This is a genomic window from Nocardia wallacei, from assembly GCF_029869545.1.
Taxonomy (GTDB): domain Bacteria; phylum Actinomycetota; class Actinomycetes; order Mycobacteriales; family Mycobacteriaceae; genus Nocardia; species Nocardia wallacei_A.
On sequence record NZ_JARWQD010000148.1, the window covers coordinates 1 to 56023 of the forward strand.

Consider the following 56023-nt stretch of genomic DNA (forward strand, 5'->3'; position numbering starts at 1 on the left):
CCACAAAAACCCTCGTGCTCTAGCCCGCCCCGGGGCCCACCCCCCGGGGCGCGGCCGGTTCCCCCGGCGGCACCACGGCACCCTACGCGAACATGGTCGGCCCGTTCGGCGGGATCACCGCCGCCACCCTGGTGCGGGCGATTCTGGACGACCCGAGGCATCTGACCCAACCGGTCGCCCTGACGGTGAATTTCGCGGGCCCGGTCTCCGACGGCCCGTTCGAGATCGACGCGCGGCCGGTGCGCACCAACCGCAACACCCAGCACTGGTCGCTCACCATGAGCCAGGACGACACCGTCACCACCACGGCGACCGCGGTGTTCGCCAACCGCCGCCCGACCTGGTCGGCCACCGAGATCGCGCCGCCGCAGGTACCGCCCGCGGACGCGGTCGAGCCGTCGCCGGTCCCGGATTTCATCGCGTGGGTGGACAACTACGAGATGCGATTCGTCGAGGGCGCGGTCGCCGAGATCGGCCGGGACGCTCCCGCGACCTCGACCAGCACGCTCTGGGTGCGCGACAAGCCCGCGCGCCCACTGGATTACCCGGCGCTCGCCGCGCTCAGCGATGTGTTCTTCCCGCGCGTGATGCATCGGCTGAGCCGGGTCGTCCCGGCCGGTACCGTCTCGATGACCGTGTACTTCCATGCCACGCCCGAGATGCTCGCGGCCCAGGCCGACCGGCACCTGCTGGCCACCGCCCGCGCCCAGCACTTCGGCAGCGGCTTCTTCGACCAGTCCGCCGAATTGTGGAGCCACGACGGCACCCTCCTGGTCACCACCCACCAGGTCGTCTATTACAAGGACACGCCCGCGTAGGGCGTTCCCGTCACCCGCCGGGCTGATACGCGGCCGCGAACGTCGCCACGGCGGCGGTGGCGACGGCGCGCAGCTCGGCGGGACGCACGGCGCGGGTGCCCATGCGCGAGCGGTTCTCCAGCGGTGCGGTCAGCAGCGCGAGGAACTGTTCGGCGGCCACGACGGGATCGTCGGTGCGCAGCCGTCCGGACAACGCCAGGCGCGCGAGGCGGTCGGCGAGGGCGTCGAGGGTGCGCACGCCGGTGCGCTCGCGGGCGAGCTCGATCAGCTCCGGCTGCGTGGCGGCCTGCCCGTAGCCGAGGCGGCGCAGGGCGCGCGAGCGCTCGTCGTTGCAGACGCGCAGCAGCCGGTACGCGACGTCCTCGAGCGTCGCCCGCAGGTCGGGGCCGGGCTCGCGCAGGCGGTCGAGGACGGCGACACAGTCGGCGCCGACGGCGTCGGCGACCACGATCAGCGATTCCCGCAGCAGGCTGTACTTGTCGCTGAGGTGGTTGTACACGGTCGGCTTGGCGACCCCCGCCTCGGCGGCGATATCCGCGACGCACGCCTGCTCGAAGCCCTGGCGGGCGAACACGGTGAACGCCGCGTCGAGAATCGCCTGCCGCTTGTCGATGCGCCCGCGCGCCACCTGCCCTGTAGCCACCCCGGCAGCCTACCCGCCCGCACCGACGATCTGAACCCGCCGGTTCACAATGCCGCACCCTTTGACAAAACCAAATGAACCATTAATCTGAACTCGCTGGTTCATTATCCGACGATACTCGAGGAGATCCCCATGCCCGCTTACGTTTTCGTCGAGGCCACCAACCTCGACGCCGCCCGCGCGACCGCGTACCGCCCGCTGGCGGAGGAGTCGATCGCCGTCTACGGCGGCCGCTACCTGACTCAGGGAGCCACCCCGGAGGTGATCGAGGGAGACCGGTGGCCCACCGGCCGGGTGGTCACCACCCTGGAATTCCCGGATATGGACCGGGTGCGCGAGTGGTACCACTCGCCCGAATACCAGCACGCCAAGGCCGTGCGCGAGGGCGCGATCGACCTGCGCCTGCTGTTCGTCGAGGGCGGCACCGCGCCCGCTCCGTAGCGGCGCTCCCCGGGCCTACCGGGCGCCGAGCATTTCGGTCAGTCGCAGCCGCCCGGCCTCGAAGTCGGTCGCCTCCGCCCGCTCGCGCACGGCGCGGTACGCCTCGGCCTCCGTCGCACCGTACGTCGCGTGCAGCGAACTCATGATCAGCGGCAGCCCATCGGCCCGGCCCACCTCGGCGAATCGCGCGCCGAGTTCGATACCGCCCTCGGACTGCCCGGCCTGGAACTGGCCCGGGCGCGGTCTCGCCGTCGCCGACCGTGCGGCCGATCCGCGTCGGTATGGTGGCTGAAATGACCAATCCGATGGTGACCGTCCCCGTCGACGTCGACTCGGTGACGACGGCAGGACCCGAGGACGACCCGGCCGCCGCCGGGATGACGCGCGGCGCGGTCGAATCGCTGTGGGCCGCGGTGCTCGACTGGTACCGGCTCGGGACCACGCCCGCGATCCAGGTGTGCCTGCGGCGCCACGGGAAGATCGTGCTGAATCGGGCGATCGGGCACTGCCGCGGCAACGCGCCCGGCGACGATCCGGGCGCGGAGAAGGTCCTCGTGACGCCCGACATGCCGTTCTGCGGCTTCTCCACCGCCAAGGGTGTCTCGGCCACGCTGATGTTCATGCTCGTCGAGCAGGGCGCGTTCGCGCTGAACGACCCGGTCTGCCACTACATTCCGGAGTTCGCGGCGAACGGCAAGCAGGCGATCACCATCGGGGATGTGCTGTCGCACGCGGCCGGGGTCCCGTTCATCACCCCGCCCTACAGGGGTGCCGAGCTGGTGGTCGACGAGGAGCTGGCGGTGCGGGCGCTCGCCGACCTCACACCGAGCTGGCGGCCCGGGCGATTGCGCGTCTATCACGCGCTGACCAGCGGACTCATCCAGCGCCTGCTGGTGCGGCGGGCCACCGGCAGGCCGATGCGCGACCACCTGGCCGAGCAGGTCCTCGACCCGCTGGGATTCCGGTGGACCACCTTCGGCGTGCGGCCCGAGGACGTCGATCTGATCGTGCCCAGCGTGCGGACCGGCCCGCCGCCCGGGCGGGTGTGGAAGTTCCTGGCGCACAAGGCACTCGGCGGCGGCTTGAGCGGTCCGGTCTCCGAGGCGGACAACCGGGCCTTCCTCACCGCGGAACTCCCCTCGGGCAACCTCGTCACCACCGCGTCGGAGCTGTCGCGATTCTACGAAATCCTCACGCGCGGAGGCGAACTCGACGGCGTGCGGATCATCCGGCCCGAGACCCTGCGCGAGGCGATACGACCGGCGAAGTGGCTGCCGAGCGCGGCCGGGCGGGTCAGCCGGGCGGGGTTCGAACTGGGCGGGCGCCGATCGAAGTTCGGCGCCCACACCGAATCCCATTTCGGCCGTAGCGGTTTGACCACCCAGTACGGCTGGGCCGATCCCGACCGCGGGCTGTCCGGCGCGATCCTCACCAGCGGCAAGGCGTCGACGGACGCCGACCGGCCGTGGCGGCTGGTGGCCCGGATCTCCGCCGCGGCCGACCGGCTGGCACCGGCCGAGCGCCCCTTCTGACGGCCCGGCCGGTTCGACGGCACCTCAGGCCACCCGCGGTTCGCCGATCCGCCGATGCGAGAACCTGTAGTCGGCCTGGCGGAGCAGCTCGTCGGCGTCGTCGGTGGGCGGGTAGATCCACAGCTCGTTCACCTTGCGCTTGCGGGCCTTGGCGGCCGCACCGGTCGAGGCCACCGTGCGGTCCCAGCCGGTGGTGAACACGGCGTCCGCGGCGCCGAGGTCGAGGCAGGTGACATACGGGGTCGCCGCGAACGGCGCGGGCGGTAGCCCGAGCAGGTCCGCTGCCGCGTTGTGCCCGGCGAACTTGCCCAGTTGCAGGGCGTGCTGGCAGCTCTGCGTCACCCGGTGTCCCGGTTCGGCGGCCGCGGCGGCGGTGTCGCCCGCGGCGTACACGCCCGGCACGCCGGACACCCGCAGATCCGCACCGACCGCCAAGCGCCCCAGGCGATCCCGGTCGGCGGGGATGGCGCCGGTGAGCGGACCGGCCTGCATTCCGGCCGTCCAGATCACGGTGGCGGCCGGGATGCGGGTGCCGTCGGACAGCTCCGCGCCGTCCGCATCCACCGCGGCCAGGCTCACCCCGACCCGCTGCTCCACCCCGAGGCTCGACAGCACGCGGAGGATCTGCGGCCGCGGCCCCGGGCCGAGTTCCGGACCGATCACGTCGGACCGCTCGACCAGGACGACCCGGACCTGTTCGCCCGCACCGTGTTTCGCGGCGATCGCCCCGAGCCGCTCCACCAGTTCGGTGGCGATCTCGAGGCCGGTGAACCCGGCGCCCACGACGACGGCGGTGAACCGGCCCTCGCGGGACGGCGTTTCCGGCAGTCGATGCAAATGTGCGTCGAGTGCCGCGGCCGCGGGCAGCGTGTCCACGTCGTGCAGCAGCTCGGCACCAGGCAGCGTGGGCCGGATCAGGCGGCTGCCGGTGGCGAGAACCAGTCGGTCCCAGCCGATCTCACCGGCGCTGCCGTCGCGGCCGACGGTGGCGATCCTCCGGCGGGCGGTATCGATCCCGGTCGCGGTCGCCGCCACCCGGCGCACCCCGATCGGGCCGAGGATCCGGTCCAGCGCCACCCGCATGCGATCCGGTTCGGCCTGATACAGGCGCGGCCGGATCACCAGATCGTCTCCGGAAGAGACGAGTGTGACCGGCAGGTCCGCACCGTGCGCCCGGGCGACCCGCACCGCACTCGCGGCGCTCCACACCCCGGCGAATCCCCCGCCCACCACAACAATTCCGTCCATGATCTCCTCCTCCGGGAATCCCGGTCAGCCCTCCGCGGTGGCGAATCCCCGTCGTGTTCGCGCCGCGGAACTCGCGGGGGCGTCGGCCACGAGATCGGCGATGGTCTGGGCGGCCAGTTCGCGGCGCCAGGCCAGCTCGGCGCGGCGCATCGCCGTCGCGATGCCGCACGGCTTGGTGAACTCGCTGCCCGCCGCGCGGCCGCTGGCGCCGCGCTGCCGAATCTCGGTGCAACGGAACGGATCAACACCGCCCTCCACCGCCGTGACGACATCGAGCAGGGTGATCCGCTGCGGCAGGCGGGCCAGGGTGAATCCGCCCCGCACGCCGGGGGTCGAGGTCAGGATCCCGGCGCGCACCAGCGCCTGCAGGCGCTTCTTGAGGTACTCGACCGGCAGGTCGAACCACGCCGCGAGCCGCGCTATCGGCACCGGCGGCTCACCGTCGAGCCAGGCCAGCGTCACACAGCAGTGCAGGCTCCACTCGACGCCCTCACCCATCTTCATATTGGGGATATTAGCTATCCCCATTCCGAGGAGCAAGGCCCGGATCTTTGGGACGGGAGGTAAGACGCCCGGCGAACGGCCTGGGAACGGCCACAACATTTCTCCCGATGCTGGCGTTACCCCGCCGTGATGTTGTTGACTCGGAAGCGGTTTCGGGGTTGTCCGCCGCTCGCGCGCGGCGGACGGGTGTCACGGCGTCGAGAGCGGAGTGCGATGAAGTCGGAGCGCGTATCGCGTGGCCTGCTCACCGCGGCCACGATGCTCGCCACCGCCGTGCTGGTCACCGGCCTGGGCGCCACCGCCGGGGCCGAACCCATCACCGGGGAGCCGCTCACCGCCCCGAACGGCGCGCGCATCGCCGACCTGCACGCGGTCTCCGACCGGGTGCTCGATATCGGCGTCTACTCCGCCGCGATGGACTCCGTCACCCGGATCACGGTGCTGCGCGCCGCCGATCCCGAGCGCCCCGCCCCCACCTTCTACCTGCTCAACGGCGCCAACGGCGGATCCGACGGCAACTGGCTCGAGACCACCGACCTCGTGGAGTTCTTCCGCGACAAGCAGGTCAACGTCGTGATCCCGTTCGGCGGCGCGGGCAGCTACTTCACCGACTGGCGGGCCGACGATCCGGTCCTGGGCCGCCAGCGGTGGGCCACCTTCCTCACCTACGAGCTGCCGCCGATCATCGACGCCGCCTTCCGCGGCAGCGGCGCCAACGCCATCGCGGGGCTGTCCATGGCGGGGACCTCGGTGTTCCAGCTCGCCATCGGCAGACCCGACGTGTACCGGGCGATCGGTTCCTACAGCGGCTGCGTGCGCACCAGCGACCCGCAGGGACAGGCCATGGTGCAGGCCGTCGTCACCGGGCAGCGCGGCAACGCGCTCAACATGTGGGGCCCGCCCGGCGATCCGGCCTGGGCCGCCAACGATCCGTACCTGCACGCCGAGCGGCTGCGCGGCACCGCGGTCTACGTCTCCACCGGCAACGGGCTACCCGGACCCTACGACACCCTCGACGGCGCCCGCGGCGACGTCGTGCAGCTGATGTACCAGCTGTTCTTCGGCGCGCCGCTGGAGGTGGTCACCAATGTGTGCACCCGGCAGCTGCAGGACCGCCTGCGGCAGTTGAACGTTCCCGCCACCTTCGACTTCCGTCCCACCGGCACCCACTCCTGGGGCTACTGGGAAGAGGATCTGCACAAGTCCTGGCCGATGTTCGAGGCCGCACTCACGCGGCCGGAGTCCCCCGAGCCCGCCGATCGCTGAAACCGCGCAAAACCACTGCGCCACACCGTGTTGGTGCGCCTCACAACGACGCCGTCCGGCTTCTGTGCGATCCCAGAACGTTCGGGCATTGCGGGGAACGGCCGCCACCCCGTCTGCGACAGTGACCCCATCGGACCATTCCCCCGGCGGGAGTGAGGTTTTCGACTGTCCGAAATCGGAGGATCTCAATGTCGGACATGGCCACAGCCGGTATCGGCTGCCGATTCGCGCGTGACGCCGACGAGCAGGTCGCCAAGTATCTGGACGTGGTCGCGAGCGCGGCCTTCCCGCAGCCGGGCCACACCGGCCGCGTGACCCGGACCTCGGTCCGCGACGCCGCACGACTGGCTCGGGTCCGGGCCGAATTGTCGGCGATGGACCGCGACGCGCGCGGACCGGCCGTGACCCGCATGCTCGTCGCCGAACTCGCCGAGATCATGCGCGTCGCACCGGAATCCATCGATTCGACGGTGCCGGTCTCGGATCTGGGACTGGACTCGCTGATGGCCGTCGAACTGGGCGCGCGGATCAGCCGGTCCCTCGGCATCGAGCTGGTGTCGCTGCAGACGGGCCGATCGTTCAGCCTGGACCAGGCCGGTCCGAAGGTCGCCGAGCTGATTCTCGCCGACGCCGAACCGGCGCCCGCGGGCGCGACGAGCCACGAGCAGGAGGTATGCCGGTGACCGAGGCCGGAACCCCGACAGCGGTCACTCCCCCGGCCGGCGAACTCGCCGCCTGGCTGGCGTTCGCCGGATGTCTCATCTCGGTGTTCATGCAGATGATCGACGTGACGATCGTGAATACCGCGCTGCCCGACATCACCCGCGACCTGCACGCCTCGCAGGCGGCGCAGATGCTGATGGTGGCGGGCTTCTCGCTGGCGTTCGCCTGCACCCTGCTGATCGCCGCCCGCATCGGCGCCCTCGTCGGCCGCCGCACCATGTTCCTGGCCTCGGTGGCCGCCTTCACCGCCGCGTCGATATGGTGCGGAATATCCGACAGCGCAACCGAATTGGTGATCGCCCGGGTCGCCCAGGGGATCGCCGGGGCCGGGATGGCGGCACAGACCATCGCCATCCTCACCGCCAGCTTTCCGCGCGAGCGGCATCAGCTGGTCTTCGCGCTGTACGGGGCGACGGCGGGGTTCGCGGGCATGCTCGGCCCGATCGTGGGGGGCGTGCTCATCACGCTGAATATCGCTGGGCTGGGCTGGCATTCGATCTTCTGGATGAATGTGCCGCTCGGCCTGCTCGCCGCGGTGCTCGCCTACCGGTACCTGCATCTGGGCCGATCCCCGGAGCGCGAGCGGCTGGACGCGGGCGGGGCGGTGCTGTCCACGGTGAGCCTGTTCCTGCTGTTGTCGGCGCTGGCCGATGTGCAGCAACGGGGTTGGCGGCCAGCGCATGTCGCGATGATCGCCGCCGCGCTGGTGCTGGCGGCGGTGTTCGTGGCGCATCAGCGCCGCCGCGAGCGGGGCGGTCGCACGACGCTGGTGCGCCTGGATCTGTTCGCCGACCGCCGCTTCGCCGTCGGGTCGGTGCTGGTGACGATCTTCTTCGGGCTGTTCACCGCGTTCGTCTTCGCCGCCTCGATTCTGCTGCAGGACGTGCTGCACTGGTCGCCGCTGCGCACCGGAATCGCGATGACGCCGTTCGCGCTCGGCGCGGGTGCCGGGGCGCTGCTGTCGCCGCTGTTCATCCACTTCTGGGGCGTTCGCGCGCTGTCGGCCGGGATCACGGTCTACGGCGGCTGCGTGACCGTCGCGGCCGGGTACCTCTACATCACCGACGGCGACGTCAGTCTCGCGCTGGCGGTGGTGCCGGTCTTCGTCGCCGGATTCGGCATCGGATTGTTCGGGGTGCCGCTGCAGCCGCTGATGCTGGCCGGATTGGACGAGCACCGGATGGCGGAGGCGTCGGGCACGGTGCCCACCATCGAACAGGTCGGCAACGCGGTCGGCCTGGCCGTGCTCAGCACCGTGTTCTTCCGCTCGCACACGCTGGCCGGAAGTATCACCATGCTGGTGGCGATCGCGGTGGTGGCCTTCGGGCTCGGGATCCTCGCCCTGGCCCTGCCCGGACCCCCGCAGCGAGCATCGGCGCGCTGAGAGCCGTTCGGCCGCAGGGGCTTTCACACGATGATCAGCCGATGGTCGAGCCCGCGGTCATGCCGCCGTCTGCGAGGAACTCTCCCCCGGTGCAGTAGCTCGACTCCGTAGAGGCCAGGTACACGACCAAGCCGGAGACCTCCTCGGGGGTGCCCAGCCGCGTGAGGGTGTTCTCGTTCGGGTCGACGGTCACCGTGCCCGGTTGGGCGCCGATCATCGGCGTCGCGATGGCGCCCGGGTGCACGGAGTTCACGCGCACGCCGTGCGGCGCCAGTTCCAGCGCCGCGGACTTCGTGAACCCGCGCAGCCCGAACTTCGACGCCGTGTAGGCGTGCATACCGGAGACGCCCTGCATCCCGGCGGCGGAGGAGATGTTGACCACCGCCGCCGGGCGGGCCGCCACCAGCGCATCGCGCGCCGCGGTCAGGCCGAGAAACGGGCCGGTGAGATTGACCGCCAGCACCCGCTGCCACTGCTGCTCGGTGTAGCCGCCCAGCGGGCCGCCGTCGAGGATTCCGGCATTGTTGACCAGGACGTCGAGCTTGCCGAACCGGTCCACCGCGGCCGCCACCGCCGCGCGCCAGTCCTCGGCGCGGGTGACATCGAGTTCCACGAAGGCCGCGCGCTCACCCAGCTCATCCGCCAGCCGTTTACCCGCGTCGACCGCGATATCGCCCAGCACCACACGCGCACCCTCATCGATGAACGCCCGGGCGTGCGAGGCACCCATCCCCGACGCGCCCCCACTGATCAGGGCAACCCGCCCATCCAACCGTCCGGTCATACTTCTCTCCTCTCATACACCCGCTCCCAGAACTTCCGGCGAAGGTTTCTGGCGAAGCCTGCTCAGTCCGTGCCCTCGTCGGGCGGACCGATCGGTTGCGGGGTGCGGTCCGGGCGGTAGACGCAGCGGGTGCGGGTGTAGATCGTCGGCATGCACTCGTTGCAGTGGATGCAGGCCGATCGGGTGTTCGCGTCGGAACGGATGCGGTGCAACAGGTTCGGCTCGCGCAGCAGGGCCCGGCCCATCGCGACGAAATCGAAACCCTCCGCCATCGCGGTGCGCATGGTCTCCAGATTCGTGATGCCGCCCAACAGGATCAGCGGCATCGACAGCTCGCGGCGGAATTGGCGGGCCCGCTCCAGCAGATACGCCTCGCGGTACGGATACTCCTTCAGGAAGGCCCGCCCGGCCAGGCGGAAGCCCCAGCGTGCCGGTGCGGGAAGCACTTTCGCGAACTCGCGTCGCGGTGCGTCGCCGTGGAACAGCAGCATCGGATTGAGCAGTGAACTACCGGCGGTCAATTCCAGCGCGTCCAGCGCGCCGTCGGCCTCCAGCCAGGCCGCGACCTGCAGCGACTCCGGGACGGTGAGACCGCCCCGCACGCCGTCCTCCATATTCAGCTTCGCCGTCACCGCCAGCCGGTCGCCGACGGCCGCGCGGACGGCCGTGGCGATCTCGCGGGCCAGCCGCGCGCGGCGGGCCGCCGAACCGCCGTACCCGTCGGTGCGCCGGTTCAGCAGCGGGCTCAGGAACGAGCTCACCAGGTAGTTGTGGCCGAAATGTATTTCCACCGCATCGAATCCGGCCGCCTCGGCCAGGCGGGCGGCCTCCGCGTGCGCGGTCACGAGCTGCCGGATCTCGCTCTCGTCGGGAACCCGCATGGGGCGCATGCCCAAGGGGCTGAACATCCGGCTCGGCGCGAGGGCGGGCACCCGATTGGAGGCGGCGTTCGCGACCGGGCCCGCGTGCCCGATCTGGGCGCTCGCGGCCGCGCCCTGCGCGTGCACCGCGTCGGTCAGCTTCCGCAGTCCCGCAACCGCTTCCGGCCGCATCCACAGCTGATGGCGATCCGTGCGGCCACCCGGCGCGACCGCGCAGTAGGCGACCGTCGTCAACGCCACACCGCCCGCGGCGACCTCGCGGTGGAAGGCGACCAGATCGTCGGTGACGAGGGCGTCGGGGGTGCGGCCCTCGAAGGTGGCGGCCTTGATCACCCTGTTGCGCAACATGATCGGGCCGAGAGTGGCCGGTGCGAAGACGTCGTTCATCGGTCGCCTCCGGGCGGTGCGGTCAGCCCGGCCACCACGAATTCGCGGAGCGCGGCGACGGATTCGCGCGACAGCACCCGCTCCGCGCCGCCGAACCGCGTGATGATCAGGTCGAACGCCAGCATCCACCGGCGCCCGCTGTCGGCGGCGTCGAGGCCCGGCAGCAGACCCGTCCACGAGTCGATCCGGAACCAGGGCTGCCGCCAGGCGCCGCTGTGGCGACCCAGGAAGTACCGGGCCAGCAGCCGCAGGTGCAGGCGCCCCACGGGGTCGGCGGACAGCTCGACGAACGGTTCGATCACCGCCTCGACCAGTTCGGGAACCGATGCCCGCGCCGTGGCCAGGGCCGACAGCCGATCGGCCCACAGCGGCCCCAGCCGGTCCTCGAGCAGGGCCGACACCAGCGCGTCCTTGGAGCCGAAGTGATAGTGCACGGCGGCTGGATTCGCCTGTGCCGCAGCACATATGGCACGGATAGACACATCGTCGTACCGCTCGGTCAGCAGCAGCCGCTCGGCGGCGGCCAGCAGCCGCTCCCGAGTACCCACCGCGCCGTGCTCACCCACGGCTGCGCTCCGTGGGGCGCGCGCCGGGTCGCCGATTCGCTCGCTCATGCCAGCCAGTGAACCACACTTTCAAACAATGTTTCAATCATTGATTGAACGAGCCTCCGTCATCACGGGCGCGAAGCCTTACCTCGCAGGTAATCGCCTCCACGCGCCGCCCACGGCAAGCTCGTACCCATGGCAGAAGAACAGGCAGTGCGACAACATGCGGGCGCCGATCACGGTCTGGCCGCGGCCCTGCGGGTGCTGGCGGTGGGGCGCATCGTGCTGGGGGTCGGTTCGCTGGCCGCGCCGCGCGGGCTCGGCCGTCTGTTCGGGATGCGGCTCGCGCCCGAATCCGTCTATCTCACACGCATTTTCGGGGCCCGGGCGCTGGCGCTCGGGCTGGGATATCTGACCGCCTCGGACGGCGACCGCCGCCGCTGGCAGCGCCTGGCCCTGATGGTCGACTTCCTCGACACCGCACACGGGACGGCGCATCTCGCCCGCGGGGATGTGCCGCGCAGCGCGGCGGCACCGCTGGTCGCCATGACCGGAAGCTACCTGGCGATCGGCGCGGCCCGCCTCGCGCGCGATCTGCGCTGACCCGCCGCCGCGACGTCCGCGCTCCGGCCGTTTGCCGGGCCACCGCACACCGTCGCATCCGCACCGCATATCGTTGGCCCCGCAAGGCGGCGGATGCCGGAGGAAACCCCAGTTCACCTGGACAAACGACCGGTTCCGCCGCGCAGCTGTCGATCATGAGGAGGATCCGAATGCGATTCGTCAAGACCGGCGCCGTGGCCCTGGCCTTCGCCGGCGCGGCCGTCCTGGGGTCGGGCGTGGCCCACGCCGACCAGACCATCACCGTCACCGCCGAACTGCTCGGCTGCTCCGTCCAGAACCAGGTCGGCGTCGACGCGCTGGCCAATGTCCAGCCCGGCGAGTCCGTCACCGTCTCCAACGAGGTCGTCGCCGACCTGAAGGCCAAGGGCTGCCTGCCCGAATAGCGTGACTCCGCGGCAGGTCCGGTGCTGCCGGGCCTGCCGCGCTCAGCGCGGGCGACCGCCCGCGTGGGCGTCGCGCGTCGAGCGCATCCACCCGAAGGTCAGCTCCACCGCGCGCCGCCAGTTCTCGTACTCTCGCTCGCGGTGCCCGGGGTCCATGCGCGGCACCCACTGCGCCGCCACCCGCCAATTCCCGCGCAGCCCTTGCAGATCCGGCCAGTAGCCGACGGCGAGGCCCGCCGCGTACGCCGCGCCCAGCGACACCGTCTCGGAGACGAAGGGCCGCATCACCGGCACGTCGAGCACGTCGGCGACGATCTGCATCAGCAGGTTGTCCGAGGTCATGCCGCCGTCGACGCGCAGCGCCCGCGCCTGCAGCCCGGAGTCGGCGTTCATCGCGTCGACCACCTCGCGGGTCTGCCAGGCCGTCGCCTCCAGCACCGCGCGCGCGATGTGGCCCTTGGTGACATACGAGGTCAGCCCGATGAGCAGGCCGCGCGCATCGCTGCGCCAGTGCGGCGCGTACAGCCCGGAGAACGCGGGCACGAGGTAGCACCCGCCGTTGTCTTCCACTGTGCGCGCGAGGGTTTCGATCTCCGGCGCGGACCCGACCAGCCCGATGTTGTCGCGCACCCACTGCACCAGCGAGCCGGTCATCGCGACCGGCCCCTCCAGCGCGTACACCGGCTCGTCCCCGACCTGGTAGCCGATGGTGGTGAGCAGCCCGTGCTCGGACTGCACCAATTCGCCGCCGGTGTTCATCATCAGGAACGCGCCGGTGCCATAGGTGCACTTGGTTTCCCCACGGGCGAAACAGGTCTGGCCGAACAGCGCGGCATGCTGGTCACCCAGCGCGGCCGCGATCGGCAGGCCCGGCACCAGGCTGCGGATGCTGCCGAACGAGGCCGTCGACGACTGGATGCGCGGCAGCACGGCCGCGGGAATTCCGAAGAACCGCAACAGTTCCGGATCCCAGGTGCGGGTGGCCAGATTCATCAGCAGGGTGCGGCTGGCGTTGGTGACGTCGGTGACGTGCAGCCCGCCGTCGACACCGCCGGTGAGATTCCAGACCAGCCAGCTCTCCATGGTCCCGAACAGCACGTCGCCGCGCTCGGCCCGCTCCCGCAGCCCCGGCACGGTATCGAGTAACCACCGTAATCGGGGCGCGGCGAAATACGTGGCCAGCGGCAGGCCGCACAGCTCACGGATCCGCTGCGCGCCCGGCGCGTCCTCGAACTCGCGGACCAGCTCCTCGGTGCGCACGTCCTGCCAGACGATGGCGCGGCCGACGGGCACACCCGTGCGGCGATCCCACACCACCGTGGTCTCGCGCTGGTTCGCAATCCCCACCGCCGCAATCTGTTCCGCGCCGACGCCGGAGTCCCGCAGCACCTGCGGCAGGATGCGCTCCAGATTGCGCCAGATCTCGAGGGCGTCCTGCTCCACCCAGCCCGGCCGCGGATAGTGCTGCCGATGCTCGCGCTGCGCCACCCCGGCCAGCCGCGCGCGGTGATCGAACAGGATGCACCGGGTGGACGTGGTGCCCTGGTCGATGGCCAGAACGTATCGCTGCGTCATCCGTGGCCGCTTCCTGTCGGGTATTCGCTTCGGGGACAGGGAGATTGCAACACGCCGATCGCGCGAAACCGGCGAAACGGCGGAAATCTCGTGTATCCCACGGTCATTGCGCACCGAGCTCCCGCGATACCGCCCGCGCCGCATCGCGCACCTGCCGCACCGGCGTCGCCCGGAACCGCAGCCGCGCGTCACAGATCCGGTCGACGGGCCCCATGATGCCGACGGCGCCGACCACCAGCCCGCCCCGCGCCCGGATCGGCGCCGCGACACCCGCGACGCCCGAACGGAACTCCTCGACCTCCCCCGCCCAGCCGTCCTGCCGCACCCGCGCCAGCTCCCGATCCAGCGCCGCCCGGTCCACCACGGTCCGGTGGGTCCGCGCGCTCAGCTCGCCGCCGCGCGCCCGCGCCGCCAGGTCCGCGTCGTAGGCCAGCAGCACCTTGCCCAGCGCGGTCGCGTGCGCGGGCAGCCGCTCCCCGACCTCGAGCGCCTGCTCGGTGTTGTCGGGGCGGAAGACGTGGTGCACTACCACGACACCGCCGTCGTCCCCGGCGCGCGCCGCGATCCGCACCGCCTCGCCGGTCCGGGCGGCCAGCGCATCGGCCCAGTTGATCGCCCGCGACCGCAGCTCGTTCGGGTCGAGATACCCGGTGCCGACCTGCCCCATCGCCGCACCCAGCCGATACTTGCCGCTACCGGCGTCCTGCACGACGAATCCGACCCCCTGCAGGGTGCGCAGGATGCCGTGCGCGGTCGGCTTGGCCAGCCCCAGCGCGGCGGCGATATCGCCCACGCCGAGGCGGCCGGAGCGGGCGAGCAGTCGCAGCACGGCCGCCGCGCGCTCGATCGACTGAATCGGACCCGGCATGCACGCAACCTAACTCGCCACCACGCCGTCGACGATGTCGAACACGCGCGCCGCCCGCCGACACCTACTCCGCACGCGGTGTGACCTGGGCCATATTCCTCCCGACCGCCGTAGAGTAGCGATCGGCAAGATCATGCTCCACCCTCGCGGTTCGACATTGTCGAATGACCCCTATGTCCGGGTCGAAACCGCGACCGTACCGTCACATTCAGGACGGCCGCACCAGTGGCCGATGTCAGACGGAGGCTCAACGGTGAACTTCGGCGAGATCTTTCTCAGCGAGGCCCTCGGCACGGGGGTACTGATCATTCTGGGTGCCGGTGTGGTCGCCAACGTCCTGCTGGCCGAGACCAAGGGCTTCGACGGCGGCTGGCTGCTGATCAACTTCGGGTGGGGGCTCGGTGTTTTCGGCGGCGTGTACGTCGCCTACAAGACCGGCGGCCACCTCAACCCGGCCGTCACGGTCGGGATCCTGTCCAGCGGCGCGGACGAGTACGCGCCCGGGGTCGCCGTCGACTTCGGCACTACCATCGCCTATCTGGCCGGGCAGATGCTCGGCGCGTTCGTGGGCGCGTGCATCGTGTACGTGGCCTACAAGAAGCACTTCGACGCCGAACCCGACGGCGCGAAGAAGCTCGGCGTGTTCTCCACCGCACCCGAAATCCGTTCCTACGGCTGGAATCTCGCCACCGAGGTGATCGCGACCTTCGTCCTGGTGCTGGTCATCATCGGCATCGGCAAGACCCCGACCGGACTCGGCCCGCTCGCCGCGGCGCTGCTGGTCGTGGGCATCGGCGCCTCGCTGGGCGGCCCGACCGGATACGCGATCAACCCGGCGCGCGACCTGGGCCCGCGGCTGGCACACGCCGTCCTGCCCGTGCAGAGCACGGCACCGGCCCGCGTTCCCGCCGGTGGGGGATCCGGCGAGGCCGCTCCGCAGCCCAAGAACAACGACTGGGCCTACGCCTGGGTGCCGGTGCTCGGCCCGCTGGTCGGCGGCGCGCTCGCGGGCCTGGTGTCCGCCATGGTCTTCTGACGCACGGTCCCTGCGAACCACCCTCTCCCCCATCACTTTTCCCGAAAGGAACCCGCGATGACCCGGTATGTCGGAGCCGTCGACCAGGGCACCACCAGCACCCGCTTCATGGTGTTCGACCACGGCGGCAACGAGGTCACCCGCTGGCAGCTGGAACACGAGCAGATCCTGCCGCGCGCCGGCTGGGTCGAACACAACCCGGCCGAGATCTGGGAGCGCACCAGCACCGTCATCAAAACCGCACTGGCGAAGGCGGATCTGACCGCCGAGGACCTGGCCGCGGTCGGCGTCACCAATCAGCGCGAGACCACCATCGTGTGGAACAAGCGCACCGGACGCCCCTACTACAACGCCATCGTGTGGCAGGACACCCGCACCGACCGCATCGTCACCGAGCTGGAACGCGCCGGGCACGCCGACACCATCCGGCACAAGACCGGCCTGCCGCCCGCCACCTACTTCTCCGGCGGCAAGCTGAAGTGGATTCTCGACAACGTCCCCGGCGTGCGCGAGGCCGCCGAACGCGGCGACGCGCTGTTCGGCACCGCCGACACCTGGGTGCTGTGGAATCTCACCGGCGGTGCCCGCGGCGGCCACCACGTCACCGATGTCACCAACGCCAGCCGCACCATGCTGATGAACCTGGAGACCCTCGACTGGGACGACGAACTGCTGGAGCTGTTCGGCGTGCCGCGCGCGATGCTCCCGCAGATCGAGCCGTCGGTGAATCCGGGCCTGTTCGGCACCACCACCGCCGACGGCCCGTTCCAGGCGGAGATTCCGGTGGCGGGCGTCGTCGGCGACCAGCAGGCCGCCACCGTCGGGCAGCTGTGCTTCCGGCCGGGCGAGGCCAAGAACACCTACGGCACCGGAAACTTCCTGCTGCTCAACACCGGTGAGGAGATCGTGCGCTCGCAGCACGGCCTGCTGACCACCGTCGCCTACCAGTTCGGCACGGAACGGCCGGTGTACGCGCTGGAGGGGTCGATCGCGGTGACCGGGTCGGCGATTCAGTGGCTGCGCGACCAGCTGGGCATCATTTCCGGTGCGGCACAGAGCGAATCGCTGGCCCGGCAGGTCTCCGACAACGGCGGGGTCTATTTCGTGCCCGCGTTCTCCGGGCTGTTCGCGCCGTACTGGCGCTCGGACGCGCGCGGCGTCATCGTCGGCCTGTCCCGCTACAGCAACAACGCCCACCTGGCCCGCGCCGCGCTGGAGGCCATCTGCTATCAGACCCGCGATGTCGTGGAGGCCATGCAGGCCGACTCCGGGGTGGAGCTGGATGTGCTGCGCGTCGACGGCGGCGTCACCGCCAACGAGCTGTGCATGCAGCTGCAGGCCGATTTCCTGGGCGTGCCGGTGTCGCGGCCGGTGGTCGCCGAGACCACCGCGCTCGGCGCCGCCTACGCCGCCGGGCTCGCGGTCGGATTCTGGAAGGACACCGACGAACTGGCACAGAACTGGCAGGAGTCCAAGCGCTGGACCCCCACCTGGACCGACGAGCAGCGCGAGCGTGGCTACGCCCGCTGGAAGAAAGCAGTGTCGCGCACCCTCGACTGGGTCGACGTCGACGAGTGACCCATCACCGCATACGAGAGAGAAATACTGCAGTGACAACACAATTGGATTCGCAGTACCGCGCCGAGGGGCTGAACTCCCTGGGCCGCAAGGACATCGACGTCCTGGTGATCGGCGGCGGCGTGGTCGGCGCCGGCGCCGCCCTGGACGCCGCCGCCCGCGGGCTGACCACCGTCGTGGTCGAGGCCCGCGACTGGGCGGCCGGGACCTCCAGCCGCTCCAGCAAGCTCATCCACGGCGGCCTGCGCTACCTCGAGCAGCTGGACTTCGCGCTGGTGCGGGAGGCGCTCAAGGAGCGCGGACTGCTGCTGAACCGGCTGGCCCCGCACCTGGTGCGCCCCGTGTCGTTCCTGTTCCCGCTGCAGCACCACTGGGAACGCCCCTACATCGGCGCGGGCGTCGCGCTCTACGACACCCTGGGCGGGGCCCGCGCGCTGCCCATGCACAAGCACCTGAGCCGCACGCGCGCACTGGAATTGGCGCCCGCACTGCGCGAGGACGCCATGACCGGCGCCATCCGCTACTTCGACGCCCAGGTCGACGACGCGCGGCACACCATGATGCTCGCCCGCACCGCCGCCCAGCACGGCGCCACGGTGCTCACCCGGACGAGGGTGACCGGCCTGCTCCGTGAGGGGGAGCAGGTCGTGGGCGCGACGGTGACCGATCTCGAGACCGGCCGCACCTACGACGTGCGGGCCCGCAGCGTGATCAGCGCGACCGGCGTGTGGACCGACGAGATGAACGCCATGACCGGCGTGGATTTCCCGTTCCACGTGCGCATGTCGAAGGGCGTGCACATCATGGTGCCGCGGGAACGGTTGAATCTGGACACCGGCCTGATCATGAAGACCGAGAAGAGCGTGCTGTTCGTGATCCCGTGGCGCGAACACTGGATCATCGGCACCACCGACACCGACTGGTCGCTGGACCGCAACCATCCGGTGGCCACCGCCACCGATGTCCGCTACATCCTCGATCATCTGAATTCGCTACTGCGCGAACCGATCACCGAGAACGACATCGTCGGCACCTACGCGGGCCTGCGCCCGCTGCTGTCCGGCGCCTCCAGCGACACCTCGAAGCTGTCGCGCGAACACGCTGTGGCCGAACCGGTTCCGGGGTTGTTCGTGATCGCGGGCGGCAAGTACACCACCTACCGCGTGATGGCCGCGGATGTGGTGGATGCCGCGGTGGCGGGGTTCGGGTCGGCGATGGCGCCGTCGGTCACCCAGAATCTGCCCATCCTCGGCGCGGTCGGCTATCACGAAATGCTCGACGACGCCGAGGGTGTCGCGGCAAGGGCCGGGCTGCCGGTGGAGACGGTGTCGCATCTGCTCGAACGCTACGGCGCGCTGACCACCGAACTGCTCGGAATGATCGACGCCGCACCGGAACTGGGCCTGCCGCTGCCCGGCGCGAGCGAGTACCTCGGCGCGGAGGCGGTATACGCGGTCACCCACGAGGGCGCGCTGCACCTCGACGACATCCTGACCCGCCGCACCCGCATCTCCATCGAGGTGCCCGACCGCGGCCTCACCGCGGCCGCGGCGGTGGCGGACCTGGTCGCCCCGCAGCTGGGCTGGGACGAGGCCACCAAGACGGCCGAACTCGCCCGCTACCGCGACCGCGTGCGGGCCGAACTGGCAGCCAACGAGGCCACCGACGACGAGACGGCCAACACGGCCCGCCTGGTCGCGGTGTCCTGAGCCACGGCCGTCCCCGGCGACATCGCCCGGACGACATCACCCGTTGTCCCGGCGAACGCCGGGACCGGGTCGGGGCCTGAAACACGAACGGCACCACTCGATTCCGGCTTTCGCCGGAACGACCGGACGCAGTTGAACGACGCGGGCCAGCTGCCGTCCCGGCGCTCCCGCGAACCCGCTCAGTTCACGGTGACGGTCAGCGTGAACTCCTGTGCCGGGGCGGATCCCGGGCGCACCGATACCAGCGACAGCCGCGCGGTGCCCGGGTCGGCGGCGGTGAACGCCCACACCGAGGTGCCCGGCCCGGTGCCCAGCAGATCGCCCGGATTCGGACGGAACTGCGGCTCACCCTCCTGATGCAGCACGTTCTCGTCGTTCTCGCCGATCTGCCAGCGGTAGCCGGTGGACGGATCGTCCGGCAGCGCGACCACGAGCTCGCTCCCGGACGACAACGTCACGGCCGTGCCGTTGGCGTCGGTGCCGACCACCATCGGTTCCGCCACGGGCACAACGAGATTCGGCAGCGCGGGAGCCGGGGCCGCCACGGCCACCGCGCTCGGGCCACCGACGGCCACCGCCAAACCGAACACAACCATCATCAAAGGTGTACGCACCACAGTCCTTCCATACGTCAGGGGCGCTCACACCATACAGTCGCCCCCCGAGCAACCGACCGGATAACCGCCAAAACCCGCCCCCAGCAACCCTTCCGAACGCAACCATCTCCCCGCGCCCTTTACATGCTCCCGAGGAGGCGGCTAGTGCTTGAGTGCGAGGCCGCCGTAGGCGCCCGACAGTTCCGGACGTGAGCCGACGTCGGCGGGGTTCTCCGGGCGCCACAGCGGCAGGTGTACCAGGCCCGGCTCGAGCAGTTCCCAGTCGCCGAAGTACGCGGCGATCTCGTCGCGGGACCGCAGCACGATCTCGGTGGAGGTGCGGCCCGACAGCTTCTGCGCCTCCAGCACCTCGGCGGGCTGCCCGTCGGCCGTGGCGTGCGTGATCGCGAGGTAGCTGCCGGGGACCACCGCCTCCTGCAGGCGGGCCACGCACCCGGCCGGGTCGGCCTCGTCGGGCACGAAGTGCAGCACCCCGAGCAGCAGCACCGCGACGGGCCGGTCGAAGTCCAGCACCCGCCTCGCCTCCGGATCGGCCAGGATCGCCTGCGGATCGGCGACGTCGGCCCGGATGACGCTCGCGTAGTCGTTACCGGCCAGGATCGCCTGGCTGTGCGCCACCGCGACCGGGTCGATGTCGACGTAGACGACCCGGGATTCGGGATTGCGCGCCTGCGCCACCTCGTGCACGTTGCCGACCGTCGGAATGCCCGAGCCGAGGTCGAGGAACTGCGTGATTCCGGCGTCGACCAGGCCCCGCACGCAGCGCCGCAGCAGATCGCGGTTGGCGCGCATGACCTCGGCGACGTTGGGCGTGAACGATTCGATCTGGCGGGCCAGCACCCGGTCGATCTCGAAATTGTGCATACCGCCCACGAAATAGTCGTAGACCCGCGAGGCACTGGGCCGGTCCAGGTCGATTCCCTCGGGCGCCCAACTCGGTCTGGTCATCGAAACCTCTCTGGAGATCACAGCACCCGCCGCGGGTACCGGAAGGCAAAGCATCGCAATCGTATTCGAGCAACCACAGAAACGCGTGTGGTTCACACGTCCAGGACGGCAGGACTACGATCGATCTCTATGGCGTGGGAAGGGTCAGGCGACGTCCTGCACGCCGATCTGGCCGAGCGCTGGTCGGCCGCACTCGGCTGCGGGACCCGCGATCACGTCGTCCCCCTGAGCGCCACCGAGGTCCGCGACCTGCTGGCCGGGCTGGCCGCCGAACTCGACGCCGTCGCCCGCACCGGCGGAACCGCGCGCGCCGCCGCGGCCGGGGTGCGGCTGGCCCGCGCGCATTTCGTCGGCGACGAGGTTCTCGGCCGCAGCATCGGCGTGCTCAGCGCCCATTTCGCCGCGACCGGCGTGCCCGGTGACCGCTCCGGCGAGGTGCTGACCGCCTTCGCCACCGGCTATGTGCGGGCGTTCCGCGCCTGGCTGCTGAGCGAACAGGAGAGCGTGCGCGCCGCCGATATCGCGGCCCGGCGCGCGGTCGAGGAGCAGCTGCGCGCCAGCGAGGCGCGGATGCGGGGCGTGTTCTCGCAGGCCGGGATCGGCACCGGACTGTCGGATATGACCGGCCGGATCATCGAGGTCAACGCCGCCTTCGCCACCATGCTCGGCTACACCGTGGAGGAGATGGCCGAACTCAACGTCGACGAGCTCACCCACCCCGACGACGCGCCCGGCATGTGGGCGCTGTACGCCGGGGTGCTGCGCGGCGACCACGACAACGTGCAACTGGAGAAGGCCTACCGGCACCGCGACGGCCACACGGTGTGGACCAACATCAACGTCTCGCTGATCCGCGACGACCAAGGCCTGCCGCAGTACACGCTGGTGCTGGTGGAGGACATCTCCGAGCAGCGGGCGCTGCGCGAGCGGCTGCACCACCGCGCCCACCACGACCCGCTGACCGGGCTGGCCAACCGCACCCGTTTCTTCGACGCGCTCGCCGAGGCGTTCGCCGATCCCACCGCCCTGGTCGGCCTGTGCTACGTCGACCTCGACCACTTCAAGGCCGTCAACGACACCTTCGGCCACGCCGCCGGCGACGAGTTGCTGACCCAGGCCGCCACCCGCCTCGCGGCCTGTATCACCGAGCCGGACCATCTGGTCGCGCGCATGGGCGGCGACGAATTCGTGGTGCTGGTGCCGCGCTCGGCGGGCCACGGCGAACTCGCCCGCCTGGCCCGGACCGTCCTGGACGCGCTGGCCGCACCGTTCGACATCCACGGCCACCCCCTCACCGTCACCGCCAGCGTGGGGGTGACCGCCCAGCACCCGGGCCACACCACCACCGACGAGCTGCTACAGGCCGCCGACACCACCATGTACTGGGCCAAGGCCGACGGGCGCGGTCGCTACGCGGTATTCGACGCCGACCGCCGCCGTCGCGAGCACACCCGGTCCGAGCTGACCGCGGCCATGCCGGTGGCGCTGGGGCGCGGCGAGTTCTTCCTCGACTTCCAGCCGATCGTCGCCCTCACCGACCGGACGCCGGTGGCGGTGGAGGCGCTGGTGCGCTGGCGGCATCCCGAGCTCGGCACCCTCACGCCCGCCCGGTTCGTGGATCTGGCCGAGGACAGCGGCCACATCGGCGCGCTCGGCATGGTGGTGCTCGAGGACGCCTGCCGCACCGCCCGGGACTGGTACGACCGTTTCGGTGAGCGAACACCGGCACTCAGTGTCAACGTCTCCGCCGCGGAGGTCGCCGATCCGGATTGGCTCGACCGGGTACAGGACGTCATCGTCTCGACCGGCATAGAGCCGGGGCGGCTGCAGCTCGAGCTCACCGAGCGGGCGTTCATGCACGCCTCCGGGCGGCCGCTGCAGGCGTTGCGCACCCTGGCCGAGGGCGGGGTCCGCATCGCGATCGACGACTTCGGCACCGGCTATTCGAATCTCGCCTACCTCGGGCGCCTGCCGCTGCACGTGGTCAAGCTCGCGGGGCCGTTCATCCACCGCATCCGCACCCCGGGCGCCTCCGGCCGCAGCGATCTGCTGGTGCTGCGCACCATCATCGACCTGTGCCACGAGCTCGGCCTCACCGTCACCGCCGAATGCGTCGAGACGCCGCACCAGGCCGAGCGGCTGCTGGATCTGGGCTGCGATACCGCACAGGGCTGGTACTTCCACCACCCGATGCCCGGCGAGCAGATCACCAAGCTGCTCGCCGAGCCGGACACCGGTCAGTAGTAGGCCGTGCCGCCGGTGGCAGCGCCGCGCCCACCACGTCCAGGCGCTGGCGCACCCGCAGCTTCGACTCCGGAACCACCACTGCCACAAGGGGAATCATCACGAGAGTGAAGATGAACAGGAACCAGAATATCGCCCGCCAGCTGTAGTGGTCGACGATGTAGCCGCCGATCAGCGGGCCCGCCGCGCCGGAGACCCCGAGCCCGTGGAGGCGATGCCGAGCCCGATCGGCACCTACCGGCGCGGCATCAGATCGCGGATCAGGCCGTAGGAGATGACCGCCGTGGCCTGCAGGCCGCGCCCGAACAGGAACAGCAGCCAGTCGCTGGTGACCGCGCAGATCGCGCAGCCGATCAGGAACAGCACGCCGCAGGTGAGGAACATCCGCTTCTTGCCCCAGATGTCGCTCATCTTGCCGATCAGCGGTGAGGCGGCGGCGCCGGTGACGCCGAAAATGATGATCGCTCAATTGATGTCGGCGCCCTGCTCCGGGAAGGTCGGCGCGATCTGGCGCAGCGCCGCCACCATGGCGAACTGCGGCGGGGCGACCTCGGTGAACAGCACGATGACGGCCAGCACCGAGAAGATCCGCAATCGTGATGCGCCGTCGAGTCTTCCGGTCACGTCGACCGGTTCGAGCGCGGTGGATTCGAGGGAGGTGGACATGAGCCGGATGTGGCCACGCACGCACCGAGATCTCCGACTCACCGCACCCGCGACGGCAACGTGTTGCACACTTAGTCACTATGCTCTGGATCTACTACGGCATGTTCCTCCTGCTGCTGGAGGGCGAGAAGCTCCTGGAGCAGATCCTGCTGCAGTGACAGGGCGCGTCAGTGCGCCACACCCCCGCACCAGATTCGCCGGATCGCCCGGGTGGCAGCGATATCCGCGACCGGGTCGCCGTCCACCAGCAGCAGGTCCGCCCGGCCGCCGGGTGCGATCACGCCGCGATCCGCCAGGCCGAAGTGCCGCGCGGGCAGGGCGGTGGCGGCATTGAGCGCCTCGACGGTCGAAAGTCCGGCCCGCACAAGCAGTTCCAGTTCGTGGTGCAGGCTCGCGCCGTACTCGGGTGCGAACGGGATGCCGGGGGTGGCGTTGGCGTCGGTGCCCGCCAGGATCGGCACCCCGGCCGCACGCAGTTCCGCGATGCTGGTCAGCGCCGGGGCGAATGCCGCAGCGTTACCGGTGGCCGCGGCGATGCCCTCCATCATCGTCAGTGTCGGCACGGCCACGCTCCGCTGTGTCGCCATGCGCCCGACGTCATGCCCGCTCAGGGGCGCGCCCAGTGGAATGTGGGTGACGATATCGGCACCCGCGTCCAGAGCCATGGCGTACGCGCCCGGCGATGCGGCGTGCGCCACCACCAGCATGCGCCGCGCATGCGCGGCCACCACGACGGCCTTCGCCGTCACCGCCTCCGGTCCGCCCTCGCCCGGTGCCTCCAGCACCAGCTTCAGGTAGTCGGATCCGGACGCGGCCCGGGCGGCCACCGCCTCCTCGGCCTCCTCGGGACCGTGGATGACGGCCTCGGCTGGCAGCACCCGCGCATGCATACCGCCCGGGCCGATGACCGGCAACCCGGCGCTGCGCACATCCGTGGTGCCGCGCAGTTCGCGCAGCGCCGCCACCTGCTCGGGCGGCCAGGAGGCCATATCGAGGGCCGTGGTAATCCCGTGTGCCGCAAGGCGTTCCACCTGCTCCGGCCGGTCCAGATGCACATGCGCATCGATCAGCCCGGGCAGCAGCACGGCTCCCCCGGCATCGATGATCTGCCCACCGGAGGGATCCGTGCCGATCACCGCACCGTCGATCACCACCGTCACCGGCTCACCCACCCGATGACCGTCGAACACCCGGACATTGTCGAGCACGGTCTTGGCATCGTCTCCCGCCGCACCGTCCACAGCGCTCACCCTCCAATTCCCTGATCATCTCCCACCCAGTCCTCCACCCCGACTGTAGGCCACGCGCATTCGGCCGGGATCAGTGAACGGCGCCGAAGATTTCCGTCACCATGTTCTCGGACGCGTCGGCGGCGCGGATGTCCAAGTGGACCGATGGGCCGTCGAAATGCATGGTGAATCCGAAGAAGGGGCAGCAGCGCTGTTCGGCTGCCGCCAGGGCCGCGAGCGCACCGGCGCGGTCGGCCGCGATCGTCAAACGCAGGCCGTTCGGGATTGCGAGGCGTTCGGCTCCCTCGATCGCCGTGCGCCACTGCGTCGTTCGCTCCGCCTGCGCCGCGTGGTCGAGCGCGCACGCGATGGGCGCTGTCCGCCACGATTCCCCGGCGGTGATCGGATCTCCCCCGCCGAGGCCGCATTCGTCATCGCACGGCGCGTCGCGATCGGGCAGCGCATCGAGCCGACGCAGCGCCGAACGGGCCGTCTCGGCGAACTCGGTCAATTCGGCCAGCCGTGCCTGCGCCCGGTCCAGGCTCTCGGCAATCCGCGGCCGCAACTTCGATTTCACCTCCGCGCAGGCGCCGCCGTCCCACACGGCGAGCACCTCGGCGATCTCGGCCAGCGGCAGCCCCAGCTCCTTCGCCGCACCGATCACCGCCAGCCGCCGCACCGCGTCCTCGCCGTAGACCCGATACCCTGCCCCCGTCCGCCCGGCGGGCATCAGCCCGGCATTCTCGTAATAGCGCAGCGTCGTAGCCGGAACCCCACTGCGCTCGGCCAGCTCGGAAATCCGCATCCCGCTCACGCTCTCGACGGTAAACCTTCCACCCGCCTCGAAGGTCAAGCCCGGCACGCGGCCCCGGCGAGTCAGCGGTCGGGGAACGAGCCCACGAAGGCGGCCCCGATCAGGGCGGCGCTGACCACGGAGAGCACGGCGATACTCCACATAAGAAACCCTCTTCGATTGGGTGCCAAGCCAATTCAACCTACCGTGAGCCCCATCACACCGCCACCCGAACCCGAACCACATGCCCAGATGCGCATATCCAGGTATAGGTATCAACCGCGCCACCCCGCTTTCCCGCACCCCCAGCGTGTTACCGCACCCCCGGCGAGGCCGTGTTCGGGGTGCGGGGACGTGGAGGGGGTGCGGGAAAGCGGGGGTTAGCGGTTGCGGCGGTCGCGCTTTTCGCGGACCCGGACCGAGATGCGCACCGGGGAGCCGTCGAAGCCGAATTCCTCGCGCAGGCGGCGTTCCAGGAAGCGGCGATAGCCCGCCTCGAGGAAGCCGGTGGTGAACAGCACGAAGGTCGGCGGGCGCGTGGTGGCCTGGGTGGCGAACAGCACGCGCGGCAGGCGGCCGCCGCGCATCGGCGGCGGCGTGGCCGCGATGACCTCCTTGAGCCAGGAGTTCAGGCGGCCGGTCGGGATCCGCTTGTCCCACGACTCCAGCGCGGTTTCCATTGCGGGAACGAGCTTCTGGACCGCGCGGCCGGTCTGGGCGGAGATGTTCACCCGCTGCGCCCAGGGCACCTGCACCATCTCGCGGTCGATCTCGCGCTCGAGCTGGTATCGGCGGTCCTCGTCGACCAGATCCCATTTGTTGTAGGCGATCACGAGGGCGCGACCGGAATCGGCGACCATGCTGATCACCCGCAGGTCCTGTTCGGTGATCGGCTGCGAGGCGTCGATCAGCATGATGGCGACCTCGGCCGCCTCGATGGCCGACTTGGTCCGCAGCGACGCGTAGAACTCGGTGCCGCTGGCATTGGCCACCTTTCGGCGCAAGCCCGCCGTATCGACGAAACGCCATGGCTTGCCGCCCAATTCGACCAGCGAGTCGACCGGGTCGACGGTGGTACCCGCCACGTCGTGTACCACGGACCGCTCATCGCCCGACAGCTTGTTCAACAGGCTGGACTTGCCGACGTTCGGCTTGCCCACCAGGGCGACGCGCCGCGGCCCGCCGATCCCGCCGCTGCCCTCCCGCGGCGTCTCCGGCAGCACCTCCAGCAGGTCGTCGAGCAGGTCACCGGTCCCCCGGCCGTGCGAGGCGGAGACCATCCGCGGCTCCCCCAGCCCGAGCGACCACAGCGTGGCCGCCTCGGCCTCCAGCTTCTCGCTGTCGACCTTGTTGGCGACCAGGATCACCGGAGTCTTGGAGCGGCGCAACACCTTCACGGCCGCCTCGTCGGTCGCGGTCGCACCCACGGTCGCGTCGACGACCAGCAGAATCGCGTCCGCGGTCCGCATCGCCAGCTCGGCCTGCCGGGCCACGGCCTGCTGCAACCCCTTGGCATCGGGCTCCCAGCCGCCGGTGTCCTGCACCAGGAACCGCCGCCCGGACCAGGACGCCTCGTAGGAGATGCGGTCGCGGGTCACGCCCGGCACGTCCTCCACCACGGCCTCGCGGCGGCCCAGAATGCGGTTCACCAGAGTGGATTTGCCGACGTTCGGCCGGCCGACGACGGCCACCGTCGGCATCGGAACGTGCTCGTGCGCCTCGACATCGCCCTCGAGATCGGCGATCTCCCACTCGGTTTCGTCGGCCCAGACCCCGTCATCGGCGAAGGTCTCCTGGGTCATTGCCGCCCTCCTGCCGAAACCTGCTGTGCCACAACCCGGTACAGCTCGTCGATGACCTGGTCCCGGGTCAGCTCGCTGGTGTCGACCAGCACCGCGTCCGGGGCGGGGCGCAGCGGCGAGACCGCGCGGGTGGAGTCCAGGTTGTCGCGGCGCTGCACATCGGCGAGCACCGCCTCGTAATCGTCGCCGCGCCCCTCGGCGATGTTCTGCTGATTACGTCGCCGGGCCCGAGCCTCGGCCGACGCCGTCAGATAGATCTTGGCGTCGGCATCGGGCAGCACGACCGTGCCGATATCGCGGCCCTCGACCACGATTCGCCCTGCGGCGACGGCGATTTCGCGCTGCAGCGCCACCAGCTGCTCCCGCACCTCGGGCACGGCCGACACCGCCGACACGGCCCGCGTGACGGTATTGCCGCGAATCTCCGCGGACACGTCCACACCGTCGAGTTCGATCACCTCATGGCTCGGATCGGTGCCGATGGTCAGCGGCAGATCCTTCACCGCGGTGGCCACCGCCGCCGCATCGGCCGTGTCGACGTCGACGCGCAGCACCCGCAGGGTCGCCACCCGGTACATCGCACCGGTGTCCAGGTAGCGCGCGCCCAGCCGGGTCGCGAGCCGGCGCGACACGCTCGACTTCCCGGTGCCCGACGGGCCGTCCATCGCGACGACCAGTGACGACGACCGGGACAGCTCCGTACCGTCCACGACGACCCCTCCTGCCTGCACACCGTTCACACCGACACCGCCTCTCACAACGACACCGCCTCGTAGAGCTTTCCGATTTCGTCGCGGCCCAGCACCCGCAGCGTGCCGGGTCGCTGGTCGCCGAGCGCGACCGGGCCGATATGGGTGCGGACCAGCGCGATCACGGGATGGTCCACCGCGGCCAGCAGCCGCCGCACGATGTGTTTGCGGCCCTCGTGCAGCACCACCTTCACCAGCGATTTGCCCTCGCCGACCTCGAGCACGGTGAACTTGTCCACCGTGGCCGGGCCGTCGTCGAGCTCCACGCCCGCGCGCAGCCGCTTGCCGACCTCGCGGTGGACCTCACCGTTCACGGTCGCCAGGTAGGTCTTGGCCACCTCGAAGGACGGATGCATCAGCCGGTGGGCGAGATCGCCGTCGTTGGTGAGCAGCAGCAGGCCCTCGGTCTCGGCGTCCAGGCGCCCGACGTGGAACAGCCGCTGCCCGGCCATCACCCGCTCGGCGACGATATCGCCCACGCACGGGCGGCCCATTTCGTCGGACATGGTCGACTGGAAACCCTTGGGCTTGTTCAGCGCCAGGTACACCTGTTCGTCGCGCACCACGATGCGCACGCCGTCGACGCGGACCACGGCGGTGTTCGGATCGATGCGCAGGCCCTGTTCGCGCACGATGGCGCCGTCGACCTCGACGCGGCCCTGATCGATCAGCTCCTCGGCGGCGCGGCGCGAGGCCACCCCGGCCTTGGCCAGCACCTTCTGCAGCCGCTCGCCCTCGCCCCACGGCAGTTTCTTCGGGCCGGTCTGCTCCGGTTCGGCGTTCTGATGGCGGGCCGGTTTGGCGAAGCTGAGCACGGTCGGCTGCTTCCGCTTCGGCTTCGGCTTCGGATTGCGGCTGGGCGCGGGCTTGGGCGTCAGCGGCCGCCCCCCACCGATGCCCGGTTTGCCTGCGAGAGAACGGCTTTCACCACGCCCGGGCAGTGCGTCGGGCGCCCGGCGCCCGCCCCGCCCCGCTGGAAATCCACGATCCGACAGGCCCCCACGTCCGGCCCCACCACGTCCGGAATCGAATCCTCCCCGACCGCCCGGTCCGGATCGGCCGCGCCCGGAGTCGAATTCGCGCCGGTCGCCGCGTCCCGCAGCGAAACCACCACGGCCGGAGTCGAATCCGCCGCGGCCACCTGAGGCCGGGCGGCCGCGGCCGGAGCCCGAGTCGCGCCGATCGCCCCACGTGCTCCCGCCCCGGCCCTGGAACCCGCCACGACCGGACTCGTAACCGCCACGGCCGGACGACGAACCACCGCGCCCGGAGTCGTTACCACCCCGCCCGGAGTCGTAGCGACCGCGCCCGCCCGCGGCCGACCGCCCGCGCTCGTTGTCGAATCCGCCGCGCTGGTTTCGGCCCGCGCCGCCGCGATCCTGCGAATACCCGCCCCTCCCCTGCGGTGCCGCGCCGCGACCCGAGGACCCGCCCCGGCCCTCGGAACCCCCGCCGCGACCGGCACCACCCCGCCCACCCTGGGTGCCGCGCTCTCGCGCCGATCCGCGGGGTGATTCCGCGCTGCGTTTTCTACGATCCGGTGTGCCATCTCGGCGAGCGGGTGTGTTCACGATGTCCTGTCAATCCTCGGAGCCGAGGTCGATATCTGCCTCGGCGGGTTTCCTCAGCCTGGTGTACCGCGGATCGGTCTCCAGGCTCTCGTTGATCTCATCGATCAGGTCGACGCCCGGCAGCAGGGGCGCCAGCGACGGCAGTTCCGCCAGCGACGCGAGCCCGATCCGTTCCAGGAACAGTTCGGTGGTGATGTACAGGGTGCCGTTGGTCTCCGGATCGGTTCCGGACTCGGCGATCAGCCCGCGCGCCACCAGGGTGCGGATCACGCCGTCCACATTCACACCGCGCACGGCGCTCACCCGTGCTCGCGTAACCGGTTGACGGTACGCGATCACCGCCAGAGTCTCCAAAGCGGCCCTGGTCAACTTGGATCGCGCGCCGTCGAGCAGCATGCGCTCGACGTACGGCGCGAAGTCGGTGCGGGTGTAGTACCGCCAGCCGTCGCCGACGAACCGCAGGTCGATCCCGCTGCCCCGCGCGGTCAACTCCGCCGACATCTCCCGCAGCGCCTGCTCGACGCGCTGCTCGCTGTCGTCCAGCGCCGAGGCCAGCAGTTCGACCGGCGCGGGCGCGTCCACGATCAGCAGCATCGCCTCCAGCGCGGCCCGGAATTCGGTGTCGTCGAGGCTGCCGGGCTCGGACGGCTCGTCCACGTCGTCGACGTCGCCGCGGGCGTCGCCTTCGGGAACAACGTCACCCGCATCGACCGTGGTATCGGCACCACCGACCCCACCGGCACCACCGACCTCGCTCGAGATCCCGGTGTCGGTGGTTTCGTGCTCACCGGCCGAATCCTGCACCTCGATATCCGCCCTCGTCACCCGTAGTCCTCGTCGATTGTGATCGTCTCCCTCGGTTCGTCGCCCTCGTCGCCGAGCCAGCTGACCGCCAGCGGGCCCAGGGGATCGGGCTGGTCGAATTCGATCGTCTTGCCCCGGTAGAGCTCGAGCAGCGCGAGAAAGCGGGCCACGATCTGAATCGGCACGTCGCAGTCGCCGCACAGCTCGCGGAACGTCGTCCAGCCGCCCGCCCCGCGGTTCTTCAGCATCTCCAGCACCAGCGCGGCCTGCTCGGCCACCGAGATGGCGTGCGAGTGCAGATGGTCGAGCCCCACCTTCGGCACCGGGCGTGGCCGGAACGCCGCCGCGGCGATCTCGGCGAAGCCGGCGGCGTCGACACCCAGCGTAACCTCCGGCAGCAGGTCGAGAAACCGCTCCTCCAGCGACACCGCCCGCGGATACCGCCGCAGCGCGGCCTGCTCGAGCTCGCCCAGCAGCTCGGCGACCTGCTTGAACGCCCGATACTGCAGCAGCCGCGCGAACAGCAGGTCGCGCGCCTCCAGCAGCGCCAGATCGTCCTCGTCGGTGACCTCCCCCGACGGCAGCAACCGCGCCGCCTTGAGATCCAGCAGCGTCGCGGCCACCACCAGGAATTCGGTGGTCTGGTCGAGGATCTTGTCCGCACGCAGCGTGGGATCGGCGTCCAGGCTCGCCGTCAGCGCCTTGGTGTAGGCGATGAATTCGTCGGTGACCTGATGCAGCGCCACCTCGGTGACGTCCAGGCGGCGCTGGCTGATCAGCTGCAGCAGCAGGTCGAACGGACCCTCGAAGTTGCTCAGCCGCAGGTGAAATACGTTCGATCTGTCCGGATTGTCCGCCACGGCAGCATCGTTCGCCGGGTCCGGTGCCGGACTCGGCGCGGCGGGAGTGGCGGGGTCGGTCGAATCCTGGGCGGCTGCGGTGGCTGGCTCCGTCACCGGCCCGACCGGTGGATGACTTCCCGTGCCATCGCCCGATACGCTTCCGCGCCAGCCGATTTCGGCGCCCAGGTGGTGATCGGCTCACCGGCGACACTGGCGTCCGGGAACCGCACGGTGCGGTTGATCACGGTGTGGTACACCAGGTCTCCGAACACCTCGACCACCCGGTTCATCACCTGCCGCGAGTGCAGCAAACGCGCATCGAACATGGTCACCACGATGCCCGACAGGCTCAGCCGGGGATTCAACCGGTCCCGCACCTTCTCCACGGTGTCGGTGAGCAGGGCCAGGCCGCGCAGCGAGAAGTATTCGCACTCCATCGGAATGATCACGCCGTCGGCGCAGGCCAGCGCGTTGACCGTGAGCAGGCCCAGCGACGGCTGGCAGTCGATGAGGATGTAGTCGTAGCTGCCCCGCAGCGAGGCCAGGGCGCGGCCCAGCGTCTGTTCCCGGCCGACCTCGTTGACCAGCTGGATCTCCGCCGCGGACAGGTCGATATTGCTGGGCAGCAGGTCCATGTTGTCGACCTTGGTCTTCAGCAGGACGTCGCTCGCGCTGGCCCGGCCGCCCACCAGCAGGTTGTGCACGGTGAGATCCAGGTCGTGGTGGGCCACGCCGAGACCGGCCGATAACGCCCCTTGCGGATCCAGGTCGACCAGCAGCACGCGGCGGCCGTATTCGGCCAGCGCGGCACCGAGATTGATGGTGGAGGTGGTCTTGCCGACGCCGCCCTTCTGGTTGCACATGGCGACGATCTGCGCCTCCCCTTCGGCGGGCGCCGGAGGAGGTTCCGGAATCTCGCGCAAGGGGCGTCCGGTCGGGCCGAGTTCCGTGCCGTCCGCCACGATGTCGTTCGCCTCCCATAGTGTGTGGGCCGCCTGCTCTGCCGGCGGGTTCGACCGGGTCTGTGAAAGCGGTTCTGCCGCAGCGCTCATCGGCGGCTCGGCCGCACCGGCTGTCGTCATATCCGCTGCTCCTTCAATTTTCCTAGCCAATGCCCCGCCGAGCACCGCGAGACAGTTCCCGCCCGGCGCTACCCAGGGTCGCACCAGGGACCCCATAGACGCTACCGCTTCGGAGCGCAAGACCTCCGTTCGGACACGCTCAGTGGATCATGTCCGCGGCGGTCCCGGATGTCGAGTGGATCGCGAGCAGGGCGCTGCCGTCAACAGTAGCCGCGGCGCCGGGCGGCACCGGCCGATTCCGGGGACGCTCCCCGAGGCGTGGGCCTCAGGCGGGTTCTTCCGGCGGAATGATCCAGGTGGGCACCTCGTCGTCGATGCCGGTGGTATCGGCGAGCGCCCGCTTCGGGAAGTCCGCAGGCACCGCGAAACCGGGCTTGCGCTGCGACCCGTCCGCGAGCAGCTCCCAGCGGAAGGCCAGGTCGTGCACGGCGACGGTCGCGAGATTGCGGGTGAACTCGCCGAGATCGCCGGATTCGCGGCGCGAGGTGCCGAGCAGCCGGAAGTCGGCCGGTGCCTGCGCCGCGGTCCGGGCCGCGTAGAGGCTCTCCTGCACGGCCAGCGCCAGCATCGGGTGATCGGCCAGCTCGATGAAGGTGTCGGCGCTGTCCGCGGCGGCCATGGTGGCCCGGTCGAACCGGACCCGGTTGCGGATGTTGAGGAACCAGAACTCGGCCTGCGGCAGGCCGGGCGGCACGCGGTCACCGATCGTCGCGGCGAACAGCGGAATCGGCGACTCGCTGAATCGCTGCTCGTACAGATGCTCGCGGACGCCCTCGGTGGCGATGCGCCGATAGGGTGCGAGCACCTCGGTATGCGCCGGATACTCGACGCGGATCTCCTTGGCGAAGCGCCCGCTCCCGCGGACGCGCTCGATGATCTCGAGCACCGCCGGACGATCCCCGGACACGGCCACGATGTGCGGCGAATTCACCACCGACAGCTTCACCCAGCCGAGGCTGCGCGCGACGAGCGATTCGCACTCGTCGATGTCGACGCCCAGCACGGCCATCGTGTAGCCGGGCGGCGCGTGCTCGGCGATGAGGTCGGCGCGCACCTTCGTCGCCACCAGCGCGTCGCGCACCGTGGCCATCCCGCAGACCGCCGCGGCGGCCAGTTCGCCCTGGCTGTGCCCGATGGTCGCGACCGGCTCCACCCCGGCGGCGAGCCACATCGCGGCCAGCCCCAGGGTGTGCACGAACAGCGCGGGCTGCACCACGCCGATGTCGTCGGTGTAGCTGTCGTCGTCGACCAGCAGGTAGTGCAGCGGCTCCGGCGCCGCGAGTTCCTCGCTCAGGATCGCCGCGCAGACGTCGGCCTGCGCGCGATAGGCGGGCGAGTGCTCATAGAACACCGCGCCCATCCCGGGTCGCTGGCTGCCCTGCCCGGGGAAGACGAAGCCGTGGCGCTGCGCGGTGGCGGGCCGGTCGCCGCGGACGACCGCCGGGTCGCCGTCCCCCGATACCACGGCGTCGAGCGCGCGCTGCAGATCGTCGCGACCGGACACCATGGCCAGCGCGCGCGTCGGCCGCACGGTGCGGGTGCGCAGCAGCGCCGCGGCGATCTCCTCCGCGCTCGTCTCGGGATGCCCGCCCAGGAATTCGCGCACCGCGGTGGCCTCACGCACCAGCAGTTCCGGCGTCTCGGCGGACAGCACGACGGGAATCCGCCCGTCCGGCAGCCTGTAGCTGGAAATGACTGGTCCTCCTGTGACGCGGTACAGCTGATCCGGTCAGACAATATGCCACACCGGACCGACCGGTCATCGGGCCGCGACGCCTACCGCGCCCGCGGATGTGCCGTCGCCCACACCTCGTGCAGTGTGTTCACCGTGACCAGCGTGTAGATCTGGGTGGTGGTGACCGACGCGTGCCCGAGCAGCTCCTGCACCACCCGGACGTCGGCGCCGCCGTCCAGCAGATGCGTCGCGAACGAATGGCGCAGCGTGTGCGGTGACACCGCCGACCCGATACCCGCGCGTTCGGCGGCGTCCTGCAGGACCTGCCAGGCGCTCTGGCGGGACAGGCGGCCGCCGCGCGCGTTGAGGAACAGTGCCGGATTTCCCTTGCCGCGCACCGCCAGTGCGGGACGGCCGCGGACCAGGTAGCCGTCCAGGGCGTCGAGGGCCGGGCGGCCGATCGGCACCATGCGCTGCTTGCCGCCCTTGCCGCGCAGCACCACCGCGCGGTCGGCGGCGTCGATGTCGTCGACGTCGAGGCCGACCACCTCCGAGATGCGCGCGCCGGTCGAGTACAGCAGCTCGAGCAGTGCGCGATCGCGCAGCCCGCGGGGCCCGCCGTCGGCCTGCCCGGCGCCCCCGGCCGCCTCCAGCAGTCGCGAAACCTGTTCGTAGGGAAGGGCTTTCGGCAACCGCCGCGCCGGGGCCGGGGGCTTGACCGCATGGGCGACATCGCCCGCGGTGATGCCCTCGGCCGCGGCGAACCGGTGCAGCCCGCGCACCGCGACCAGCCCCCGCGCGGCCGAACTGGCCGCCAGCGGCGGATACCCGTCCCCGCCCGCCCGCAGCGCCACCACGAAATCGGCGATATCGCCCTCGGTGACGGCGTCCAGCCCGCCGATCCCCCGCTGCGACAGGAATTCCCGATACCGGTCCAGATCGCGCCGGTAAGCACTGGAGGTGTTGCGCGCCGCGCCCCGCTCGACCGTCAGATGGTCGAGATACGCCTCGATCTCCCGCTGCAACACCCGCCGCTCCCTACCGCCGAACCCCGCGCCCGGGCCGAACACCACGGCTCGGCGCAGCCGACCGCCACAGCTCGGGCGGCAGGGTCTCGGCATTCACGGCTCACATAATGTCAGCCCCGCCCCACACCACGCAGAACGAAACGCAACACCCCCGCAGGACGGGAAGCCTCACAGGCTCAACGCCGCCCGCAGCCGCGTATCCAAGGCATCCATCTCGTCCGCGCTCAACTCCCCCGCCAACTCCGCCAGCCACACCCGGTACACCCGGTGGAACTCGAGCGCATCGGCCCAGCCGTGACACGTGTGAATCGTCAGCACGTGCCCCGGGTCCACGTCGGCGATCGGGACCACGTGCAGCCAGCGGTAGGGCGAGACGATCACCGCGGGGTCCGACACCAGGACGACGGTGGTGCGCCGCGGTGCCGGGGTGCCGTCGGGCAGGACCGGGGCGTACTGCCAGACCTCGCCGCGTCTCATGCGTCGTGCGCCGCAGCCGATTCGGCCTCGCGCGCGCAGGGTGCCACCGGTGGATTCAGGATGACCGTCACCGGGCTCACCTTGCGCATACCCTCATGCATACCAGAGCGGCGCGGCACCAGGAACCCGGCGGCAACCGCGCACGCGAAGGATTCGGATTGCATGAGTCGCACGCGTTCTCGCGCCCGCGGTGTCCACCGACCGGTCCCGTTATTCCGCGCCGTCCGCCGTGGCCGCGCGAGCCTTGCGCCTCAGGAACGCCGTCGGCATGCCGGGCCACGCCGCGTCGGCCGGGCGCGGGGCGATCCCCCGGCTGTGCGCGGTGGCCAGCGCCAGCACGCCCGCCACGGCGGTGGCGTTGACGATCTCACCCGCCAGGGCGGCGCGGACGGCGTCGTCGAGCGGCATGCGCACGATCTCGAGGTCCGCCTCCTCCAATTCCGGTTCGGGGCGGTCGGTTTCGTGCAATCCGGTGGCCAGATAGATGCGCAGCGACTCGTCGGTGAAGCCGGGAGACAGGGCGACGTCGACCAGCACCGCCCACTCCGAGGCGGCCAGCCCGGTCTCCTCCGCGAGCTCGCGGCGGGCCGCGGCGAGCGGATCCTCGCCCGGCTGGTCGAGCAGGCCCGCGGGCAGTTCCAGCAACCGGCGGCCGAGCGGATGCCGGTACTGGTTGATCAGCACGATATTCCCGTCGTCGTCGAGCGCGGCGACCGCGACCGCACCGTGGTGCTCGATCACCTCGCGCTCGGCCACCCGCCCGCCGGGCATCGCCACCTGATCCAGCCGCAGCGCCAGGATCGCACCCGAGTACACGGTGCTGCTGGAGACCGTCTCGAAATCGTGCGACCCGGGGGCGCTCACTGCGCGACCCGCTCCCCTTCGCCGAGGGTCACCTCGCCCTCGATATCGACCGGAAGCCGTTCGGCCGCCTTGTATTTCAGCGCCGCGTTGATCAGCCCGGCGAACAGCGGATGCGGCCGGGTGGGCCTGCTCTTGAGCTCCGGATGTGCCTGGGTGGCAACGAAGTACGGGTGCTGGTCGGCGGGCAGCTCGACGAATTCGACCAGATGCCCGTCCGGGGAGGTGCCGCTGAACCGCAGCCCGCTCTGCGCGATCTTGTCGCGGTAGGCGTTGTTCACCTCGTAGCGGTGCCGGTGGCGCTCGGACACCTCGGTGGCGGCGTAGGCCTGCGCGACCACCGAATCCGGCTGCAGCACGGCCGGATAGGCGCCCAGGCGCATGGTGCCGCCCAGGTCGGCCTCACCGGCCACCGCTTCCTTCTGGTCGGCCATGGTCGAGATCACCGGATGCTCGGTGTCGGGCTCGAATTCGGCCGAGTTGGCGTCCTCGAGGCCGACCGAGCGGGCCGCCTCGATCACCACGCACTGCAGGCCCAGGCACAGTCCCAGCAGCGGGATGCCGCGGGTGCGCGCGTAGCGGATCGCCCCGACCTTGCCCTCGATGCCGCGGATGCCGAATCCGCCCGGGATGAGGACCGCGTCGGCGTCGTGCAGATGGTGCTGGGCACCGGCGGGGGTCTCGCACTCGTCGGACTGCACCCAGCGAATGTTGACCTTCGCGCGCGCCGCGAACCCGCCCGCGCGCAGCGCCTCGGTCACCGACAGGTAGGCGTCGGGCAGGTCGACGTACTTCCCGACCAGTGCGACGGTCACGTGTTCGCGCGGGTTGTGCACCCGATCGAGCAGGTCGCCCCACACTGTCCAGTCCACGTCGCGGAACGGCAGGCCCAGCTTGCGCACCACATAGGCGTCCAGGCCCTCGCGGTGCAGCACCCGCGGGATGTCGTAGATCGAGGGCGCGTCCGGGGTGGAGATGCAGGCGTCGACGTCGACGTCGCACATCAGCGCGATCTTGTTCTTCAGCGGCTGCGGCACGTCGCGGTCGCAGCGCAGGATCAGCGCGTCGGGCTGGATGCCGATATTGCGCAGCGCCGCCACCGAGTGCTGGGTCGGCTTGGTCTTCAGCTCGCCCGACGGCGCCAGGTACGGCACCAGCGTGACGTGCAGGAAGAAGACGTTCTCGCGGCCGACCTCGTGGCGGATCTGCCGGGCGGCCTCGAGGAACGGCTGCGATTCGATGTCACCGACGGTGCCGCCGATCTCGGTGATGACCACATCCGGCACGTGGCCGTACATGTCGGGGCCCGCGGTGGCCAGGATGCGGCGCTTGATCTCGTCGGTGATGTGCGGGATCACCTGCACGGTGTCGCCGAGATATTCGCCGCGGCGTTCCTTGGCGATCACCGACGAGTAGACCTGCCCAGTCGTCACGTTCGCATCGCCCGACAGGTTCCGGTCCAGGAAGCGCTCGTAGTGGCCGACGTCCAGGTCGGTTTCGGCGCCGTCCTCGGTCACGAACACCTCGCCGTGCTGGAAGGGGTTCATGGTGCCGGGATCGACATTGAGATAGGGATCGAGCTTCTGCATCGTGACGCGCAGTCCGCGCGCGGTGAGCAGCTGGCCGAGGCTGGAGGCAGTCAGTCCCTTCCCCAGGGAGGAGGCGACACCACCGCTGACAAAGATGAGTTTGGTGGCCGTCTGATTAGGAGAGAGCGCCGGAATCCGTGATTGACCCACGGGACTTCACGTTAACACGAAAATCGGCCACGAATCGACGCCACGCGCGGTAGCCACACGATGGCTGGAACTTATTTCGTCTCATCAGCCCCATCCGCCGCTGACTGCACACCCGCCCCTGGCTCCCCACGTCATCGCGGCATGGCGGCCACGGTCAGCGAGTTCGCCTTGGCGCCGGTCCCGTATCGCCCGGTGACGCCGTTGAGTTGCTCGCTCAACCCCAGAGCCGTTGTGATCCGCCCGATCTCGTGATCGACATTGTCGACGGTGGTCACCGCGGACCCGAGCTGGGAGTCCCCGCGCACGACCGCGATCGGCCCGGAGCCCTCCGCGGCCCCGGATCGCCCGGCGAGCACCACCGCCGCGCTGCGCCCCTTCAGTCCCCCGGCGAACCGCCCGATGATGGAGCCTTCGTTGTCCTGGTCGGCCTTCGCCCCGGCGCCGGTGACGACGACCGCCAGCTGGGCGGGGTGCACGGTGTCGGCGTTCAGGAATCCCCCGCCGCGCAGCGTATCCAGGATCAGCCCGCGTTCCTGCTCGGTGGCCCGCGGCTGGCCGTTGCCGGGATCGGTGAGCAGCGCCAGGCCCAGCAGGTCGCCCGCGAGACCGCCCTGGTCGACCGCGCCGGTCTGCAGCTGCGCCCCGGCGGGGATCATGTTGGTGACCGCGGTGCGCAGCCGGTCCCCCTGCCCGGAGTCCACGAAAGCCGGTGACAGCGCGACCTTTCCTGCCACGGTGGCGCCCGCGGCCAGCAGCGACTTGGTGACCGCGTCGACATCGCCGCCGTCGGCGTCGGGAGTGGTGAACACCACCACGCTGCGATCGGCCAGCGTGCCCCCGAGCAGCCGGCCCGACGACCGGGCGAGAAAGGCGTCGGCCGCGTTCAGCTGCGCGGTCAGTTCGGCGTTCTCCTCGCTGCGCTCGCCGTCGCCGCCGCGGTCCGCGCGCGGCGCGCCCCCGCCGAGCACCTGCCCGCCCAGCACCAGCCCGATCGCCAGGGCGAGGAAGATCGCCGCGATCGAGATGGCGTGCTGGCGTAACGAAATCACTGTTCCCCCTTATTGTTTCCCGTGGAGTAAGCCCCGCGCCCAGGACTCGGTGTGCTGCCAGGTGTCGCGCACCCAGTCCAGCACCTCGCCGCCCATGTGCTGCGAGGCCAGCAGCGCCACGATCAGCGCGACGAGCGCGGCCAGCACCACCAGCGCGGCGGCCCAGCCGGAGGTGCGCTGCCGGTACAGCGTGGCGACGGCCTTGGCGTCCATCAGCTTCGATCCGGTCTTGAGCCGGGTGAGGAAGGTCGCCGGATTCGATTCGCGCCTGCTGCGATCGAAGAAGTCGTCGAGCGAGGCGGCGGCGCCGCAGGTGACGATCAGCGCGGCACCGTGGTGATCGGCCAGCAGCAGGGCCAGATCCGTCGCCGATCCCGACGACGGGAAGGTGGTGGCGCCGATGCCCAGATCCTGGATGCGCTCGAGCCCCTTGGCGTGGCCGTCGGTATCGGCGGGCAGGATCACCTCGGCGCCGCATTTCAGGGCGGTCGCGGTGATCTCCTCCGGGTCGCCGACGATCAGATCGGGCCGATATCCGCTGCGTATCAACGCATCCGCGCCGCGCCCGACCCCGACCAGGATCGGCGCGTATTCCTTGACGAAGGGCTTGAGCGACTTCAGGTCCTCGCGGTGGTCGGGCCCGTCGGCGACCACCACCACGTGCCGCTTACGCATGGACACGGCCAGTTCCGGCACCCCGAGACCGTCGATCAGCAGGGCACTTTCGGTGCGGATGAACTCGATCGTGTTGCCCGCGAACGCCTCCAGGTGATCGGCCAGGCCGTTGCGGGCCTCGATCATGCGCTCGGCGATGGTGGCCTCGCCGAGTTCGATGGCCTCCACCAGGACCTCCGGCGCCTTCTTGGTGACGCGGTCGGCGTAGACGACGCCCTCGTCGATGCGGACCTTGACGCCGTCCTTGATCTTGGTGAAGACATCGGACGACACCGCGTCCAGCAGCAGGATTCCGTTGGCCACCAGCACTTCCGGGCCGAGGTTCGGATACCGCCCGGAGATCGACGGGGAGGCGTTGACCACCGCTCCCACGCCCGCCTCGACGAGCCGGTCGGCGGTGAGCCGATCCAGATCCATCTCGTCGAGCACCACGACGTCGCCCGGTCCGACACGCTTGAGCAGACGCCGGGTGTTGCGGTCGACCCGGGCTATCCCGGACAGGCCGGGCAGCGTTTCGGTGCTTTTCGACAGCAGCGCCAGCATCTTCATGAGGTCCGATGATGATCGGAAACCCTCAACCTTTGGTGGAGGCGCGCCGAGTTCCCCTACCAGATTCGTCACAGTGATGCGAGGGACCCGTCCGGAGGTCACCGAACCGCGACCGATATGTCCGGGACCGATATGCTCGCGGCGCACCGCTTTCGAAGGAGATTGAGATGGCCAGTACCACGGTCGACACCGTCATTCCGGCGCCGCGCGATGTCGTGTACAAGCTGTTCACCGAGCGCGACAGCCTCAACAAGTACCTGCCGATCAACTTCACCCTGAAGCAGCCCGGCTCGCCCGAGCGCACCGGTGTCGGCGCGCGGTACCTGGTCGGCGTCGCGGGCGTGGGCGTCACGGAGGAGACCACCGCCCTCGTCCCCGGCGAGCGCATGGAGTACAAGATCGTCGCCGGTGCCCCGGTCCGCAGCCACACCGGCACCATTACCTTCGCCGACGCCCCCGGCGGCACCCTGGTCACCTACCGCATGGACTCCGACCCGAAGCTGCCCGTCCCCGCCAAGCTCACCGAGCTGGCCCTCAAGGGCCTGATCAATCCCTTCCTCAGCGCCGCCAAGAAGGCCGTGGCCCGGTAACCCGCGGCTCGCTCAGCTCGCCGCCGAGGTGGCGCTGTCCTTCTCGGCGCGGGCGGTCTCCAGCAGTTCCTCGGCGTGCGCGCGGCCGGTCTCGGTGTCGTCCAGACCGGCCAGCATGCGGGCCAGTTCCTTGACGCGCTCGTCGGTGGCCAGGGCGTGCACGCCGCTGTTGACGCCCTTGCCGTCGTCGACCTTGTCCACCACCAGGTGGGTGTCGGCGAAGGCGGCCACCTGCGGCAGGTGGGTCACCACGATCACCTGGTGGGTGCGGGCCAGCCGGGCCAGGCGGCGCCCGATCTCGACCGCGGCGCGGCCGCCGACACCCGCGTCCACCTCGTCGAACACCATGGTCGTGCCGTGTTCGGAGCTGGCCAGCACCACCTCCAGCGCGAGCATCACGCGCGACAGCTCGCCGCCGGAGGCGCTCTTGCTCAACGGCAGCGACTGGGCGCCCGAATGCGCGGCGAGCCGGAACTCCACCTCGTCCACACCGGTGGATCCGGCGTGTAATTCCTTGCCGTCCACGGTGATCGGGGCCGAATCCCCGGCGGCCGCCGGGATCGGGCGCACCGCGACCTCGAGCTTCGCGCGGCCCATGGCCAGGCCCGACAGCTCGGCGCTCACCGCGGCGGCCAGCTTCTTGGCGGCCTTGGTGCGCGCGGCGGTCAGCTTCCGCGCCGTCTCGCGGACCTGCTCGGCACCGGCCTCGACCTCCCGGCGCAGGGCGTCGAGCGCCTCGTCGGAGACGTCGAGGGAATCCAGGCGGCCGCGCGCCTCGTCGGCCCAGGCGATCACGCCGTCGATATCGGGCGCGTATTTCCTTGTCAGCGTCTTCAATTCGGCCTGCCGGTTCAGCAGCGAATCCAGCGCGCTGGGATCCGACGGCAGGTCCGACAGGTAGGTGCTCAGCTCGGTGGTCAGGTCGACCACCACCGAGATCGCCTCGCCCAGCCGCGGCGACAGGTCCGCCAGCGCGCGATCCTCGGCCGAGTCCAGCCGGGCCCGCGCGGTGCCGAGCAGATCCAGCGCGCCCGCGCCCTCGCCGGGCGCATCGGCCGGACCGGCGAGCGCGTCGTGTGCGGCGGTCGCCGCCTCGCGCAGCGAATCCAGGTCCGACAGCCGGCGCACCTCCGCGACGATGCGCTCGTCCTCGCCGGGTTCCGGTGCGATGGCGTCGATTTCGTCCAGTGAGTACTTCAGCCGGTCCGCCTCCAGCGCCAGTTCGCGGCCGCGGGCCAGGCGCTCGGCCAGCTCGTCGCGGGCCTGCAGCCAGGTGCGGCGGGCCAGCTGGTATTTGCGCAGCAGCCCGTCGATCGGGCCACCGGCGAACTGGTCCAGCGCCCGCAGCTGCTGCTCCGGCCGCTGCAACCGCAGCTGGTCGTTCTGCCCGTGCACGGTGAGCAGCGGCGCGGTGAAATCGCCGAGCACGGCCGCGGGCACGCCGCGCCCGCCCAGGTGCGCGCGCGAGCGCCCGTCGCTGCCGACGGTGCGCACGGCGATGACGCTGCCGTCGTCATCGCGCTGTGCCCCAGCCGATTCCAGCACCTTCGCGACCTCGTCGCGGGCGCCGTCGTGCACGTCCTCGACGGTGAAGCGGCCCTCCACCACCGCGCGGGCGGCCCCCTGCCGCACGCGCCCGGCGTCCGCGCGCGCACCGCCGAGCAGGTGCAGGCTCGTCACCACCATCGTCTTACCGGCGCCGGTCTCGCCGGTCAGGCAGGTCAGCCCCTCGTGAAAGTGCGCCGTGGCGGTGGAAATGACGCCGAGGCCATCGATCCTGATCTCTGTCAGCACTAGTGCTCTCCGTTCGGCGGACGACCTCGCCAGCCTGTCACGGGCAGCTGGAACTTGCGCACCATCCGATCGGCGAACGGCGCGGAATCCAGCCGCACCCAGCGCACCGGCTCGCTCCCGCGGACCGCCTCGAACCGGGCGCCCTTCGGCAACGCGAGCGTGCGGCGGCCGTCCAGGAAAATTATCGCATCATGGCCCGTCGCAACGGTTTCCACCGCGATCCGCGAATCCGGGCTGGTCACCAGCGGGCGCGCGAACAGGGCGTGGGCGTTGCTCGGGATCACCAGCAGCGCCTCCAGTTCCGGCCACACCACCGGGCCGCCCGCGGAGAACGCGTACGCGGTGGAACCGGTCGGCGTCGCGATCAGCACGCCGTCGCAGCCGAATTGGGAGACGGGGCGGCCGTCGACCTCCAGCACCACCTCCAGCACGCCCATGCGGGCGGCGTTCTCGATGCTGGCCTCGTTGAGGGCCCATCCGCGTTCCACGACTACATCATCGACGCGGACACTGACATCTATCGTCATCCGCTGCTCGATGCGGTAGTCGCCGTGCACCACCTGGGCCAGCGCGTCGTCGAGATGTTCGGCCTCGGCCTCGGTGAGGAATCCGATGCGGCCCAGGTTGATTCCCAAGACCGGCACCCGCGCCGACCGCGCCATATCGGCCGCGCGCAGGAACGTACCGTCGCCGCCGAGCGCCAGCACCATCTCGCACCCCACGGCGGCGTCGGGCCCGTGGTCGACCGCCTGCACCGGATAACCGTCCGGCTCGCCCGTGTCGTCGCAGTCCAGCCGGGTGCTGTAGGCCTCGTCGGCCAGCACGCGCAGGCCGATCCCGGCATCCTCGAAGATCTTCGCCACCCGGTGCGCGGTCTCGGTCAGTTCCGGGCGGCCGGGGTGCGCGACGAGCAGGATCTCCCGTTTCACTGTGGTCCCTCCTCGACCGCCCGCCGCACCAGCGCCGCGATCTCACTCGCCGCGGCTTCGTCGGTCCCGGCGGGCCCGTCCGGCTCCTTGCGCAGCCACAGGAAGTATTCGACATTCCCGGACGGGCCGGGCAGCGGGCTGGCCGTCACGCCCCGCGTCCGCAGCCCCAGCGCCGCCGCCGCGGCCGCCACCTCGCGCACCGCCTCGGCGCGCAGGGCCGGATCCCGCACCACACCACCGGAGCCTACCCGCTGCTTACCCACCTCGAACTGGGGTTTCACCATCGGCAGCAGGTCGGCGCCCGGCGCGCAGCACTGCGCCAGCGCGGGCAGCACCAGGCCGAGGGAGATGAACGACAGATCCGCGACCACCAGGTCGACGGTTCCGCCGATCGCCTCGGGTGTCAATGCCCGGACGTTGGTGCGGTCGTGCACGCGCACCCGCTCGTCGCTGCGCAGCCGCCAGACCAGCTGCCCGTAGCCGACATCCGCCGCCACCACCTCGCGGGCGCCCCGCGACAGCAGCACATCGGTGAAGCCGCCGGTCGAGGCCCCCGCGTCCAGGCAGCGCCGACCGGCGACGGCGACGCCCCGCGGCTCGAACACCTCCAGCGCGCCCAGCAGTTTGTGCGCGCCGCGCGAGGCCCACTGCACCTCGTCGGGCTCCTCGCGCACCAGCAGCGGGGTGCCGAGCTCCACCGCCGTCGCCGGCTTCGACGCGACCGTACCGTTGATCAGGACGCGGCCCGCGCCGATCAGCTCGACCGCGTGTTCCCGCGACCGCGCCAATCCGCGGCGAACCAGTTCGGCGTCCACCCGCGCGCGCCTGGCCAACTCAGATCTTGTCCACCGTCGCCAGGGCCTGGACCAGCACCTCGTGCGCCTGCTCCAGGATGCGGGCGCGCCGGGTGATATCGGTCCCGGCGGCGGCCGAGGCGGCCTCGGCGGGTGCCTCGCCGTGCAGCTCCGCCGCGAGCGAACCGCGCGCTCCCGCAGTCAGTTCCGACAGCAGGGCGTCGATCTCCGTGCGCACCTGCTCCGGATCGGCGAACTCGGCCGGATTCGCGCCCGCCAGGTGCTGGCCGGGCAGCGGAACCCCCGGGTGGGGCCCGCTGGAACCGGATTCGGGCGGACGAGGCATCGGCGTAGTCATGGTGCCGACAACGCTACCGGAGTTCGGAATCGAACACACGTACCTACCGGCCCACGAGGCGAACTCCCCGCGATCAGCCCGCGGCCCAGCCGCTGTCGACCGGGACGATGGCGCCGTTGACGAACGAGGCGGCGTCGGAGGCCAGGAAGACGGCCACCGCCGCGATCTGCTCCGGCTGGGCGATGGTGTGGTTGAGGGCGAGGACGGGCTGCAGCCGCGCCACGCCCCGCTGATCGAACCCGGCGACCTGCTCCGCCACGCCCGTCAGGGTGGCGCCGGGCAGGACGGCGTTGCAGCGAATCCCCTTGTCGGCGTAGGACCAGGCGACATTGCGGGTCAGGCCGACCACGCCGTGCTTGGACGCGGTGTAGGCGGCACCGGCCGCGCCGCCGCGGATCCCCGCCTCGGAGGCGGTGTTCACGATCGCGCCGCTGCCGCGCTCCAGCATGTGGGGCAGTACCTCGTGGGTGACCAGGAAGGTACCGGTCAAATTGACGCCGAGCACCCGATTCCATTCCGCGACGGTCATATCCGCGGGCAGCGCCATGGAGTCGAGGATGCCCGCGTTGTTGCACAACACGTCGATGCCCCCGAAGACCTCGAGCGCGCGGCGCACCATCCGCTCGACCGCACCGGGATCGGAGATGTCGACATCCACCGCGATCGCGGCGTCGCCGATCTCCGCGGCGGTCTTCTCCGCGGCCTCGAGATTGATATCGGCCGCGACGACCCGCGTCCCGGACTGCGCGAAGGCGAGCGCCATGGCGCGACCGATGCCGGATCCGGCGCCGGTCACCAGGCTCACCCGCTCGTGGCGCTCGTTGCTGTCGGGCATCGGGGCTCCTTCCTGCGTTGGTGCTGGGCACCGGATATGGGCGGCGGACGGCCGCCGGCGACCAGTCGCTCGACGGCGGACCATCCACAACCGGACACCGTTGTCCGGTTAGAATCTACACCACACTCCGCGACTCGATGTCACTCGCGGGCGGCGATCGGCCGCTGGATAAGGTAGCGCCCATGGGAGAGCCGCGCCGGTCGAACAGAGGACCGAGCGCCGCGGCAGGCAACCGTGCGGCGTTGCTGGCGGCCGCGCGGACCGTGCTCGCCGAGCGGGGATTCGACGCACCGCTCAGCGCGATCGCGCGGGCCGCGGGCGTCGGCCAGGGCAGTCTCTACCGGCACTTCCCGACCCGGGAGAGCCTCGCGCTGGCGGTGTTCGAAGACAATATCGCCGCGATCGAAACCCTCGCCGCCACACCGGAATCCACGCTGGAGGAGGTGCTGGCCGCGGTGATCTCCCAGCTCGCCGAGTCGATCGCACTGATCGAGATCATCGATCCGATGGCCGACGACATGCGGCTGGGATCGCTGCACGGGCGCCTGTCGGCGGTCTTCACCGCCAAACTCGACACCGCCCGCGCGACCGGGGCGATGCGGGCCGATGCCACCGTGGACGACCTGCTGCTGGCGCTGTCGATGTATGCCGCGCTACTCTCCCGGACCCCGGCCGCCGACCGCGGCTCCGTCGGCGCGCGGGCATGGGACCTGTTGCAGCGCAGCCTGTCCGGTGACGCCTAGCGAGGCTCCGGAGCGGCACCGGGCGGTCGCTCCCCGGGCAATTTGATTGCCGAGACGTACATCTCGAGCGTCGGGCGATACAGGTCGATATCGTCGAGGCGGCTGCCGAGCACCACGGAGTCGGTGGTGGCGATGAGGATGTGCGCGAACGTCGACGCCGGGATCAGCAGGGTCGCGCCGATGCGCTCGAGGCCCTCGGCGACGAAGGTCGCGACCGCCTCGACGACCTCCGCCCGCTTGGCCGCGACCCGTTGCCGCGCTTCGGGATTGCGGAGCAGATACAGGGTGAACTCGTGGCCCAGTGCCGCCTGCTCGGCGCCGCGGTCGGTGCCGAGCTGCCGCCAGCGCTCGGCGATCTCGTCGAGCTCGTTCGCGCCGATCTCGGTGGCCGCCGAGATCACCTCGGTGAAGGTGTCGAAGTACCGGCGCCAGTACCGGTCGCTCACCGCGAGGAAGAGGTCCTCCTTCGCGGCGAAATGCTTGTAGATGGCGCCCTTCGTGTAGCCCGCCGTGCGCGCGATGTCGTCGAGAGTCGCTGCCATGAAACCTTTTTCGGCGAACACCGCCTCGGCGGCATCGAGCAGCAGCGAACGCGTGTGCTCGAGGCGTCGTTCCACCGTCCACCGCTCGACCATGCCCCGCAGTCTACCAAGAGGATCCGAGAAAACCGTTGGTCTCTCAGATACCCGTTGGTATATTGGCCGAGTCGCCCGCCGCGAACGCGCGGATCCGAGCGCCGCACCGCAACATTCGAGAAGGAGACGGTGTCATGAGCGGACCGTCCAACAGCAAGAGCGCACACCTCGTCACCGAACCCGTCGGCGACGTGGCCTCGCTGGGTTCCCAGGTTCAGTCCAAGTCCAAACCCGTCCGGATCTGGGCCGTCCTCGGCGGCCTGATCCTGGCTTTCCAGCTGTACGTATGGATCCGGTGGATCACCGGGCCGTATTTCGAACGGGTGCCCGCCGGGCCGAGCGATCCACCGACGGCGATGAAGACCATCCTCATCATCTGGACCGCCGTGATCATCGCCGGTCTGCCCGTGGGCATCTATTACTTCATCGTCCGTCCCTGGCGGCGGGAACGGCGCATCACGCTCGACGGCATGCTGCTGGTCGCGTGCGGTTTGCTGTTCTTCCAGGATCCGCTGCTGAACTACTTCAACACGTGGAGTACGTACAACACCTGGATGTGGAACATGGGCTCGTGGGTGCTGCATGTTCCGGGGTGGCGATCGTTCGGGGAACCGGGCGCCATGATGGCGGAACCGGTGTTGATGAATGCGCCCGGATATTCCTACGGCGTGCTGCTGTGCACGATCCTGGGCTGCTGGGTCATGCGCCGCACCAAGGCCCGCTGGCCGCGGATCAACAATGCCGGACTGATCGGCGTGCTGATCGTGTGGACGTTCTTCTTCGATTTCGTCATCGAGGGCTTGTTCCTGATGCCGATGGGGCTGTTCACCTATCCGGGCGCCATTCAGTCGCTGTCGATCAACGCGGGCACCTACTACCAGTGGCCGATCTACGAGGGGCTGATGTGGGGCGGCGTGCAGGCGGGCCTGTGCGCGCTGCGCTACTTCACCGACGACCGCGGCCGCACCTTCGTGGAGCGCGGGCTCGAACGCATTCAGGGCGGGTTCGTGAAACAGCAGTTCACGCGCTTCCTGGCGATTTTCGCGGCGTGCAGCACGTTCTTCTTCGTGTTCTACAACATCCCCGCGCAATTCTTCGCCATGCACGCCGAGCCGTGGCCGGAGGACGTGCAGAAGCGCTCGTACTTCGACATGGGCATCTGCGGTGAGGGGACGGGCCGGTTGTGCCCCGATCCCGTTCTCCCGGTCCCCGGCAACGACACCGCCTATATCGACCCGAACGGCAATGTCGTGGTGCCGGAGGGCAAAGAGCTTCCGAAAATCGTTCCGTTCGATCGGGGAAATTGATGACGCTGACCAATAGCCATGCCGCTCCCACCGCGCCCGTATCGCCGCCGTTCTACCGGGCGATCGGCGACGAGGTGGAGGTCTTCCACGCCGCGGCCCGCCGCGGCCTGCCGGTGCTGCTCAAAGGCCCCACGGGATGCGGGAAGACCCGTTTCGTGGAGGCCATGGCGGCCGAACTGGGCCGTGAGTTGATCACCGTCGCCGGGCACGAGGATATGACCTCGGCGGATCTGGTGGGCCGATTCCTGCTCAAGGGCGGCGAAACCGTGTGGGTGGACGGGCCGTTGACGCGCGCGGTGCGCGAGGGCGCGATCTGCTATCTCGACGAGGTGGTGGAGGCGCGCCAGGACACCACCGTGGTGATCCACCCGCTCGCCGACCACCGCCGCGAACTCCCGGTCGATCGGCTCGGCACCACCTTGTCGGCCGCGCCCGGATTTCAGCTGGTGATCTCCTACAACCCCGGCTATCAGAGCGTGCTGAAGAACCTCAAGGAGTCGACCCGCCAGCGGTTCGTCGCCATCGAACTCGGCTTCCCGCCCGCCGAGATCGAGACCGAGGTGGTCGCCCACGAGGCCGAGATCGACGCCGAAACGGCCGCCGCGCTGGTCACTTTGGGCAATGCCATCCGCAACCTGGACGGCTCGCCCCTGCGGGAGGTGTCGTCCACGCGCATGCTGATCCTCGCCGGTGGCCTCGTCGCGGAGGGGCTGAGCCTGCGCGCCGCCGTCCAGTCCGCCGTCGTGCAGGCGCTGTCGGACGATCACGAGGTGATCCGCGCGCTCGGCGAGCTCGTCGACGCCGTCCTGCCCCGGTCATGACCGCGGAACCCCTTGGCCCGGAACGGTTCCGGCTGCTCGCCACCCTCGTCGCCGGTCGGTCGATCGAGGTCGCGCGGGCACCGGCCGGGGTCCCGGCGCACACCAACGGCCAGGTCGTCTTCGTGTCGGCGGACGGATCCCTCGCCGAGCAGCGCCGCGAGATGCTGCTGCAGGCCGGGCTGCTCGGCGCGGGCAGCCTCGCGGACCGGTGGGTGAAACCACTGCGGGCACGCCCGTCGGTGGCGCGGCGCTATCTGGCGCTCGAGGGCCGTCGCGTCCTGGCCGAGCTCGCCGAAAGGTTCCCGCTCGCAGCCGATCTCGACCCCGGGCCGCCCGTCACCGCGACCGCCGACGAGTCGCTGCGAGCAGCCCGCGGCCGCGGCCCGGTCGAGGATCCACCGGACTGGTTCGGGGTCATCAAGCCGTCCCGGCTGCTCGCGCCCGCCGAGGGGCCGGGCGCGCGGGCCACCGACCAGGAGCTGCGCCTGGAATTCGATCCGCTCGACGTGCCCGAGGACGAGGACGACGGCGACACCGAACAGTCCGGGGAGAGCAAGATCGCCAAACTGTTCGAGAACCCGCTGTTCGGTTCCCGCGCCCTCATGGACTACTTCCGAAAACAGCTCGGCAGCAAGCGATCTCCCGGAGACGGGCCCGCCGGTGCCGAGGCGCAGGTCCGTGCCGTGCGCCGGGCACGCATGGTCGGGGCGCACGCCCGGCCGCTGCCCACGCAGATCCGTTTCACCGACGACGACAAGCCCGGCGCCGCCGTCGGCGTGGGCGGGGCCCTGTATCCGGAGTGGGACGTCCACCACAACCGGTACCGGCCCCAATGGTGCCGGGTCATCGACTTCCCGCTCACCGTCGACGCCGACATCTCCGCCGCCGGTGTGCCGCGCGACGAGGTACTGCGGCGGCGCTTGGCCCGGATCGGGCTCGGCCCCAAGGCTTTTCGCGGCCGACCCGACGGCGACGAACTCGATCTGGAGGCGCTCATCGAGCTGTTCGTCGATCTGCGCTCGGGCTTCTCACCACCGGAGAACGTGTACCTCGAGCGCCGCAAACTCGACCGCAACCTCGGCGTGCTCATCCTGCTCGATGCCTCCGGTTCGGCCACCGACACCGATCCCGACGGACTCGCCGTGCACGACCATCAGCGCCGGGCGGCGGCCACGCTCGCCCTCACGCTGGAGGAACTCGGCGATCGCGTCGCCGTGTACGGCTTCCGGTCGCACGGCCGCCACGCGGTCCATCTCCCGGCGATCAAGACGTTCGGGCAGCGGTTCAGTGCCGTCGGACGGGCCCGGCTCAACCAGCTGCAGCCGTCGAACTACACCCGGCTCGGCGCGGGGATCCGCGGGGCCGGTGAAATCCTCAAATCCGATGCGGGAACGGAGAATCGGCTGCTGATCGTGCTGTCGGACGGATTCCCCTACGACGACGGTTACGAGGGCCGGTACGCCGAGGCCGACGCCTACAAGGCGCTCGAGGAACTGCGCGCCGACGGCGTCGCGTGCCTGTGCCTGTCGATCGGCGCCGGGACCGACACCGAGGCCCTCGAGCGCGTGTTCGGCTCCGCGAGCTGCGCGAGCGCCGCCACCCTGGCCGAGCTGAGCCCGCGCATGGACGAGCTGTTCCTGTCCTCCCTACGGGAACTGAGCGCGCCCAAACCCGTTCCGGGATAGGGAGGCTCGAAACCCGTTCCGGGATAAGGCTTCACACCGTCTGGCGCTCTCCTTCCAGCTCGCGCAGGAAGGTCTCGATCAGCCGGATCACCTCCTCGTGCCCGGCGTCGACATCGAATGCCTCCTCCATCCGCAGGAACCGGGAGATGCTGGACATGAGCAGCACCACCGCGGCGGGCGTGTAGGTCGCGGATTCGTAGCCGTAGTCCGCGAACACCTTGGTCACCGCGTCGAGCTGCAGCGTGCGAAACCGCCGGGAGGACTCGACGATCTCGGCGCGGATCGCCTTGCGGTGGTTGGCCAGCGCGACGAATTCCATCGTCAGCGCGGTCTGCGACTGATCGTGGATCGCCTCCCACAGCGCCCACAGCGGCTGCGGCGAGTCCAGCGCCTCGACCTGCAGCCGATAGCTGCGGTCGGCGCCGCGGCGGAACAGCTCGGCGAACAGGTTGTCCATGGTGCCGAAGTAGTAGTAGACGAGGGCGGAATTGGCGCCGGCGCGGGCGGCCAGGCGCCGCGTGGTCACCGCGGCGTAGCCCTCCTCGAGCATGATCTGCTCCGCCGCGTCGAGAAGCGCAGCGCGCGTGGGGGAATTCTCGGGGTCGGCGCTGCGGCCCGGTTTCATGCTGGCCTCCTGAGGCTGTTGACAGTCACCGACAGTCTGCCGTATATGTTAATCACTCGCCTAATTTAGGCAGTCGATTAACTTCCGGGAGCGGCGCTTCCCCCGATGTCCCGCGGCCTCGACGTGGAGCACCCGCGTGAGAAAGAGCAGCCCGAAACATGAGTAACCCCAAGGACTTTCGCAACCGGCCGGACCGAACCACAACCAGCGGCGGCCGGGTGGCGGTCGTCACGGGCGGCGCGTCCGGGATGGGCGCCGCCATCTGCCGGACCTTCGCCGAGCACGGCCACCGCACCGCGATCCTGGACATCGACGGCGACGGTGCGCAGCGCACCGCCGAGCAGCTGCGGTCCGGCGGCGGCGAGGTCATGGCCTGTGAGGTGGACGCGACCGACCGCCGCAGCGTCGAGGAGTCGCTGCGCAAGGTGCGCGCGGAGTTCGGCGCCGTCGAAATCCTCGTCACCAGTGCGGGATTGGTGGGATTCGCGCCCTTCACCGAGATCTCGCCGGAGCAGTGGCACCGCGTGGTCGATGTGAATCTGACGGGGACCTTCCACTGCGTGCAGGCCGCCATCCCGGACATGACGGCCGCCGGATGGGGACGCATCGTGACGATCTCCTCGTCCAGCGCACAGCGCGGCTCGCCGGGGATGGTCCACTACACCGCGTCCAAGGGCGCGGTCGTCGCGATGACCAAGGCGCTGGCCCGCGAGTACGCCGCCCGTGGCATCACCGTCAACACCATCCCGCCCTCGGGGATCGACACCCCGATGTCCCGGCGGTCCCAGCAGGCCGGGCACCTTCCCGACAACGCCACCATGGCCGGGGCGATCCCCGTCGGGCACCTGGGCACCGGCGACGATATCGCCGCGGCCTGCCTGTTCCTGTGCTCGGACCAGGCGGGCTACATCACCGGCCAGGTCCTCGGCGTGAACGGCGGGGCCGTCATATGACCGGAAACGGAGGACGCACCATGACTCGAACCACCACCGCGCAGCAGTGGGCCAAGCCCGCCGAAGGCACCTGGACCGAGCACTACCCCGAACTCGGCACCGCACCCATCTCGTTCGAGGACTCGGTATCGCCCGAATTCTTCGAGCTCGAGCGCGAGGCGATCTTCAAGCGCGCCTGGCTCAATGTCGGCCGCATCGAACAGCTTCCGCGCACCGGCAGCTATTTCACCAAGGAGATCGAGGCCGCCCGCACCTCGGTCATCCTGGTCCGCGACCGCGCGGGCGACATCAAGGCGTTCCACAATGTGTGCCGCCACCGCGGCAACAAACTCGTCTGGAGCGAATTCCCGCGCGAGGAGTCCGCGGGCACCTGCCGCCAGTTCACCTGCAAATACCACGGGTGGCGCTACGGGCTCGACGGCGCGTTGACCTTCGTCCAGCAGGAAGGCGAATTCTTCGACCTGGACAAGGAGGAATTCGGGCTCGTCCCCGTGCACTGCGACGTGTGGGCCGGATTCGTCTTCGTCAATCTCGACCCGCACCCCCGCCAGACGCTGCGGGAATTCCTGGGGCCCATGATCACCGGTCTCGACGGCTACCCGTTCGAGGAGATGACCGAGTGGTACGAGTTCACCGCGGACAACCAGAGCAACTGGAAACTGTTCGCCGACGCGTTCCAGGAGTACTACCACGTCCCGGGCCTCCACCCGCAGCAGATCCCCAACGCGGTCCGGACCGGAAAAGGCTTCGAGTGCGCGCACTTCCAGGTGGACGGGCCGCACCGGATGGTGTCCACCGGCGGCGCCCGGCGCTGGACGCTGCCGCCCGAGTACATGTACCCGATCGAGCGCATCACCCGCAGCGGCCTGGTCGGGCCGTGGGAGTCACCGGATCTCGGCGAGATGCCGCCCGGGCTGAATCCGGGGCGCGTCGAGCCGTGGGGTATCGACAATTTCCAGATCTTCCCCAATATCGAGATCCTCATCTACCGCGGCTGGTATCTGCTGTACCGCTACTGGCCGACCTCCTACAACACCCACCGCTTCGAGGGCATGCTGTGCTTCCAACCGGCCCGCAGCGTGCGCGAACGGGTGGAGCACGAGGTGGCGTCGGTGGTGTTCAAGGAGTTCGCGCTGCAGGACGCGGGCATGCTCACCGGCACCCAGACCGCCCTGGAATCGGCCTACCGCACCGCGGGGCTGTCCAGCTTCCCGGTCAACGATCAGGAGATCCTGGTCCGCCACTTCCACAAGGCCGTCGCCGACTGGGTCGACGCGTACCGGCTCGACCGCGCGGAGGTGTGAGCACCGTGGCCGAGAAACTACTCCCCCCGGAGTTCGCGGAGTTCGAGAAGTTCGCGCACACCTGGTGTCTGCCCACGGAATCGCAGCGGTGGGCGCGGCGGATGGCCAGCACCATGCCGGAGCTGGTCACCTTCCACGACGCGTTTCTGCCGCGCCTGGACGAGGCCATCGCCTACTGCGACAAATTCCCGCTCGACGAATTGCCCGAGGACGCACTGCATCTGCTGCATCTGGTCTATTCGCTGGTGATGGTCGCCATGGCGGTCGAGATATTCCAGCAGCCCAAGCCCACCGACAGCGCGGATGCCGAAATCCACCGCGTGCGCGAGCCGCTGCCTTGATCCCCGGGGCCGGAAGGACATTCGAATGACGATCACCATCGACAAACTCAGCCACGACGTCGGCGCCGCGGTGACGGGCATCGACAGCACCCGCCTGCTCGACGACGCCACCGTGGTGGACACGATATTGCATGCCTTGGAAACCCATGGGGTACTGGTGTTCCGCGGCCTGCACCTGGCCCCGGAGACCCAGGTGGCGTTCTGCCGCAAGCTCGGCGAGATCGACACCGAGCCCGGCCACCATCCGGTGCCCGGCATCTACCTGGTGAGCCTCGACACCACCAAGAACTCCTCGGCCGGATATCTGCGGGCGACGTTCGACTGGCATATCGACGGCTGCACGCCGCAGGACGACGCCTACCCCCAGATGGCCACCATGCTCACCGCCAAGGCCGTCGCCGCGACCGGCGGGGAAACCGAATTCGCCTCCACCTACCGGGCATTCGACAGCCTGACCCCGGCCGAACAGGAGCGCTTCGCCGATCTGCGCGTCGTGCATTCGCTCGAGGCATCCCAGCGCCTGGTCACCCCCGACCCCACCCCCGAGCAGCTCGCGGTCTGGCGGCGGCGCCCGGTCAAGGAGCACCCCCTGATCTGGACGCACAAGTCCGGGCGCCGCTCGCTGGTGCTCGGCGCCTCGACCGATCACGTCGTCGGCATGGACGCCGAGCAGGGCCGGGCACTGCTGGACGATCTGCTGCATCGCTGCACCGCACCCGAGCGGGTCTACCGCCACGAATGGTCGGTCGGCGACACCGTCCTCTGGGACAACCGCGGCGTCATCCACCGCGCGGCCCCGTACGAGCCGGGATCGCCGCGAGAAATGTTGCGCACCACCGTCCTCGGCGACGAACCGATCCGATAACAGGAGTACACCATGCCTCGTTGGCCCAAGCCCGCCGAGGGCAGCTGGACCCAGCACTACCCCGAACTCGGCACCGCGCCGATGTCCTACGACGACTCCATCACCCCGGAGTTCTTCGAACTCGAACGCGAGGCCATCTTCAAGCGCGCCTGGCTCAATGTCGGTCGCGTGGAACAGCTTCCGCGCACCGGCAGCTACTTCACCAAGGAGATCGCCGCGGCGCACACGTCGGTCGTCGTCGTGCGCGACCGCGAGGGAAACATCAACGCCTTCCACAACATCTGCCGCCACCGCGGCAACAAGCTCGTGTGGAACGAACTCCCGCGCGAGGAGGTCTCCGGCACCTGCCGCCAGTTCACCTGCAAGTACCACGGCTGGCGCTACAACCTCGACGGCGCACTGGATTTCGTGCAGCAGGAGGAGGAATTCTTCGACCTGGACAAGGGCCAGCTCGGCCTCGTGCGCGTGCACTGCGAGGTCTGGGCGGGCTTCATCTTCGTCAACCTCGCCCCGCGGCCCGCGCAGACGCTGCGAGAGTTCCTCGGCCCCATGGTCACCGGGCTCGAGGGCTACCCGTTCGACAAGCTCACCCAGCGCTTCTGCTACCGCTCCGAGGTCGGCGCCAACTGGAAGCTGTACATGGACGCGTTCCAGGAGTTCTACCACGCGCCGGTGCTGCACGGTAAGCAGACTCCGGACAACTACTCCATCGCCGCCCAGCAGGCCGGATTCGAGGCGCCGCACTACCGTCTCGACGGCCCGCACCGGCTGGTGAGCACCTCCGGCGTGGTCACCTGGGAACTCGACCCGGAGATGCGCAAGCCGATGGAGGACATCACCCGCAGCGGGCTGTTCGGCCCTTGGGACACACCGGATCTCGGCGAGATGCCGCCCGGCCTGAACCCCGCCGGCTGCGACCCGTGGGGCCTGGACTCGTTCCAGCTGTGGCCCAACTTCGTGATCCTGATCTGGTCCGGCGGCTGGTATCTGACCTATCACTACTGGCCGACCTCGCACAACACCCACACCTTCGAGGGCAATCTCTACTTCCCGCCCGCCCGCACCGCACGCGAACGGGTCGCGCACGAGATGGCCGCGGTGACGTTCAAGGA

56 protein-coding genes and 2 pseudogenes (1 of these 58 cut by a window edge) are annotated in these 56023 nt (G+C 70.2%); 22 read left to right on the forward strand and 36 right to left on the reverse strand.

The window, feature by feature from the left end; translation table 11 throughout:
• Window positions 1-65: 65 nt before the first annotated feature.
• A pseudogene (locus QH290_RS11820) lies at window positions 66-818 on the forward strand (thioesterase family protein); the annotation flags it as partial.
• 10 nt (window positions 819-828) lie between these two features.
• On the opposite strand, the gene QH290_RS11825 reads toward QH290_RS11820, so the two are convergent.
• Window positions 829-1461, reverse strand: coding sequence for a TetR/AcrR family transcriptional regulator (locus QH290_RS11825; protein ID WP_280262575.1), 633 nt, complete (start codon window positions 1459-1461; stop codon window positions 829-831).
• A gap of 132 nt (window positions 1462-1593) precedes the next feature.
• Between QH290_RS11825 and QH290_RS11830 the strand changes: the two genes are divergently transcribed.
• A complete protein-coding gene (locus QH290_RS11830; protein ID WP_280382857.1) occupies window positions 1594-1902 on the forward strand; it encodes a DUF1330 domain-containing protein in 309 nt (102 codons plus the stop codon).
• 24 nt (window positions 1903-1926) lie between these two features.
• Here the strand turns inward: QH290_RS11830 and QH290_RS11835 are convergent.
• A pseudogene (locus QH290_RS11835) lies at window positions 1927-2142 on the reverse strand (LLM class flavin-dependent oxidoreductase); the annotation flags it as partial.
• 53 nt (window positions 2143-2195) lie between these two features.
• Here QH290_RS11835 and QH290_RS11840 point away from each other — a divergent pair.
• Window positions 2196-3434, forward strand: a complete 1239-nt coding sequence (locus tag QH290_RS11840) for a serine hydrolase domain-containing protein (RefSeq protein WP_280382858.1) — start codon at window positions 2196-2198, stop codon at window positions 3432-3434.
• Window positions 3435-3458: 24 nt separating this feature from the next.
• Here the strand turns inward: QH290_RS11840 and QH290_RS11845 are convergent, their stop codons facing one another.
• Window positions 3459-4682: an NAD(P)/FAD-dependent oxidoreductase gene (locus QH290_RS11845; RefSeq protein WP_280382859.1), complete on the reverse strand. Its 1224-nt coding sequence runs from the start codon at window positions 4680-4682 to the stop codon at window positions 3459-3461.
• 24 nt (window positions 4683-4706) lie between these two features.
• Window positions 4707-5186 (reverse strand): RrF2 family transcriptional regulator, encoded by a 480-nt coding sequence (locus tag QH290_RS11850; RefSeq protein WP_280382860.1) that lies wholly within the window; start codon window positions 5184-5186, stop codon window positions 4707-4709.
• A 213-nt stretch (window positions 5187-5399) separates the two neighbouring features.
• Here QH290_RS11850 and QH290_RS11855 point away from each other — a divergent pair, with 213 nt between their 5' ends.
• The 3 genes from QH290_RS11855 (at window position 5400) to QH290_RS11865 (ending at window position 8559) form a co-directional block, all read left to right on the forward strand.
• A complete protein-coding gene (locus QH290_RS11855; protein ID WP_280262585.1) occupies window positions 5400-6452 on the forward strand; it encodes an alpha/beta hydrolase in 1053 nt (350 codons plus the stop codon).
• Window positions 6453-6649: 197 nt separating this feature from the next.
• Window positions 6650-7135: an acyl carrier protein gene (locus QH290_RS11860; RefSeq protein WP_280382861.1), complete on the forward strand. Its 486-nt coding sequence runs from the start codon at window positions 6650-6652 to the stop codon at window positions 7133-7135.
• Window positions 7132-8559, forward strand: a complete 1428-nt coding sequence (locus QH290_RS11865; protein ID WP_280382862.1) for an MFS transporter — start codon at window positions 7132-7134, stop codon at window positions 8557-8559. The genes QH290_RS11860 and QH290_RS11865 overlap by 4 nt, the downstream gene beginning before the upstream one ends.
• Window positions 8560-8593: 34 nt before the next feature.
• On the opposite strand, the gene QH290_RS11870 is transcribed toward QH290_RS11865, so the two are convergent.
• From QH290_RS11870 to QH290_RS11880, 3 genes are all read right to left on the reverse strand, one after another.
• The gene (locus QH290_RS11870) at window positions 8594-9343 is read right to left on the reverse strand and encodes a glucose 1-dehydrogenase (protein WP_280382863.1); all 750 of its coding nucleotides are present in this window, start codon (window positions 9341-9343) and stop codon (window positions 8594-8596) included.
• 62 nt (window positions 9344-9405) lie between these two features.
• Window positions 9406-10611, reverse strand: a complete 1206-nt coding sequence (locus QH290_RS11875; RefSeq protein ID WP_280382864.1) for an NADH:flavin oxidoreductase — start codon at window positions 10609-10611, stop codon at window positions 9406-9408.
• The gene (locus QH290_RS11880; RefSeq protein WP_280382865.1) at window positions 10608-11225 is read right to left on the reverse strand and encodes a TetR family transcriptional regulator; all 618 of its coding nucleotides are present in this window, start codon (window positions 11223-11225) and stop codon (window positions 10608-10610) included. Before QH290_RS11880 ends, QH290_RS11875 begins: the two co-directional genes overlap by 4 nt.
• 129 nt (window positions 11226-11354) lie before the next feature.
• Here QH290_RS11880 and QH290_RS11885 point away from each other — a divergent pair, with 129 nt between their 5' ends.
• Entirely contained in the window at window positions 11355-11762 is a 408-nt protein-coding gene (locus QH290_RS11885; RefSeq protein ID WP_280268889.1) for a hypothetical protein, read from the forward strand.
• A gap of 170 nt (window positions 11763-11932) precedes the next feature.
• Window positions 11933-12166 carry a hypothetical protein gene (locus QH290_RS11890; RefSeq protein ID WP_280268888.1) on the forward strand — a complete coding sequence of 78 codons (234 nt, stop codon included), beginning with the start codon at window positions 11933-11935 and terminating at the stop codon, window positions 12164-12166.
• A gap of 42 nt (window positions 12167-12208) precedes the next feature.
• Here the strand turns inward: QH290_RS11890 and glpK (QH290_RS11895) are convergent, their stop codons facing one another.
• Complete coding sequence (gene glpK / locus QH290_RS11895; protein WP_280382866.1) at window positions 12209-13741, reverse strand: glycerol kinase GlpK; 1533 nt, start codon at window positions 13739-13741, stop codon at window positions 12209-12211.
• Window positions 13742-13844: 103 nt separating this feature from the next.
• Complete coding sequence (locus tag QH290_RS11900; RefSeq protein ID WP_280382867.1) at window positions 13845-14609, reverse strand: IclR family transcriptional regulator; 765 nt, start codon at window positions 14607-14609, stop codon at window positions 13845-13847.
• Window positions 14610-14862: 253 nt separating this feature from the next.
• Here QH290_RS11900 and QH290_RS11905 point away from each other — a divergent pair, with 253 nt between their 5' ends.
• The 3 genes from QH290_RS11905 to QH290_RS11915 are packed head-to-tail and all read left to right on the forward strand — an operon-like array spanning window position 14863 to window position 18932.
• Window positions 14863-15645, forward strand: coding sequence for an MIP/aquaporin family protein (locus QH290_RS11905; protein WP_280268885.1), 783 nt, complete (start codon window positions 14863-14865; stop codon window positions 15643-15645).
• Window positions 15646-15702: 57 nt separating this feature from the next.
• On the forward strand, window positions 15703-17223 hold the full coding sequence (gene glpK, locus QH290_RS11910) for a glycerol kinase GlpK (protein WP_280268884.1): 1521 nt from the start codon (window positions 15703-15705) through the stop codon (window positions 17221-17223).
• Between the two features lie 32 nt (window positions 17224-17255).
• On the forward strand, window positions 17256-18932 hold the full coding sequence (locus QH290_RS11915) for a glycerol-3-phosphate dehydrogenase/oxidase (RefSeq protein WP_280382868.1): 1677 nt from the start codon (window positions 17256-17258) through the stop codon (window positions 18930-18932).
• Window positions 18933-19111: 179 nt separating this feature from the next.
• Here the strand turns inward: QH290_RS11915 and QH290_RS11920 are convergent, their stop codons facing one another.
• Together QH290_RS11920 and QH290_RS11925 are read right to left on the reverse strand one after the other, a co-directional pair.
• Window positions 19112-19531 carry a protease inhibitor I42 family protein gene (locus QH290_RS11920; protein WP_280268882.1) on the reverse strand — a complete coding sequence of 140 codons (420 nt, stop codon included), beginning with the start codon at window positions 19529-19531 and terminating at the stop codon, window positions 19112-19114.
• Window positions 19532-19690: 159 nt separating this feature from the next.
• Complete coding sequence (locus QH290_RS11925) at window positions 19691-20497, reverse strand: SAM-dependent methyltransferase (protein ID WP_280268881.1); 807 nt, start codon at window positions 20495-20497, stop codon at window positions 19691-19693.
• A 129-nt stretch (window positions 20498-20626) separates the two neighbouring features.
• Between QH290_RS11925 and QH290_RS11930 the strand changes: the two genes are divergently transcribed.
• Window positions 20627-22741, forward strand: a complete 2115-nt coding sequence (locus tag QH290_RS11930) for a putative bifunctional diguanylate cyclase/phosphodiesterase (protein ID WP_280382869.1) — start codon at window positions 20627-20629, stop codon at window positions 22739-22741.
• Here the strand turns inward: QH290_RS11930 and QH290_RS11935 are convergent.
• The 18 genes from QH290_RS11935 to steA form a co-directional block, all read right to left on the reverse strand.
• Window positions 22704-22916: a hypothetical protein gene (locus tag QH290_RS11935; RefSeq protein WP_280382881.1), complete on the reverse strand. Its 213-nt coding sequence runs from the start codon at window positions 22914-22916 to the stop codon at window positions 22704-22706. The two genes, QH290_RS11930 and QH290_RS11935, sit on opposite strands and share 38 nt — an antisense overlap.
• Window positions 22917-22975: 59 nt before the next feature.
• Window positions 22976-23152 carry a hypothetical protein gene (locus QH290_RS11940; protein WP_280382870.1) on the reverse strand — a complete coding sequence of 59 codons (177 nt, stop codon included), beginning with the start codon at window positions 23150-23152 and terminating at the stop codon, window positions 22976-22978.
• 54 nt (window positions 23153-23206) lie between these two features.
• Entirely contained in the window at window positions 23207-23407 is a 201-nt protein-coding gene (locus tag QH290_RS11945; protein WP_280382871.1) for a hypothetical protein, read from the reverse strand.
• A gap of 167 nt (window positions 23408-23574) precedes the next feature.
• A complete protein-coding gene (locus QH290_RS11950) occupies window positions 23575-24657 on the reverse strand; it encodes an amidohydrolase family protein (RefSeq protein WP_280382872.1) in 1083 nt (360 codons plus the stop codon).
• Window positions 24658-24727: 70 nt separating this feature from the next.
• Window positions 24728-25441, reverse strand: a complete 714-nt coding sequence (locus QH290_RS11955) for a MerR family transcriptional regulator (RefSeq protein WP_280382882.1) — start codon at window positions 25439-25441, stop codon at window positions 24728-24730.
• A 368-nt stretch (window positions 25442-25809) separates the two neighbouring features.
• Complete coding sequence (gene der, locus QH290_RS11960; RefSeq protein WP_280268877.1) at window positions 25810-27231, reverse strand: ribosome biogenesis GTPase Der; 1422 nt, start codon at window positions 27229-27231, stop codon at window positions 25810-25812.
• Window positions 27228-27896: a (d)CMP kinase gene (gene cmk, locus QH290_RS11965; RefSeq protein WP_280382883.1), complete on the reverse strand. Its 669-nt coding sequence runs from the start codon at window positions 27894-27896 to the stop codon at window positions 27228-27230. Before cmk ends, der begins: the two co-directional genes overlap by 4 nt.
• An 89-nt stretch (window positions 27897-27985) precedes the next feature.
• Window positions 27986-28975 carry a pseudouridine synthase gene (locus QH290_RS11970; protein ID WP_280382884.1) on the reverse strand — a complete coding sequence of 330 codons (990 nt, stop codon included), beginning with the start codon at window positions 28973-28975 and terminating at the stop codon, window positions 27986-27988.
• Between the two features lie 585 nt (window positions 28976-29560).
• The gene (gene scpB, locus QH290_RS11975; protein WP_280268895.1) at window positions 29561-30208 is read right to left on the reverse strand and encodes an SMC-Scp complex subunit ScpB; all 648 of its coding nucleotides are present in this window, start codon (window positions 30206-30208) and stop codon (window positions 29561-29563) included.
• Between the two features lie 164 nt (window positions 30209-30372).
• The gene (locus QH290_RS11980) at window positions 30373-31311 is read right to left on the reverse strand and encodes a segregation and condensation protein A (protein WP_425303588.1); all 939 of its coding nucleotides are present in this window, start codon (window positions 31309-31311) and stop codon (window positions 30373-30375) included.
• Window positions 31308-32279, reverse strand: coding sequence for a ParA family protein (locus QH290_RS11985; RefSeq protein ID WP_280268876.1), 972 nt, complete (start codon window positions 32277-32279; stop codon window positions 31308-31310). Before QH290_RS11985 ends, QH290_RS11980 begins: the two co-directional genes overlap by 4 nt.
• A 265-nt stretch (window positions 32280-32544) precedes the next feature.
• On the reverse strand, window positions 32545-33933 hold the full coding sequence (locus tag QH290_RS11990) for an acyltransferase domain-containing protein (RefSeq protein WP_280382873.1): 1389 nt from the start codon (window positions 33931-33933) through the stop codon (window positions 32545-32547).
• Window positions 33934-34055: 122 nt separating this feature from the next.
• Window positions 34056-34982, reverse strand: coding sequence for a site-specific tyrosine recombinase XerD (xerD, locus tag QH290_RS11995; RefSeq protein WP_280268874.1), 927 nt, complete (start codon window positions 34980-34982; stop codon window positions 34056-34058).
• A 168-nt stretch (window positions 34983-35150) separates the two neighbouring features.
• On the reverse strand, window positions 35151-35459 hold the full coding sequence (locus tag QH290_RS12000) for a hypothetical protein (RefSeq protein ID WP_280268873.1): 309 nt from the start codon (window positions 35457-35459) through the stop codon (window positions 35151-35153).
• A 210-nt stretch (window positions 35460-35669) separates the two neighbouring features.
• Entirely contained in the window at window positions 35670-36323 is a 654-nt protein-coding gene (locus tag QH290_RS12005) for an NUDIX hydrolase (protein ID WP_280268872.1), read from the reverse strand.
• A complete protein-coding gene (locus QH290_RS12010) occupies window positions 36320-38059 on the reverse strand; it encodes a CTP synthase (RefSeq protein WP_280268871.1) in 1740 nt (579 codons plus the stop codon). Before QH290_RS12010 ends, QH290_RS12005 begins: the two co-directional genes overlap by 4 nt.
• A gap of 131 nt (window positions 38060-38190) precedes the next feature.
• Entirely contained in the window at window positions 38191-39108 is a 918-nt protein-coding gene (locus QH290_RS12015; protein ID WP_280268870.1) for a copper transporter, read from the reverse strand.
• A 9-nt stretch (window positions 39109-39117) separates the two neighbouring features.
• Window positions 39118-40332, reverse strand: a complete 1215-nt coding sequence (steA, locus tag QH290_RS12020; RefSeq protein WP_280268869.1) for a putative cytokinetic ring protein SteA — start codon at window positions 40330-40332, stop codon at window positions 39118-39120.
• A 167-nt stretch (window positions 40333-40499) separates the two neighbouring features.
• Between steA and QH290_RS12025 the strand changes: the two genes are divergently transcribed.
• Window positions 40500-40922, forward strand: coding sequence for an SRPBCC family protein (locus QH290_RS12025; RefSeq protein ID WP_280382874.1), 423 nt, complete (start codon window positions 40500-40502; stop codon window positions 40920-40922).
• Window positions 40923-40934: 12 nt separating this feature from the next.
• Here the strand turns inward: QH290_RS12025 and recN are convergent, their stop codons facing one another.
• The 5 genes from recN to QH290_RS12050 all read right to left on the reverse strand — a co-directional run bounded on the left by recN (window position 40935) and on the right by QH290_RS12050 (window position 45632).
• The gene (gene recN, locus QH290_RS12030) at window positions 40935-42716 is read right to left on the reverse strand and encodes a DNA repair protein RecN (protein ID WP_280268867.1); all 1782 of its coding nucleotides are present in this window, start codon (window positions 42714-42716) and stop codon (window positions 40935-40937) included.
• A complete protein-coding gene (locus tag QH290_RS12035; RefSeq protein ID WP_280268866.1) occupies window positions 42716-43645 on the reverse strand; it encodes an NAD kinase in 930 nt (309 codons plus the stop codon). Before QH290_RS12035 ends, recN begins: the two co-directional genes overlap by 1 nt.
• Window positions 43642-44478 (reverse strand): TlyA family RNA methyltransferase, encoded by an 837-nt coding sequence (locus QH290_RS12040; RefSeq protein ID WP_280268865.1) that lies wholly within the window; start codon window positions 44476-44478, stop codon window positions 43642-43644. Before QH290_RS12040 ends, QH290_RS12035 begins: the two co-directional genes overlap by 4 nt.
• Window position 44479: 1 nt before the next feature.
• On the reverse strand, window positions 44480-44797 hold the full coding sequence (locus QH290_RS12045) for a hypothetical protein (protein ID WP_280382875.1): 318 nt from the start codon (window positions 44795-44797) through the stop codon (window positions 44480-44482).
• A gap of 73 nt (window positions 44798-44870) precedes the next feature.
• Window positions 44871-45632 carry an SDR family NAD(P)-dependent oxidoreductase gene (locus QH290_RS12050; protein WP_280268863.1) on the reverse strand — a complete coding sequence of 254 codons (762 nt, stop codon included), beginning with the start codon at window positions 45630-45632 and terminating at the stop codon, window positions 44871-44873.
• Window positions 45633-45814: 182 nt separating this feature from the next.
• Here QH290_RS12050 and QH290_RS12055 point away from each other — a divergent pair, with 182 nt between their 5' ends.
• Entirely contained in the window at window positions 45815-46375 is a 561-nt protein-coding gene (locus QH290_RS12055) for a helix-turn-helix domain-containing protein (RefSeq protein ID WP_280268862.1), read from the forward strand.
• On the opposite strand, the gene QH290_RS12060 is transcribed toward QH290_RS12055, so the two are convergent.
• Entirely contained in the window at window positions 46372-47010 is a 639-nt protein-coding gene (locus QH290_RS12060; RefSeq protein ID WP_280268861.1) for a TetR/AcrR family transcriptional regulator, read from the reverse strand. The two genes, QH290_RS12055 and QH290_RS12060, sit on opposite strands and share 4 nt — an antisense overlap.
• 134 nt (window positions 47011-47144) lie before the next feature.
• Here QH290_RS12060 and QH290_RS12065 point away from each other — a divergent pair, with 134 nt between their 5' ends.
• From QH290_RS12065 to QH290_RS12075, 3 genes are read left to right on the forward strand one after another with little or no spacing between them, the layout of a single operon-like run.
• Window positions 47145-48317: a spirocyclase AveC family protein gene (locus QH290_RS12065; RefSeq protein ID WP_280382876.1), complete on the forward strand. Its 1173-nt coding sequence runs from the start codon at window positions 47145-47147 to the stop codon at window positions 48315-48317.
• Entirely contained in the window at window positions 48317-49138 is an 822-nt protein-coding gene (locus QH290_RS12070) for a CbbQ/NirQ/NorQ/GpvN family protein (protein WP_280382877.1), read from the forward strand. Before QH290_RS12065 ends, QH290_RS12070 begins: the two co-directional genes overlap by 1 nt.
• Window positions 49135-50823, forward strand: coding sequence for a nitric oxide reductase activation protein NorD (locus QH290_RS12075; protein WP_280382878.1), 1689 nt, complete (start codon window positions 49135-49137; stop codon window positions 50821-50823). The genes QH290_RS12070 and QH290_RS12075 overlap by 4 nt, the downstream gene beginning before the upstream one ends.
• A 31-nt stretch (window positions 50824-50854) precedes the next feature.
• On the opposite strand, the gene QH290_RS12080 is transcribed toward QH290_RS12075, so the two are convergent.
• The gene (locus tag QH290_RS12080) at window positions 50855-51448 is read right to left on the reverse strand and encodes a TetR/AcrR family transcriptional regulator (RefSeq protein WP_280268857.1); all 594 of its coding nucleotides are present in this window, start codon (window positions 51446-51448) and stop codon (window positions 50855-50857) included.
• 158 nt (window positions 51449-51606) lie between these two features.
• Between QH290_RS12080 and QH290_RS12085 the strand changes: the two genes are divergently transcribed.
• The 5 genes in view from QH290_RS12085 to QH290_RS12105 are tightly spaced (at most 25 nt apart) and all read left to right on the forward strand, a layout consistent with a single transcriptional unit that may run on beyond the window.
• Window positions 51607-52401, forward strand: a complete 795-nt coding sequence (locus QH290_RS12085; RefSeq protein WP_280382879.1) for an SDR family NAD(P)-dependent oxidoreductase — start codon at window positions 51607-51609, stop codon at window positions 52399-52401.
• A 20-nt stretch (window positions 52402-52421) separates the two neighbouring features.
• On the forward strand, window positions 52422-53705 hold the full coding sequence (locus QH290_RS12090; RefSeq protein ID WP_280268855.1) for an aromatic ring-hydroxylating oxygenase subunit alpha: 1284 nt from the start codon (window positions 52422-52424) through the stop codon (window positions 53703-53705).
• A gap of 5 nt (window positions 53706-53710) precedes the next feature.
• Window positions 53711-54046: a hypothetical protein gene (locus QH290_RS12095; RefSeq protein ID WP_280268854.1), complete on the forward strand. Its 336-nt coding sequence runs from the start codon at window positions 53711-53713 to the stop codon at window positions 54044-54046.
• 25 nt (window positions 54047-54071) lie between these two features.
• Window positions 54072-54911 (forward strand): TauD/TfdA dioxygenase family protein, encoded by an 840-nt coding sequence (locus QH290_RS12100; RefSeq protein ID WP_280268853.1) that lies wholly within the window; start codon window positions 54072-54074, stop codon window positions 54909-54911.
• A 12-nt stretch (window positions 54912-54923) separates the two neighbouring features.
• A protein-coding gene (locus QH290_RS12105; protein ID WP_280268852.1) for an aromatic ring-hydroxylating oxygenase subunit alpha crosses the window boundary here: on the forward strand, window positions 54924-56023 show its 5' portion. It continues 175 nt past the right edge of the window; 1100 of the gene's 1275 nt are visible here — the first part of the coding sequence; its start codon is at window positions 54924-54926; its stop codon lies off the right edge, out of view.

Excerpts from the sequence above, each read along its gene's own strand:
- QH290_RS12075 (WP_280382878.1), top strand. The coding sequence starts at position 49,135 with ATGACCGCGGAACCCCTTGGCCCGGAACGGTTCCGGCTGCTCGCCACC.
- QH290_RS11850 (WP_280382860.1), bottom strand. The coding sequence starts at position 5,186 with ATGAAGATGGGTGAGGGCGTCGAGTGGAGCCTGCACTGCTGTGTGACG.
- glpK (WP_280382866.1), bottom strand. The coding sequence starts at position 13,741 with ATGACGCAGCGATACGTTCTGGCCATCGACCAGGGCACCACGTCCACC.
- QH290_RS11885 (WP_280268889.1), top strand. The coding sequence starts at position 11,355 with ATGGCAGAAGAACAGGCAGTGCGACAACATGCGGGCGCCGATCACGGT.
- QH290_RS12055 (WP_280268862.1), top strand. The coding sequence starts at position 45,815 with ATGGGAGAGCCGCGCCGGTCGAACAGAGGACCGAGCGCCGCGGCAGGC.
- QH290_RS11985 (WP_280268876.1), bottom strand. The coding sequence starts at position 32,279 with ATGACGACAGCCGGTGCGGCCGAGCCGCCGATGAGCGCTGCGGCAGAA.
- glpK (WP_280268884.1), top strand. The coding sequence starts at position 15,703 with ATGACCCGGTATGTCGGAGCCGTCGACCAGGGCACCACCAGCACCCGC.
- QH290_RS11900 (WP_280382867.1), bottom strand. The coding sequence starts at position 14,609 with ATGCCGGGTCCGATTCAGTCGATCGAGCGCGCGGCGGCCGTGCTGCGA.
- QH290_RS12090 (WP_280268855.1), top strand. The coding sequence starts at position 52,422 with ATGACTCGAACCACCACCGCGCAGCAGTGGGCCAAGCCCGCCGAAGGC.
- der (WP_280268877.1), bottom strand. The coding sequence starts at position 27,231 with ATGACCCAGGAGACCTTCGCCGATGACGGGGTCTGGGCCGACGAAACC.
- QH290_RS11860 (WP_280382861.1), top strand. The coding sequence starts at position 6,650 with ATGGCCACAGCCGGTATCGGCTGCCGATTCGCGCGTGACGCCGACGAG.
- QH290_RS11840 (WP_280382858.1), top strand. The coding sequence starts at position 2,196 with ATGACCAATCCGATGGTGACCGTCCCCGTCGACGTCGACTCGGTGACG.
- steA (WP_280268869.1), bottom strand. The coding sequence starts at position 40,332 with ATGAAGATGCTGGCGCTGCTGTCGAAAAGCACCGAAACGCTGCCCGGC.
- QH290_RS11945 (WP_280382871.1), bottom strand. The coding sequence starts at position 23,407 with ATGTCCACCTCCCTCGAATCCACCGCGCTCGAACCGGTCGACGTGACC.
- QH290_RS12080 (WP_280268857.1), bottom strand. The coding sequence starts at position 51,448 with ATGAAACCGGGCCGCAGCGCCGACCCCGAGAATTCCCCCACGCGCGCT.
- QH290_RS11890 (WP_280268888.1), top strand. The coding sequence starts at position 11,933 with ATGCGATTCGTCAAGACCGGCGCCGTGGCCCTGGCCTTCGCCGGCGCG.
- QH290_RS11880 (WP_280382865.1), bottom strand. The coding sequence starts at position 11,225 with ATGAGCGAGCGAATCGGCGACCCGGCGCGCGCCCCACGGAGCGCAGCC.
- QH290_RS12085 (WP_280382879.1), top strand. The coding sequence starts at position 51,607 with ATGAGTAACCCCAAGGACTTTCGCAACCGGCCGGACCGAACCACAACC.
- QH290_RS12025 (WP_280382874.1), top strand. The coding sequence starts at position 40,500 with ATGGCCAGTACCACGGTCGACACCGTCATTCCGGCGCCGCGCGATGTC.
- QH290_RS11930 (WP_280382869.1), top strand. The coding sequence starts at position 20,627 with ATGGCGTGGGAAGGGTCAGGCGACGTCCTGCACGCCGATCTGGCCGAG.
- cmk (WP_280382883.1), bottom strand. The coding sequence starts at position 27,896 with ATGGACGGCCCGTCGGGCACCGGGAAGTCGAGCGTGTCGCGCCGGCTC.
- QH290_RS11870 (WP_280382863.1), bottom strand. The coding sequence starts at position 9,343 with ATGACCGGACGGTTGGATGGGCGGGTTGCCCTGATCAGTGGGGGCGCG.
- QH290_RS12100 (WP_280268853.1), top strand. The coding sequence starts at position 54,072 with ATGACGATCACCATCGACAAACTCAGCCACGACGTCGGCGCCGCGGTG.
- QH290_RS11855 (WP_280262585.1), top strand. The coding sequence starts at position 5,400 with ATGAAGTCGGAGCGCGTATCGCGTGGCCTGCTCACCGCGGCCACGATG.
- QH290_RS11830 (WP_280382857.1), top strand. The coding sequence starts at position 1,594 with ATGCCCGCTTACGTTTTCGTCGAGGCCACCAACCTCGACGCCGCCCGC.
- QH290_RS12065 (WP_280382876.1), top strand. The coding sequence starts at position 47,145 with ATGAGCGGACCGTCCAACAGCAAGAGCGCACACCTCGTCACCGAACCC.
- QH290_RS12070 (WP_280382877.1), top strand. The coding sequence starts at position 48,317 with ATGACGCTGACCAATAGCCATGCCGCTCCCACCGCGCCCGTATCGCCG.
- QH290_RS12050 (WP_280268863.1), bottom strand. The coding sequence starts at position 45,632 with ATGCCCGACAGCAACGAGCGCCACGAGCGGGTGAGCCTGGTGACCGGC.
- QH290_RS11955 (WP_280382882.1), bottom strand. The coding sequence starts at position 25,441 with ATGCGGATTTCCGAGCTGGCCGAGCGCAGTGGGGTTCCGGCTACGACG.
- QH290_RS11845 (WP_280382859.1), bottom strand. The coding sequence starts at position 4,682 with ATGGACGGAATTGTTGTGGTGGGCGGGGGATTCGCCGGGGTGTGGAGC.
- QH290_RS11925 (WP_280268881.1), bottom strand. The coding sequence starts at position 20,497 with ATGACCAGACCGAGTTGGGCGCCCGAGGGAATCGACCTGGACCGGCCC.
- QH290_RS12000 (WP_280268873.1), bottom strand. The coding sequence starts at position 35,459 with ATGAGACGCGGCGAGGTCTGGCAGTACGCCCCGGTCCTGCCCGACGGC.
- QH290_RS12060 (WP_280268861.1), bottom strand. The coding sequence starts at position 47,010 with ATGGTCGAGCGGTGGACGGTGGAACGACGCCTCGAGCACACGCGTTCG.
- QH290_RS11940 (WP_280382870.1), bottom strand. The coding sequence starts at position 23,152 with ATGAGCGACATCTGGGGCAAGAAGCGGATGTTCCTCACCTGCGGCGTG.
- QH290_RS11875 (WP_280382864.1), bottom strand. The coding sequence starts at position 10,611 with ATGAACGACGTCTTCGCACCGGCCACTCTCGGCCCGATCATGTTGCGC.
- QH290_RS11920 (WP_280268882.1), bottom strand. The coding sequence starts at position 19,531 with ATGATGGTTGTGTTCGGTTTGGCGGTGGCCGTCGGTGGCCCGAGCGCG.
- QH290_RS12045 (WP_280382875.1), bottom strand. The coding sequence starts at position 44,797 with ATGACTACGCCGATGCCTCGTCCGCCCGAATCCGGTTCCAGCGGGCCC.